Origin of the sequence: Tropicimonas sp. IMCC34043 (assembly GCF_003390845.1) — a bacterium.
Lineage (GTDB): Bacteria > Pseudomonadota > Alphaproteobacteria > Rhodobacterales > Rhodobacteraceae > Tropicimonas.
On sequence record NZ_QMEK01000008.1, the window covers coordinates 1 to 56893 of the forward strand.

52 protein-coding genes and 2 pseudogenes (1 of these 54 cut by a window edge) are annotated in these 56893 nt (G+C 64.5%); 15 read left to right on the forward strand and 39 right to left on the reverse strand.

The annotated features are described in order from the left end of the window. Both DQG17_RS19840 and DQG17_RS19845 read left to right on the forward strand, forming a co-directional pair. On the forward strand, window positions 1-577 hold a 577-nt coding region (locus tag DQG17_RS19840; protein ID WP_157973695.1), incomplete at its 5' end, for an NAD(P)-dependent oxidoreductase. Then, window positions 574-1281, forward strand: coding sequence for an SDR family oxidoreductase (locus DQG17_RS19845; RefSeq protein WP_116134623.1), 708 nt, complete (start codon window positions 574-576; stop codon window positions 1279-1281). The genes DQG17_RS19840 and DQG17_RS19845, both read left to right, overlap by 4 nt. Here DQG17_RS19845 and DQG17_RS22040 read toward each other — a convergent pair. The 20 genes and pseudogenes from DQG17_RS22040 to DQG17_RS19945 form a co-directional block, all read right to left on the reverse strand. Continuing rightward, window positions 1232-1549, reverse strand: coding sequence for a TerB N-terminal domain-containing protein (locus tag DQG17_RS22040; protein WP_232829522.1), 318 nt, complete (start codon window positions 1547-1549; stop codon window positions 1232-1234). The two genes, DQG17_RS19845 and DQG17_RS22040, sit on opposite strands and share 50 nt — an antisense overlap. 759 nt (window positions 1550-2308) lie before the next feature. After that, window positions 2309-3339, reverse strand: a pseudogene (locus tag DQG17_RS22175) (nucleotidyl transferase AbiEii/AbiGii toxin family protein). Continuing rightward, on the reverse strand, window positions 3336-3932 hold the full coding sequence (locus tag DQG17_RS19860; protein ID WP_116134624.1) for a DUF6088 family protein: 597 nt from the start codon (window positions 3930-3932) through the stop codon (window positions 3336-3338). Before DQG17_RS19860 ends, DQG17_RS22175 begins: the two are co-directional and overlap by 4 nt. Before the next feature lie 336 nt (window positions 3933-4268). Beyond that, complete coding sequence (locus DQG17_RS19865) at window positions 4269-5744, reverse strand: hypothetical protein (RefSeq protein ID WP_116134625.1); 1476 nt, start codon at window positions 5742-5744, stop codon at window positions 4269-4271. Continuing rightward, a complete protein-coding gene (locus DQG17_RS19870; RefSeq protein ID WP_116134626.1) occupies window positions 5741-7075 on the reverse strand; it encodes a DUF4365 domain-containing protein in 1335 nt (444 codons plus the stop codon). The genes DQG17_RS19865 and DQG17_RS19870 overlap by 4 nt, the downstream gene beginning before the upstream one ends. 281 nt (window positions 7076-7356) lie before the next feature. Further along, window positions 7357-7947 carry an SMC-Scp complex subunit ScpB gene (locus DQG17_RS19875; RefSeq protein ID WP_116134627.1) on the reverse strand — a complete coding sequence of 197 codons (591 nt, stop codon included), beginning with the start codon at window positions 7945-7947 and terminating at the stop codon, window positions 7357-7359. Window positions 7948-7949: 2 nt separating this feature from the next. Beyond that, window positions 7950-8786: pseudogene (locus DQG17_RS19880) on the reverse strand (DUF1403 family protein). 308 nt (window positions 8787-9094) lie between these two features. Beyond that, window positions 9095-10168, reverse strand: coding sequence for a plasmid replication protein RepC (gene repC, locus DQG17_RS19885; RefSeq protein WP_198666220.1), 1074 nt, complete (start codon window positions 10166-10168; stop codon window positions 9095-9097). A gap of 255 nt (window positions 10169-10423) precedes the next feature. Then, on the reverse strand, window positions 10424-11389 hold the full coding sequence (repB, locus tag DQG17_RS19890; RefSeq protein ID WP_116134629.1) for a plasmid partitioning protein RepB: 966 nt from the start codon (window positions 11387-11389) through the stop codon (window positions 10424-10426). Beyond that, window positions 11389-12576, reverse strand: coding sequence for a plasmid partitioning protein RepA (gene repA, locus DQG17_RS19895; RefSeq protein WP_116134776.1), 1188 nt, complete (start codon window positions 12574-12576; stop codon window positions 11389-11391). The genes repB and repA overlap by 1 nt, the downstream gene beginning before the upstream one ends. Window positions 12577-13225: 649 nt before the next feature. Then, complete coding sequence (arsC, locus tag DQG17_RS19900; RefSeq protein WP_116134630.1) at window positions 13226-13648, reverse strand: arsenate reductase (glutaredoxin); 423 nt, start codon at window positions 13646-13648, stop codon at window positions 13226-13228. Beyond that, window positions 13645-14712, reverse strand: a complete 1068-nt coding sequence (gene arsB, locus DQG17_RS19905; RefSeq protein WP_116134631.1) for an ACR3 family arsenite efflux transporter — start codon at window positions 14710-14712, stop codon at window positions 13645-13647. The genes arsC and arsB overlap by 4 nt, the downstream gene beginning before the upstream one ends. 22 nt (window positions 14713-14734) lie before the next feature. Next, a complete protein-coding gene (locus DQG17_RS19910; protein ID WP_116134632.1) occupies window positions 14735-15244 on the reverse strand; it encodes an arsenate reductase ArsC in 510 nt (169 codons plus the stop codon). A 9-nt stretch (window positions 15245-15253) separates the two neighbouring features. Beyond that, a complete protein-coding gene (locus tag DQG17_RS19915) occupies window positions 15254-15586 on the reverse strand; it encodes a helix-turn-helix transcriptional regulator (protein ID WP_116134633.1) in 333 nt (110 codons plus the stop codon). 213 nt (window positions 15587-15799) lie between these two features. Beyond that, the gene (gene dhaL, locus DQG17_RS19920) at window positions 15800-16429 is read right to left on the reverse strand and encodes a dihydroxyacetone kinase subunit DhaL (protein WP_116134634.1); all 630 of its coding nucleotides are present in this window, start codon (window positions 16427-16429) and stop codon (window positions 15800-15802) included. Then, window positions 16426-17430 (reverse strand): dihydroxyacetone kinase subunit DhaK, encoded by a 1005-nt coding sequence (locus DQG17_RS19925; protein WP_116134635.1) that lies wholly within the window; start codon window positions 17428-17430, stop codon window positions 16426-16428. Before DQG17_RS19925 ends, dhaL begins: the two co-directional genes overlap by 4 nt. A gap of 31 nt (window positions 17431-17461) precedes the next feature. Continuing rightward, on the reverse strand, window positions 17462-18211 hold the full coding sequence (locus DQG17_RS19930) for an SDR family oxidoreductase (protein WP_116134636.1): 750 nt from the start codon (window positions 18209-18211) through the stop codon (window positions 17462-17464). 59 nt (window positions 18212-18270) lie between these two features. Beyond that, window positions 18271-19260 carry a substrate-binding domain-containing protein gene (locus DQG17_RS19935; RefSeq protein ID WP_116134637.1) on the reverse strand — a complete coding sequence of 330 codons (990 nt, stop codon included), beginning with the start codon at window positions 19258-19260 and terminating at the stop codon, window positions 18271-18273. A 74-nt stretch (window positions 19261-19334) separates the two neighbouring features. Continuing rightward, a complete protein-coding gene (locus DQG17_RS19940) occupies window positions 19335-20366 on the reverse strand; it encodes an ABC transporter permease (protein WP_116134638.1) in 1032 nt (343 codons plus the stop codon). 34 nt (window positions 20367-20400) lie between these two features. Then, window positions 20401-21882 carry a sugar ABC transporter ATP-binding protein gene (locus tag DQG17_RS19945; RefSeq protein ID WP_116134639.1) on the reverse strand — a complete coding sequence of 494 codons (1482 nt, stop codon included), beginning with the start codon at window positions 21880-21882 and terminating at the stop codon, window positions 20401-20403. Between the two features lie 647 nt (window positions 21883-22529). Between DQG17_RS19945 and DQG17_RS19955 the strand changes: the two genes are divergently transcribed. Continuing rightward, window positions 22530-23075: a hypothetical protein gene (locus tag DQG17_RS19955; RefSeq protein WP_116134640.1), complete on the forward strand. Its 546-nt coding sequence runs from the start codon at window positions 22530-22532 to the stop codon at window positions 23073-23075. Between the two features lie 221 nt (window positions 23076-23296). Here the strand turns inward: DQG17_RS19955 and DQG17_RS19960 are convergent, their stop codons facing one another. From DQG17_RS19960 to DQG17_RS19995, 8 genes are all read right to left on the reverse strand, one after another. Next, window positions 23297-24805 carry a tripartite tricarboxylate transporter permease gene (locus DQG17_RS19960; RefSeq protein WP_116134641.1) on the reverse strand — a complete coding sequence of 503 codons (1509 nt, stop codon included), beginning with the start codon at window positions 24803-24805 and terminating at the stop codon, window positions 23297-23299. 1 nt (window position 24806) lies between these two features. Beyond that, window positions 24807-25253 carry a tripartite tricarboxylate transporter TctB family protein gene (locus DQG17_RS19965; RefSeq protein WP_116134642.1) on the reverse strand — a complete coding sequence of 149 codons (447 nt, stop codon included), beginning with the start codon at window positions 25251-25253 and terminating at the stop codon, window positions 24807-24809. Window positions 25254-25287: 34 nt separating this feature from the next. After that, on the reverse strand, window positions 25288-26271 hold the full coding sequence (locus DQG17_RS19970) for a tripartite tricarboxylate transporter substrate binding protein (RefSeq protein WP_157973696.1): 984 nt from the start codon (window positions 26269-26271) through the stop codon (window positions 25288-25290). A gap of 174 nt (window positions 26272-26445) precedes the next feature. Continuing rightward, complete coding sequence (locus tag DQG17_RS19975; protein WP_116134644.1) at window positions 26446-27978, reverse strand: sugar ABC transporter ATP-binding protein; 1533 nt, start codon at window positions 27976-27978, stop codon at window positions 26446-26448. Beyond that, the gene (locus DQG17_RS19980) at window positions 27975-28976 is read right to left on the reverse strand and encodes an ABC transporter permease (RefSeq protein ID WP_116134645.1); all 1002 of its coding nucleotides are present in this window, start codon (window positions 28974-28976) and stop codon (window positions 27975-27977) included. Before DQG17_RS19980 ends, DQG17_RS19975 begins: the two co-directional genes overlap by 4 nt. Before the next feature lie 14 nt (window positions 28977-28990). Further along, the gene (locus DQG17_RS19985) at window positions 28991-29956 is read right to left on the reverse strand and encodes an ABC transporter permease (protein WP_116134646.1); all 966 of its coding nucleotides are present in this window, start codon (window positions 29954-29956) and stop codon (window positions 28991-28993) included. Between the two features lie 111 nt (window positions 29957-30067). Further along, window positions 30068-30865, reverse strand: coding sequence for an SDR family oxidoreductase (locus DQG17_RS19990; RefSeq protein ID WP_116134647.1), 798 nt, complete (start codon window positions 30863-30865; stop codon window positions 30068-30070). 77 nt (window positions 30866-30942) lie between these two features. Continuing rightward, window positions 30943-31899 carry a sugar ABC transporter substrate-binding protein gene (locus DQG17_RS19995; RefSeq protein ID WP_116134648.1) on the reverse strand — a complete coding sequence of 319 codons (957 nt, stop codon included), beginning with the start codon at window positions 31897-31899 and terminating at the stop codon, window positions 30943-30945. Between the two features lie 311 nt (window positions 31900-32210). Here DQG17_RS19995 and DQG17_RS20000 point away from each other — a divergent pair, with 311 nt between their 5' ends. From DQG17_RS20000 to DQG17_RS20040, 9 genes are all read left to right on the forward strand, one after another. Then, window positions 32211-33956, forward strand: a complete 1746-nt coding sequence (locus tag DQG17_RS20000; RefSeq protein WP_116134649.1) for an ABC transporter substrate-binding protein — start codon at window positions 32211-32213, stop codon at window positions 33954-33956. A gap of 17 nt (window positions 33957-33973) precedes the next feature. Then, window positions 33974-34780, forward strand: a complete 807-nt coding sequence (locus tag DQG17_RS20005) for an SDR family NAD(P)-dependent oxidoreductase (RefSeq protein ID WP_116134650.1) — start codon at window positions 33974-33976, stop codon at window positions 34778-34780. A 63-nt stretch (window positions 34781-34843) separates the two neighbouring features. Next, window positions 34844-36142: a Xaa-Pro peptidase family protein gene (locus DQG17_RS20010; protein ID WP_116134651.1), complete on the forward strand. Its 1299-nt coding sequence runs from the start codon at window positions 34844-34846 to the stop codon at window positions 36140-36142. Between the two features lie 91 nt (window positions 36143-36233). After that, window positions 36234-37232: a thiamine pyrophosphate-dependent dehydrogenase E1 component subunit alpha gene (locus tag DQG17_RS20015; RefSeq protein ID WP_116134652.1), complete on the forward strand. Its 999-nt coding sequence runs from the start codon at window positions 36234-36236 to the stop codon at window positions 37230-37232. 11 nt (window positions 37233-37243) lie between these two features. After that, on the forward strand, window positions 37244-38239 hold the full coding sequence (locus DQG17_RS20020; RefSeq protein ID WP_116134653.1) for an alpha-ketoacid dehydrogenase subunit beta: 996 nt from the start codon (window positions 37244-37246) through the stop codon (window positions 38237-38239). Beyond that, window positions 38229-39518 (forward strand): biotin/lipoyl-containing protein, encoded by a 1290-nt coding sequence (locus DQG17_RS20025; protein ID WP_116134654.1) that lies wholly within the window; start codon window positions 38229-38231, stop codon window positions 39516-39518. Before DQG17_RS20020 ends, DQG17_RS20025 begins: the two co-directional genes overlap by 11 nt. A 15-nt stretch (window positions 39519-39533) precedes the next feature. Continuing rightward, on the forward strand, window positions 39534-40964 hold the full coding sequence (locus DQG17_RS20030) for an NAD-dependent succinate-semialdehyde dehydrogenase (protein ID WP_116134655.1): 1431 nt from the start codon (window positions 39534-39536) through the stop codon (window positions 40962-40964). A 10-nt stretch (window positions 40965-40974) separates the two neighbouring features. Further along, window positions 40975-41853 carry a 2-oxo acid dehydrogenase subunit E2 gene (locus DQG17_RS20035; RefSeq protein ID WP_116134656.1) on the forward strand — a complete coding sequence of 293 codons (879 nt, stop codon included), beginning with the start codon at window positions 40975-40977 and terminating at the stop codon, window positions 41851-41853. 182 nt (window positions 41854-42035) lie between these two features. Further along, window positions 42036-43679: an alpha/beta-hydrolase family protein gene (locus DQG17_RS20040; protein ID WP_116134657.1), complete on the forward strand. Its 1644-nt coding sequence runs from the start codon at window positions 42036-42038 to the stop codon at window positions 43677-43679. A gap of 36 nt (window positions 43680-43715) precedes the next feature. Here the strand turns inward: DQG17_RS20040 and DQG17_RS20045 are convergent, their stop codons facing one another. The 9 genes from DQG17_RS20045 to DQG17_RS20085 all read right to left on the reverse strand — a co-directional run bounded on the left by DQG17_RS20045 (window position 43716) and on the right by DQG17_RS20085 (window position 52341). Continuing rightward, window positions 43716-44558: an alpha/beta hydrolase gene (locus DQG17_RS20045; protein WP_116134658.1), complete on the reverse strand. Its 843-nt coding sequence runs from the start codon at window positions 44556-44558 to the stop codon at window positions 43716-43718. 18 nt (window positions 44559-44576) lie between these two features. Beyond that, window positions 44577-45293 carry a GntR family transcriptional regulator gene (locus DQG17_RS20050; RefSeq protein ID WP_116134659.1) on the reverse strand — a complete coding sequence of 239 codons (717 nt, stop codon included), beginning with the start codon at window positions 45291-45293 and terminating at the stop codon, window positions 44577-44579. Between the two features lie 3 nt (window positions 45294-45296). After that, entirely contained in the window at window positions 45297-46073 is a 777-nt protein-coding gene (locus DQG17_RS20055) for an ABC transporter ATP-binding protein (RefSeq protein WP_116134660.1), read from the reverse strand. After that, window positions 46070-46771, reverse strand: a complete 702-nt coding sequence (locus DQG17_RS20060; RefSeq protein WP_116134661.1) for an isochorismatase family protein — start codon at window positions 46769-46771, stop codon at window positions 46070-46072. The genes DQG17_RS20055 and DQG17_RS20060 overlap by 4 nt, the downstream gene beginning before the upstream one ends. 15 nt (window positions 46772-46786) lie before the next feature. Further along, complete coding sequence (locus DQG17_RS20065; protein ID WP_116134662.1) at window positions 46787-47623, reverse strand: ABC transporter permease; 837 nt, start codon at window positions 47621-47623, stop codon at window positions 46787-46789. A 75-nt stretch (window positions 47624-47698) separates the two neighbouring features. Continuing rightward, on the reverse strand, window positions 47699-48808 hold the full coding sequence (locus DQG17_RS20070; RefSeq protein WP_198666221.1) for an ABC transporter substrate-binding protein: 1110 nt from the start codon (window positions 48806-48808) through the stop codon (window positions 47699-47701). Between the two features lie 279 nt (window positions 48809-49087). Then, entirely contained in the window at window positions 49088-49747 is a 660-nt protein-coding gene (locus tag DQG17_RS20075; RefSeq protein WP_116134664.1) for a phosphoribosyltransferase, read from the reverse strand. A gap of 237 nt (window positions 49748-49984) precedes the next feature. Then, window positions 49985-51145 (reverse strand): CaiB/BaiF CoA-transferase family protein, encoded by a 1161-nt coding sequence (locus tag DQG17_RS20080; protein WP_116134665.1) that lies wholly within the window; start codon window positions 51143-51145, stop codon window positions 49985-49987. Further along, window positions 51142-52341, reverse strand: a complete 1200-nt coding sequence (locus DQG17_RS20085) for an acyl-CoA dehydrogenase (protein ID WP_116134666.1) — start codon at window positions 52339-52341, stop codon at window positions 51142-51144. Before DQG17_RS20085 ends, DQG17_RS20080 begins: the two co-directional genes overlap by 4 nt. 118 nt (window positions 52342-52459) lie before the next feature. Between DQG17_RS20085 and DQG17_RS20090 the strand changes: the two genes are divergently transcribed. Then, on the forward strand, window positions 52460-53380 hold the full coding sequence (locus DQG17_RS20090; protein ID WP_116134667.1) for a LysR family transcriptional regulator: 921 nt from the start codon (window positions 52460-52462) through the stop codon (window positions 53378-53380). A gap of 10 nt (window positions 53381-53390) precedes the next feature. Here DQG17_RS20090 and DQG17_RS20095 read toward each other — a convergent pair whose 3' ends face one another. Beyond that, entirely contained in the window at window positions 53391-54176 is a 786-nt protein-coding gene (locus DQG17_RS20095) for an IclR family transcriptional regulator (protein WP_198666222.1), read from the reverse strand. A 149-nt stretch (window positions 54177-54325) separates the two neighbouring features. On the opposite strand from DQG17_RS20095, the gene DQG17_RS20100 reads away from it, so the two are divergent. Beyond that, window positions 54326-55777, forward strand: coding sequence for an NAD-dependent succinate-semialdehyde dehydrogenase (locus DQG17_RS20100; protein ID WP_116134669.1), 1452 nt, complete (start codon window positions 54326-54328; stop codon window positions 55775-55777). A gap of 93 nt (window positions 55778-55870) precedes the next feature. On the opposite strand, the gene DQG17_RS20105 is transcribed toward DQG17_RS20100, so the two are convergent. Next, window positions 55871-56356: a hypothetical protein gene (locus DQG17_RS20105; protein WP_116134670.1), complete on the reverse strand. Its 486-nt coding sequence runs from the start codon at window positions 56354-56356 to the stop codon at window positions 55871-55873. Window positions 56357-56687: 331 nt separating this feature from the next. Here DQG17_RS20105 and DQG17_RS20110 point away from each other — a divergent pair, with 331 nt between their 5' ends. After that, window positions 56688-56893, forward strand: partial view of an AAA family ATPase gene (locus DQG17_RS20110; RefSeq protein WP_116134671.1) — the 5' portion only. It continues 451 nt past the right edge of the window; the window shows 206 of its 657 coding nt (coding positions 1-206); it begins with the start codon at window positions 56688-56690; the stop codon falls past the right edge of the window.

Below are 56893 nucleotides of genomic sequence, written 5' to 3' on the forward strand. Positions count from 1 at the left end.
GCTGGCCGAACGCGACGTGACGCTGCTCGACTGCCCCGTGTCGGGCGGCGTGTCGCGGGCGATCACCGGCGAGCTTGCCATCATGGCGGGCGGCGCGGACGCGGGTTTCGCCGTGGGCGAGCCGGTGCTGGCCACCATGGGGTCCTCGATCACGCGGACCGGCCCCGTGGGTTCGGCCCATGCGATGAAGGCCTTGAACAACCTCGTCTCGGCGGGCGGGTTCCTGATCGGGATCGAGGCGCTGCTCATCGGCACCCGCTTCGGCCTCGACCCCGCGCTGATGACCGATGTGCTCAACGTGTCGACCGGCATGAACAACTCGACCCAGAAGAAGTTCAAGCAGTTCGTGCTGTCGCGCGAATTCAATGCGGGCTTCGGGCTCGACCTCATGGTCAAGGACCTGGGCATCGCCATCGGCGTCGCGGAGTCGACCGGCACCACCGCGCCCTTTGCCACCCTCTGCCGCGAGATGTGGCAGAGCGCGCAGAAGGCGCTGGGGCCGGGGCTCGACCACACCGACGTGGCGCGGTTCTCGGAACTCATCGCGGGCAGCGAACTGCACCCGGCGGACGGATGAGCCTGTCAGGCACCCGCATCGCGCTGTTTGGCGGATCGTCCGGCATCGGGCTTGCCACGGCAGAGGCCGCCCATCTGGCGGGCGCCGAGGTCACGCTGATCTCGCGCACCGCCACCCGTCTCGCAGCCGCTTCCTCCTCCCTCGGCGGCTGCGAGACAGCGGCGCTCGACGTCACCGACAGCACAGCGGTCGCCGGGTTCTTTGACGCCCGCGACGCCTTTGACCATGTCGTCGTGACCGCCGCCGCGCTCGACCCCGGGCCGCTGCGCGCCCAGAGCCTCGCCACTGCCCGCGCGGCGATGGAGAGCAAGTTCTGGGGTGCGGTCCATGTGGCCCATGCGGCCAAGATCACGCCCGGCGGCAGTCTCACCCTCGTGTCCGGGATGCTCGGCAAGCGTCCGGCGGGCGGGGCCACGATCCTGTCGGCGATCAACGCGGGCCTCGATACGCTCGCGCAGGCGCTGGCGCTCGAGCTTGCGCCGACGCGGGTGAACTGCATCTCGCCGGGGCGCGTGGACAGCACATGGTGGGATCACCTGACGCCCGCGGACCGCAAGGCGCTGCTCGATGCGACGGCGGCCAAGCTGCCCGTGAAGCGCATCGGCCAGCCCGAGGACATCGCGCAGGCGATCCTCGCCGCGATGACGAACACATTCATGACCGGGGCCGTCCTGATGGTGGACGGCGGCGGCCAGATCGCCTGAGCCCCGTTCCCCCCCCTGCCCCACCGAGGATATCCGAGTACCCCGGCCAGTCGGGCATACCTTCACCAGCTTTGTCGGCTCCAGAGCGCGCGACCGACAGGGATGGATCGATATAGGCTCGGCACTTGTCACGATACCCGTAGGTGTTCAGCAAGGGAGGCGTGCCGACATAGACCGTCCCGCCGATGTTGCGGCCGGCCACGCTAGCTGTTTCGCTAGACGGGACCCACCCGCTTTTCGTTGATCGGGACGATACGCTCGATGCCATTCGCGAGAGCTGGTTTCGTTCAGCCGCCGCGGAAAGAGCTGGCGCTGCAGACTTTCCGCGATCTCCGCTTTTCTTGCCACCAGACCAGAATGACAGGTACACCGAATGCAAAAAGCATCTGCCCGCCAACCCTGAAGCATTGTGGTCACCACGACCATGCACAAGAAGAAATACAGGACGAGAAAGAATGTAATTCGGAAAAACTAGAGTATTGAGGACATTATCGGAACCCTCTCCGAACCACACTATTTTGGATACCCATCATTGCAACGACTAACGTCATTGTTGAAGCACTTCCCATGCTTTATGCTTGATTGGGCCGATGGCCACATACATCTGTTCACACCGTTGGGGGCACACCCCTGCCCCAGCGACCGTAACCGTAACGGCCGAGATGAAGCGTTGCCACGACCATGGGACGGTTGGTCGGGCTGGCTCCGGAGGAGACTGCCCGGTCAGCAGCACGTCGCAGTGAGAGGCGGCGTTTCAACTCGGGGAGGACGGCTGCACGCAGCCAACCGACTAGGGCTCGGTCCTGACCAAAGGGCAGGAGGGGCCAAGATCATCAAAACCTAAACTTTGCACATCACAAAAACCTAAACACCGCTCGAAACACCCCGCTTTCCACGACAAAGGTGGGATCGGTTTGACAGCCGGTTTGACGTGTTTCGTTTTTGCTCAACATGAGTATGCAACGAGGCAAGAATCTGAACCTACTGACGATCACGAGGACGCCGACAGCAAACAGCGTGCCCCACCTCACTCAGGGCGCTTATTGGCCTGATCTTGAAGATCCATCAGACGAGCCATTAGGTCATCGAAAGCGATGGCGTCTGACTGAAGCAGCACCGCTTCCTGCATTTTCTGGTAATCTTGGGCCAGCGCCTCCAGGGCTTCACCCTCTGGGATCAGGGAAAGCGATCCTGAAACTGCGTCGGCATAGCTAATCGTTGCACCAGCACGATCGGTTTCGCGAAAAAAGTGCTGTTTGTGCTTCGCAACATCTTGTGCAAGCGTCTTATCCTCCAGCGCCCGCTCAGCGATACCCACAGCCTGCAGGCGATCAAGATCGTACCAGTGGCACGCGTAACGGTCGCCGCCCCGAAACGCGCCTCGCCGGCAATAGGCATGGATAGCTGTCGCCTTCTTCCAAAACGTCCTTTCGGCCATCATTACACGAGGCGTGGCGACGGGCATGAGCAACTCAGGTAGTGCCTGGGAGAGGTCACAAACCACTTCGTGACGCTGAGCCGGCTCTCCTGTGCACCTGGCACGAGCTCCAACAAGACCGAAGATCGAACATACCCGCTTCCGCTGCGCACCGCGTCGTAGTCCAGATAGATTTTGTCACCTTCTACTTCTACACGGATTTCTGTTGGGAGCGCCGCTGCACTGACCTTGTCAGATAACATGGGGGCCACTTTTGACGCCACCCACTCGCCCAGGCGATCCCGAACGGCTTCGGTCCATTTCTGAGCTTGCGAGCGGCTTGGCGGATATGGATCTTCGGGATCCTTGATAAGATCGGGAATGATCCGCCTGATGTCATATGTCAGGTCGACATCTTCTGAGAACCGGTCAATCGCCTTATAGACCTTGGAGAGCGACGTTCCTCCCTTGAAGACCATGTGTTCGCCAAGATCACTGTCGAACAAGGCGTTAAGGACCCAAACGACCCAAATGTCTTTCTCTAACAGGTCCGCGGGCCGCCCCAGTTTCGAGGCAGCCACTTCCAGCGCGTCGATCTTGTCTTCGCGCGACAGCGAAAAATAGGTTTGGTTTTCTGTCATTGCGATGACGCAAGCGCGCTAAGTTCCTTGGCCATCCAGGTCGGCGCACATGCGCGAAGGCTCAGAAGCTCGCGCTGCTCCTCTTCGTTCAACGTCGCTTTGATGCGCCTCAAAGCCTGAGCGACTTCGGACTTGCCGAAATAGGCGAGCGCCCGAAAGGCGTGCCCGGCACGGCTGTTGGGCGCACGAAGCTGCCAGCTCGGCACATGTTTAAGCTCGACGCTTTGCGCTCCGAGCTTCAGATGACGGCTCGGCCCGGAGGTCCAATAAATTTGACGGGATGGATTCTGCGTCGAAATGCCGAGCAGGTTCGCTGCCGACGCTCCGCTTTGCGATACGCGCTCACCTGTTGATTTCGCAATGTGCTCGACCACGGCCTCAACCGAGGGCGCCCGGCTCCCGAAGCGGGTTTTCACGGGCTGCGCGAACAATCCCCGCTTCACACGCATAAGCTCCCCCCGCCGAACCAACCGCGACAACGCCTGGTCGACCGCAGCACGCTCTCCGAGATGCAACAACTCCCGTGCCGACAGGGTTGCACCCTCCGGCAGCGCTTCAGCATAGGCCTTGATCGCTTGAGATGTGGTTTGCATGTTCGCCTCCAAGTGTCAGATATGTAGCTTAGTTTCTGACAGTTTTCAAGCTGAAGCTTCGCGGCTCATGCTGGGCATGAAACAGATCACACCCTTAGGCCGCCGTCCCAAAAGTACCCAGTCAAAAGAGGAGATTCATGACGATGGGAATTCATGACCAATTGGGTTCACGCGGCCAGGCTCACATGGACCAGTCGACATAAGTTGCCCAAAACGGTCATTACTGAACTAGTTCTTGATTGCCACCACGGACCGCGAAGCAGACGGTACTCGGTACGCGACAGAATTCCCTCCTTGGAACGGGAAATCCCCGGAAAATTTTTCGGACAACAATTTCTAGATGTACTTCCGATAGTCACTGCTCACTTTGTGACCGGCGGGCACATATTTCAAAACATCGCCAACCTTACGGGCTGCTCGGATCGGAATCGGCAAGCGTTGGTTCATCTGGGTCGAGTTCCAGTTCACCTTCGTGAGGCTGAAAACTTCCTTCGCGATCTGTTCGATCGTGCTCTCGCTTTGCGGGTGCGGACAGAGCAACAGTGGATTCGGGACATAGAGGCCGGGATAGGTCCCATAGTAGGGAATGCTGCCGTTGGTATAGAGCAGCCCATTTCCATCCAACTCAACGAAGGTGCCACGGAGGACAGGGAAGTCACCGTCGCGAAGCACCTTGACCGAATAACTTTCGTGAACCCAAACCAGATCGCGCAGCTCCACGCCTGCCTCGTCGAGCGCCTTGCCAACACCCTCGGCCTCATCTTCGCGAAAGCGCGACGTCTTCATGACGATCACGCGTGCCGGCATCGTTCTGTGGACCGACTTGTAGGCGGCTAGGGCGCTCTCGGTGAGCTTGTGAGCCTCATCGATGGTGAGGAACGGATGGCAACCCCGTGACTCTGACTGCGCAGGACCACCTCTAAGAATGAACCCTCTGCCCCGTTCATCGAACATTTGTGCAGCGCTGGTCCATATCTCGTCGGTTTCGGCATCCTTGAAAAAGCTGACCCCAATGTAACAGGCGGTGAACTCACCTTCTTCCGGCAATCTGCGCCAGGGCGCCTTGCCGCTGCCCTTGTAGTAGAGCGTCGTCATTAGGTTCCATGCGAGGTCAGCTCGATCTTGAGTTTGGCGGTCAGAGTTCTCCTTGATCTTGCGAGGGATCTTGGCATCGGGGTCGATGACATCCTCCCAGACAATCTGAATTGAGAATCTCAGGTCCATCGCTCTGGCCTTGAGCAAGCCGCGGAAGTTTGGAGAGGTTTCCTTACCAGCTTTCGCCGCGGTCGCATCGTCCTCTATGACTTCGTTATTGCCCGCGCGTTCGTTCCTCCAGACTCGTTCGATCAGCTTGACAGGGAGCGAAACCATGACCACGTCCGGCCGTTCATGATGCGCCTCCAACTTTTCCAGTTGCGCCATAACTGCGTCGACCGCCATTTCCACAGCACGCGCATCGCTTGGTTCCTTGGCAATCTTCTCGATCTGACCTTTCGTCAGCACACCGTCTTCGGCAGCTACCATTTCAAACCGGCACCGATAGGGGTTCTGGTTTCTCAACCCGGGAAAGTCCGGGTGCAGGTTCGGGTGCTTTTCGGTCTTCCCCTCGAACCCATCTTCGATCGCATCCAAAAACTCGCCTGATTTTTCGACGGTCAGAGCGCTGCCAACAACGCCGACTTTTATGGTGTCCCCCAGGTTCATTTGCAGTGGGCCCGCCTGCAGCAACCCCAATCGCGGATCAGGATGATGGTGCTGGTCGCCAAATTCCAGTTCCGGCTCCGGGAAGATCTTTGTTTTGAAGTCGCTCATAGGTCGAAGCTGCCTTGTTCATTCGAGCCGGACGGCTTCCTCGACCTCTGCGCCTTCGCGCCCCACACATCCTCGGGCACGCTCTTTGGCAGTTCGATGGAAGGCGGGACGCCAAACTTGATGATGCGATCCGTCTTGGTGTCGGGTGCCAGCAGTTCGCCGGCATCTTCAAATTCCATACCCGACAGCAATCGATGCCACATGATCACCTGGCCTCGAACTGTACTGTTTGTGTCGAGGCGCTTCTTCCCGGACAACAAGGCATCCGGATAGTTGAGCGCGCGTTCTCCATCCGAAGTGAAGTAGTAGGATGGGTTGACGATCAGGTACCATTGATCCGCCAAGCGCTCGAACCGGGGATGGAATGAATGGTGCCGTACATAGTCGATGGGCCCCTCCCCCTTCGACTTCTGATAGACGCTGACAACATCGGCCTGTGTCTTCTGCTTCGCACCAAGATAGCGAAACTTGCGCGCCACGACTCCAGGTGCTGGCAAGAAGTAGAACTGTTTTTTCTTTCGGTCCCATCCAAGCAAATCTCGAAAGTCATGGCCCAGAGTATGTCGCAACAGACCCGCAAATTTGTATTGCTGATCCACTGCGTCGTGTTGTGCCAGAAAGTCGGTTTCGATCCGTTCAACCTGATCCCGTTCGACCAGGTCGCGAACGGGTGTGGTTAGTGGGTCGCAGAATGTCCAAAGCGAGGTTTCATCGATCATCCAATCGTACCGCCGGCCTTCCCGGACCTTATTCATCCGGGCGAGCGCCTTCTGGGTGGAGAGCTGGGTCTGTGCGACGAAGATCTCCTCTGGAAGTTGCAGAGGCACCATGTTGATGATCGCTTCCTCCCCTCCCCCAAGTGGCGGGACGTAGTAACCGTGTCCTTGCTTGGCGACGGTCAGTGCAGCGAGGCGATCCTTCGCACGTCCGTCCAAAACGTCACGCTCTTTGTCGAACTGCAATGTGCGTTCGGCCTCGCCAACGAGGTTTTCGAACGACTTCCAGAAGAACGTGTCATCTGATTGCCTGTAAAGAACGAGAATTACGGGCAGGTTGGAGCCACGCCAGTAGTCGAAATCTGAAGCGCGGACACGATAGGTGAAACCGGCGTCCGTCTCGCCGACGTAGCTGCCACGCTCAGTAGCCTTAACCTGAACGGCAATCATCTTCGCTGTCGGCTGATCATCGTCCATCACCTCAGCGATGCCGTCTATCCCTGCTTCCAGCCGAGAACGCCCATCGAATTGGAACCCAATTCGCAAGAATTGAAGATTAGCCGCCTTCTCCCCGATTTCGCCAATTCGCTGACTGGCAGTAATCTTCTTGTTCACGCCAATAACCCGTACCTTCCATATGACAGAGATAGCACTTCAATCAGCGTTTCGTAAGGCCTCGGCCTACTACATGTAGGCCATTTAGGCGACCCTTGGATTGACCGGTCAAGAGGTCTATCAAGCTTTCCCGACCAGATTTCACCACGACTGACGTTGTCGTCACGATGGTATTCGTTGCTGCCGACGATGATATCCCGGGGTAGCATCCGCGAGAGCAAAGTTGGGATGATTTCTATGCCAAGGATACCAATTCGTCAGCCGCCGCCGACTTGAAGCGGCTACTCCACAACCCCCGCATCCTCCAACTGCTCGCGATCGGGAAGATCGCGCAGGCTCTCCAAGCCAAACGCGACAAGGAACTGCTCGGTTATCACGAAGGTATAGGGCGCCCCTCGCCGAGGGGATCTTGTCCCGGTCCCGATCAGGTCGCGCGCATGCAGTCGACCGATCAGTTCACGGCTGATCTCCTTGCCGAAGATATCCTTGAGCCCATCGCGGGTTATCGGCTGGTGACAGGCGATAGCGGCCAGCACCGCGACGTCGAATTCACTCAAGTCCAGCAGTTGGTCGCCGACATCTGCCGCCGCGCGGATCGCGGGGGCGTAGGCGGGTCGCGTCCGGAACATCCAGCCGCCAGCGACCTGGGCGGTCTCGAAGGCCCGCCCGTCCAGATCGGCGGCAAGGTCCTCGACCAGTAGATCGACCGAGGCCCCCTGTCCCACCACGCGGGCGAGGTCTTCGCGCGGGACCGGCGAGGCAGAGGCGAAGAGGACTGCCTCGATCCGGTGCATCCATTCCCGCCAGCGCAGCTCAGGCGGCAGGTCGGGCAGCTCGCGATCCAGTTCGGGGTCAGAGCGATCCTTCGCCATGGCTACACCCCATAGAGCCGGAAAGTGTCGCGCCCGGTCAGCTCGCGCACCGCGCCGAGGTCGACCAGCCGGTCGCAGAGCCGCCGCGCGGCGCGATCCGGCAGCGGCAGCGCCGAGGGAGCAATAGCATCGCGGGTCAGGAACATCTCGACTGCGCCGCCCGACGCGCGAGATCGACGGCCTGCTGCACGGCCTCAACCGCCGAAGAGATGAGCGCCCGATGACAGGCAAGGCGCTGGTCATCCCCCTGCTTGCGTAGGTCAGCGCGCTTCAGTCCTGCGGCCAGCAGCGGCACGAGATGATCCCAACCGAGTGCCTGAGCGAGGGCGGCGTCCGCGAAGATCAGCGCTGCTTCGTCTGCACGTGGCGCCTCGCACAGAACGGCTGCCAGCGCCATCGCGGCACGGGTCACGGACGCCCCTTTCCCCACATCGAGCCACGCGGCAATCTGGCCAGGCTCGAGGGTCGGCAAAGCCCGACCCAGAGCCTTGATCGACACCGGTCGCTCCACCGCACGCCGCCAGGCAAGGCAGGTTTCACCGGCCGGTCCGGGTAGATCGCCGGGACGCAGAAGATGTACCGTGTCGCGCAATTCCCCTGCCCGCTCCGGGCGCCCCGAGAACGCCATGCAAGCCTCGGCCGCGCGCAGCGCGAGCCGGTCCCGCAACAAGGCTTGGGGCACTTCCTCGTGTCCCAACACAAGATGCAGGTGGCTCAGCGCCGCCCCCGACAAAAAACGCAACATCTTCAAGGGTTTCAGCGCGTGAAGAGGTGACCCAGGCGGGCATCCGGGGTAACGTGTCGAGGTCGCTTATGTGATCCGGTCGGGCAAAAGTCATGCCCAGAGCCTACACCAGCGCGGCGCTTTCGTCCACGTTATGATGTGCAAACCGCCCTACGCTGCGCCTCTCAGTCATGTCCAATAATCTTGCCTTATCGGATATGATCCTGACCCCCCGGAAAGATCGCATTTCGCGGCCGATCCCACCGCCCAAGGCCGTCAAACCGGTCGATGACGCGCGCCGGCACTTGCCCGATACGGCGCCCGATCTCGCCCGGGGTGACGCCACAGACGCGATCCGGCAGCATCCCGAAGGCAAGGCATGGCGGCCCTGTGCATCGACCGACGACATCGCGTGTACAGCCGTCATCGCGACAACCCGCAGGCATGATACGGTCTCGGGGCGAGGCGGGAGCGAATCAACTGGCCGAGCTCAAGCTCCCCCCTGCCCCATCGGTCGACCAGACGGCGCAGATACCCGCCGGGATTTGCGATTTCGGCGCCACGCTCCAGAACATAGCCGAGCAGCAATGCGGCATTTGCCGTGCCCATCGAAGCGACCGCGTGTTTCCAGGACTCGAGGCTGTTCGGCAGCAGCCTCGCCGTATTGTCGAGAGCGTCGCTGATCTCACGCGGTCCCCTGCTCTGTGCAAGTATCGCGGTCAGTGTCGGAAACGCCCGGGTGATGTCCTGTTCGGTGACGGTGGTGTTTTTCTCTTTCGCGGCGGCTTCATCAACGGGAGTATTCGGAGTCTGATCTATGTGTCGCTCGGATTGAGCAACAGCGTCGCTCACTCCGGCCGTTGCAACGGGCTGTGCCTCGGAGGTTGTCCACCGCGCGAGGACGGAACGGATCTGGACCAGCATGTCGGTCAGCCGGTCAATCGTCGGGGTGCGGCGCAAACGCCGGGCGAAATCGGTGACAGCGGCGGCCAGGTCCTCCAGCCGAAGCGTCCGTGGATCGAGGCGCTGCATCAGCCGCCGCAACCGCGCCAGTTCGTCGGCACAGTCGAGCCGCAGCGCCTCGATCCGCGCGGCGTCGGCGGCGACCTCGGCCGCGATCTGTTGCAGACGCCCGCGGCCCGCGACCAGAGGGCCGATGTCGATGCCATAGCTGCGCAGCACCGTCCCGTCCCCCCCTACCCTTCTGAAGCGTTTGCGGTTCGGCGACATGACGCGCTGCACCAGCCCGCAGGCCTCGGCACGGCGGATGCAGCGGTTGACCGTGCTGTCGCCCGACAGGCCCATGCGGCGGGCAATCGCGGCGTTGCCGGCAAAGACGACAAGCCGGCCGTCCCGGTCGAGCGTCAGGTAGTCGCCGTCGACGAAACTGACCAGAACCTCGAGGAAATGCAGGTCGGTCCCGTTCAACGACAGCCGCCCGGCGCAGCGCTTGAGCGGTGCGATGAGGTCACGCCATTTGTGCGGTGCGGTGGCCATGACCGCTCCGTTGCCGGGTGCGACAGGCACACCTCGACCGGCCCGCGCGACGGCGGGATCTGAAACATGGATCATTTCGGTATCACGAGACCCCGTGACCGGGCACAAAACCACCATTCGCCGAATCGGCGTTATTGACTTCTCGATGTCCGAAGGCCATTCTCAGGGTGCAAACAGAGATTGGGGCGTCCGGGTCGGTGATCTGGCGCCTCTTTTCGTTAGGGCCTTTGTGCCTCCTTCATTTGCTGCTCATCCTCAAGTCTCCGCGCCGCCTTCTGCCTTGAAACGGTCGTGAAGTTCGTCGATCAGGCGCTCGGCGTTGTCGCTGACCCAGCGGTCGAAACCGCTGTCGCTGCGCCTGATGGTAATCGTCGTGGCCCTGGCGCTGTCCTTGATCGCAGCACCATGTTTCAGCTCGCGCGCGGGCAATGCCGCGCCCAGCCGGTCCTTCGGCCCCCGCCGCGTCGCCTCGGCATAAAGCGCAAGGAAGCGTTCGTCGGAGGTTGCATCGGGGCGCTTGCGGGCAAATCCCTCGAGGATGGACACCGCGCGGCCCTCGGTAAGGCGTTGGTCGGCGAACAGCTTCAACAGCGCCTGCCAGCGGTCCCGGCCGATGCCCACGGCCGCCCCGATCAGGTTCCCTGCCCTTTCGGGAATGCCGTTCGCGATCTTCAGATACTCGCTGACATGGCTTTTGCCGACGTTCAGCGCCGCCTGGATCGTGGTGCGGTCATAGCCCGCCGCCTCGATCGCCTTGGCGAACCGGCAGCGTTCATAGAACGACAGATCCTTGCGGGCGCTGTTTTCCTGCCCCTGCGCGATCACGCATTCCTGGTCGTCGAGGTTGCGCACATTGGCCTTAACCGCGATGCCAAGCTCGGCGCAGGCCTGCAGCCGCCGCCTGCCATAGACGATCTGGAACCGGTTGCGGTCATTCGGGCTTGGCCGCACCAGAACCGGCACAAGCTGGCCATAGCGTTCGATATTGGCGCGCAGTTCGTCATCGCCGACGGTCACGGTCTCGATCCGGTCGAGCGGACCGTTCAGGTCGATCCGGCCCGGGTCGATCTCCTGAATGCTGCTTGCCGTCATCTCCTGCAGGCCGGCGGCCAGCGCGCCGACGGCACCGGCCGGCAGGCTGCTGCGCGGCTTCTTCGGGCGATCCGCGTTCCCGGCCGTGGCATTCTGAAGACTGTCGAGAAGGTTGCTGTTTCTGGCCATTACCGTCCCCAAGCCCTGTGCATCAGTTTTTCGACCTCGGCGCCGACGGCGTTCATGCTTTCCAGCGCCCGGTCATAGGTTTGCCGGTGGATGTCGGCGCGCGGCACCTCATAAAGCGACTGCCGGAAGGTCGTCGCGTCCGAGATCGCGGTCGATTTCAGCGCCGTCGAGACCAGCACATCCTCGCCGAACAGGTTGCGCAGGAAGGCGACCATCTGCTGCTGCGGCCCGTCCGAGGGTTCGTGCCGCGCGATCAGGTATTTCAGGAAGTCATAGCGCATGGTCACGCCCTGCTGGTCGATCACCTCCAGCAACTCGCCGGTCATGCGCAGGAACTGCGCCGTCGACGACACGTCGAGCATCGAGGGCACGATCGGTACCAGAATCCCGGTCGAGGCGACAGCACCCGCGATGGTCAGAAAGCCAAGCTGCGGCGGGCTGTCGATCAGCACCACGTCGTAATCGTCCGCGACATCGCTGATCGCCACCGACAGCCGCTTGAAGAACGGGACCTCGCGGCGGCTGGTATCGCGCAGCACCGCCGCGGTCTCGTGTTCGAAGGTCTGCAGTTGCAGCTCGGCCGGGACTAGATCGATGTTCTGGAAATAGGTCGGATGGGCGCAGTCGCGGATCGACACCGGATCGTCGTACTTGATCGCGTCATAGGCGGTGAACATGTCGTCGAGATCGAGCGTCGGACGGATCCCGAACATCGTGGTCAGGCTGCCCTGCGGGTCGAGGTCGATCGCGAGCACCCGATAGGAATGCAGCGCAAGGTAGTGCGCCAGATGCAGCGTCGTGCTGGTCTTGGCCGAGCCGCCCTTGAAGTTCATCAGCTGCAGCACCTGCAGCGCCTCGCCCTCCTGCCGGCCGCGCAGATAGCTGCCCTTCTTCTTGGCGGTCTTTTCCAGGATCTCGCGGATCTGCTGGATCGCCTGTGCCGAATAGAACCGGCGCCCGCCGCTGGCGGTATGGACGTCGGGAATACGGCCCTCGGCATGAAGGTTGCGCAGGAATTGCGGCGTCACGTCGAGCAGGTCGGCGACCTCTCCGGCCTGAAACAGCCGCAAGTCCTTTCTTGCATCCGGTGCGAAGGTACGCATCTGATGCACGTTGAGCGCATCGGCCAACCGGTCGGCCATGTCGAGCACGGCGGAGGAGGCCGTGGGATCTTCGATGGGGGGCATGTCTTTCATGGCTCTGGTTGCGCTGATTCTGCTCTGTGCTGCCGTTTACCGACACTTTGACTGCTAGAAAGGCACCGATTCCGTGTCCAAGTCAATATCTTGCATGGCTTTTCGCCTCCGGCACAAGACAGGGGCGGGGCGGCGACAGAGGCGGGAGAGCGCCTCGATGATGGCGCATCGGGTCCCGGTTGGGAACCGTGTTCGCAAGCGAGCGGCGCGGAGGCGGCCGGAGGGGCCAGAGTTCCCAGCCGGGAACTTTTCCCGGAACGGTGCGCGGCGCCGGATCGCGAGTTCCCAGCCGGGAACTCTTTGCGCGGCGAGCGGCCATGCGACGGGGCAGGGGCGGTCGCAGGGGAAAGCCTGAAATCGGGTTGGTCCTGAAGGTCGGGTTGCATGAATGCGCTTGGGGCCAGAATCTCGGGGCGTCGACTCCGGGCGCAGTCTTGACCGAGACTCTGTCAAAGGCGGTGAACGGACCGTCCGCATCGACCGCCGCCACAGCAAAGGGCGGGCAGGGCAGCGGCACAGGGAAGGGCAGGGGCCGCGATCCCTGTCGCCATGTGTAAACGCGCCGACAGCGCCACACCCATGCGGGGCAGCGCTGTCGCGTTCGATCAGGCGGGGAAGCCGGCCACCGGGCCTTGGCGGTTCAGCCGACGCGCTGTCCGGCCGCGTCGATCAGGGGGGTGCCATCCTCTTTCGCCATCGGTCCGGGCGGCAAGCGGTCGAGCAGGTCCAGCACCGTCTCGCTCGGGCGGCACAGCCGGACGCCCTTTGGCGAACAGACGATGGGGCGGTTGACCAGAACCGGATGTGCGACCATCGCGTCCAGCAGCGCCGCGTCCGATACCGAGGGATCGAGCAGGCCCAGTTCCTCGGCCGGCGACTTCGTGGTCCGAAGCGCCGTGCGCGGAGTCAGGCCGGCGGCGGCAAACAGCGCCAGAAGCTGCGGGCGGGTCCAGCCGGTCTTGAGGTACTCGATCACGACGGGTGTTTCGCCCGAGGCCTCGATGATCGCCAGCACGTTGCGCGAGGTGCCGCAGGCGGGGTTGTGGTGGATGACGACGGTCATGATCCGGCTTTCCCGGCTGGGAACCAGTGCTGGGTCCGGTTGGCGAAGGCAACGAGCGACAGCATCACCGGCACTTCGACCAGAACCCCGACCACCGTCGCCAATGCCGCGCCAGAGCCGAGCCCGAACAGGCTGATCGCGACGGCGACGGCCAGCTCGAAGAAGTTCGAGGTGCCGATCAGCGCGCAAGGCGCCGCGACGTTGAACGGAATGCCCCAGGCCCGCGCCGCGCCATAGGCCAGAAAGAAGATCCCGTAGGACTGGATCAGCAGCGGCACGGCAATCAGGGCGATGACAAGCGGGCGGTCGAGAATGACCTCGCCCTGGAACCCGAACAGCAGCACGACCGTCACCAGCAGGCCGAGGATCGAGAATGGCTGCACCCGCGCCTTGAAGGCGTCGACCGCCGCCGTGCCGCCGCCTTGCACCAGCCTGTGGCGGGTCAGGTAGCCCGCGAGCAGCGGCAGCATGACATAAAGGCCGACCGACAGCAGCAGCGTGTCCCAGGGCACCACGATGTCGGTCACGCCCAGCAGGAAGGCGACGATGGGGGCAAAGGCAAAGACCATGACGACATCGTTCACGCTGACCTGCACCAGGGTATAGGTGGGATCGCCGCGGGTCAGGTTCGACCAGACGAACACCATCGCCGTGCAGGGCGCCGCACCCAGCAGGATCACGCCCGCCAGATAGGCCTGTGCATCGTCTGGCGGGATCAGCCCGGCAAAGACGTGGTTGAAGAACAGCACGCCGAGCGCTGCCATGGTGAAGGGCTTGATCAGCCAGTTCACGACGAGCGTCACGATCAGACCCTTCGGCCTGTCGCCAACCTGGCGCAGCGCACCGAAATCGACGCCGACCATCATCGGATAGACCATTGCCCAGATCAGCACCGCAACCGGCAGGTTGACCGATGCGACCTCGAGCGAGGCGAGGGCGCCAAAGGCGCCGGGGGCGAGGTTGCCAAGCAAAAGCCCGGCCCCGATGGCAAGCGCCACCCAGACCGAAAGCCAGCGCTCGAAGGTGCCAAGACCCGCCGCGGCGGGAAGCGATGTATCTGTCATGTCGGGCTTTCGCGGTTTGGGGTCAGTCGGCCGATTCGGGGATCTTGCCGATGTCATCGAGGTTGCGTTGCAGCGCCATCCGGTCGAGCGATCCGATGGGCAGGTTGACGAAGATCGAGATACGGCTGCGCAGCATCCGATAGGTTTCGGCGAAGGCAAAGCGCCTCATGGCTTCGGTGCCGCCGGCCTTGACGGGATCCGGGACCCCCCAATGCGCCGTCATCGGCTGGCCCGGCCAGACCGGACAGACTTCTGCGGCGGCGTTGTCGCAGACGGTGAACACGAAATCCATCTGCGGCGCATCGGCCGCGGCGAACTCGTCCCAGCTCTTGGATCTTGCGAAGCCGGTGTCGTGGTTCAGGCCCCGCAGCAGGTCGAGCGTGTAGGGATGCGGCGCTGATTCCGGATTCGATCCGGCGGAGAAGGCCTTGAACCGGCCCATCCCCTCGCGGTTCATGATCGCCTCCGCGATGAGCGAGCGGGCAGAGTTTCCGGTGCACAGGAACAGAACGTTATAGGCATCTTTGGTCATCTCGCCCTCCTAACAGGCACAGCCAAGTTCCTTGATGACGGGTTGGCAGATCTCGGGACGGCCGCCGCAGCAATCCTCCATCAGGAAGGCCAGCAGGCCGCGCATCCCGTCCATGTCGGCGAAGTAGCGGATGCTGCGACCCTGCCGTTCGAACCGGATCAGACCCGCCTGGGTCAGGATCGACAGATTGGCCGACATGGTGTTCTGGCGCACGTCGAGCGTGTCGCTGATGTCGCCGGCCGCCATGCCCGTCTCGCCCGCCTTTATGAGCAGGCGGAAGACATCGAGCCGGGTCGACTGGCTGAGTGCGGCAAAGGCGCTGAGGGCATTTTTCCTATCCATATATCGTGAACTATTGATGGAAAGGAGGGCTGTCAAGCCGCAAACACCTGCCTCCCGTTTGCCACGAGAGAAAGCAGGCTCGATCCAGGTCTCCCGGGGGATCAGACGGGCGCGGGGCAGGGTCGCTATATTCGGCGTTCAGGCGCCCTGACCGGCCTGTCGCCGTGACGTCGATGCTGCGGCGGTCCGAAAGGTCCGGGCCGCCAGGCCGCCTCAGGCCAGCCGCTTCGCCGTCTGCTCGGCCATGGCTGTCAGGATCATGCAGCAGGACGTGGCGCCCGCATCGAGCACGCCCCGCGACCGCTCGCCCAGCCGGCTGGCGCGGCCGATCTTTGCCACCATGTCGAGCGTGCTGTCGCGGCCCGCCTCGGCGGCGGCCGTCATCGCCCGAAGTGCGGCCGGGAAATCGTCGCCCGCAGCACAGAACGCGTCGACCGCCGGGAACAGCGTGTCGAGAAGCGTCTTGTCCCCGACCTTGGCCGACCCGATGGCAACCACACCGTCGCGCCCGGCCGCCAGCATGGCGCCAAAGGTCCGGACGTCGATCTGCTCCTTGCCCTCGATCACATCGGCCATGTCGGCAAAGAACATCCCGTAGAGCGGCCCCATCGAGCCGCCGATCTCGGACATCAGCACGTCCGACAGCGTCATCATCGCGGCGTCGAGCGTGTCCGCGTCGGTGATGCGTTCGGCCGCCCGGCCAAAGCCCTTGGCCATGTTGTTGCCGTGATCGCCGTCGCCGATCTTGCCGTCGATCTCGGACAGATAGCCGCGGTTCTCGACGATGACGGCGGCGACCTCGCGAATGATCGCGCCGGCACCTGCGTTGGCGAATGTGCTCATCCGTTCACCCCCATGGCAGGCGTCGCGACGTCGTGGTCCAGAAGCGCCTTCAACTCGTCGTCGAGCTTCATCACCGTCAGCGTCGCGCCCATCATTTCAAGCGATGTGAAATAATTGCCGGCGAAACCGCGATAGGTCGTGATCCCTTGCGCGGCAAGCTGCGATTCGATGCGGTCGTACAGCACGTAAAGCTCGTTCACCGGCGTCGCGCCAAGCCCGGATATCAGCACGCAGACCTCGTCGCCCGTCGCCAGGTCGTGATCGTCGAGCACGATCTTCAGCATGTCGTCGGCGACCTCGTTGGCGGATTTGAGCTCGGTGATGTTCACGCCCGGCTCGCCGTGGTGGCCGATGCCGAATTCCATCTTGCCGGGTTCGATCTGAAAGTTCGGCTTGCCGTTGGCGGGCAGCGTGCAGGGGGCAAGCCCGACGCCGATCGACCGGGTGGCGTCGATGGCCTTCTGGGCCGCCGCCTGAACCTCGGCGGCACTGGCGCCGAGGGCCGCCTTGGCGCCGCCGATCTTCCACATCAGGATCTCGCCCGCCACGCCGCGCCGCTTTTCACGCTCGGCGGCCGGGGCCGAACAGACGTCGTCGTTGGCAACGACCGTCAGCACCTCGATCCCTTCCTTCTTTGCCATCCGCATGGCCATCTTCACGTTCATGTTGTCGCCGGCATAGTTGCCATAGAGCACACAGACGCCCGCCCCGCCGTTGGCGGCCTTGATGGCGTCGAGAAAGCTCTTGGCCGTGGGCGAGGAGAACAGCTCGCCGACCGCAACCGCGTCCACCATGTTGCGGCCGGTATAGCCGATGAAGGCAGGCTCGTGGCCCGATCCGCCGCCGGTAACGACCCCGACCTTGCCCTGCACGGGCGCGTCCCTCGATACAACCACGCGGTCGTTCGCCGGGTCGAGCCGGACGAGATCGCTGTGGACCTTCACAAACCCCCGAACCGTTTCTTCGACGATTGCATCGGGGTCGTTCACAAATCTCTGCATGGCACTTTCTCCAGGGACACGTCTCGGGTCCTCACTTGATGGTGTAACCGCCGTCGATCAGCAGATCGGCGCCGTTGATCATGTCGGCCCCGCCCGAGGCGAGGAACACCGCAGCGGCCGCGATTTCCTGCGGCTCGGCGAAACGGCCGCTCGGGATCAGCGACTTCATCGCCTCGCCCTTGGGACCGGCCCAGGCCTTCTTGCCAAGATCGGTCATCACCACCGTGGGCGAGATCGTGTTGACGCAGATGCCATGCTTGCCCCATTCGAGCGCCATCACCTTCGACATGCCGATCACGGCGAATTTCGAGGTGCAATAGGCGACGTGCTCGTCGATGGCGACGCTGCCGGCCTGGCTGGCGATATTGACGATCTTGCCGCCGCCCTGGGCGATCATCTGGCGTCCGACGGCCTGCGCCATCATGAACGATCCGGTCAGGTTGACGTCGAGCGTGCGCTTCCAGGCAGCCAGCGAAATATCCTCGGCAGGCGCCAGATCGACGATGCCGGCGCTGTTGACAAGGATGTCGATGCGCCCGAAGGCGGCGATCACCGCGGCGACCGTTGCGGCCACGGACTCGGGATCGGAAACGTCGCAGCGAAAGGCCTTGGCGCCATTGCCGAGCGCCTTGGCCGACTCGGCGGCCTTCGCCTCGTCAAGATCGCACAGCGCAAGACGCGCGCCCTTGCCGGCATAGGCCTCGGCAATGGCCGCGCCGATCCCCGAGGCCGCGCCGGTGACAACCGCAATCTTGCCGGTCAGCGGAAAATCGAAATCCATGAGAGTTCTCCGGGTAGGGGGGAGGGCTGGCCCGGCTGGGGGCCAGCCCGAAGGCATCTTTACTGACGCTGGGCCAGCAGCGCGTCGACGTTCTCGGCGGTCACAGGCGTCCAGGGCACGTTGTATTCCTTGGCCTTGCCGTCTTCCCACGGCATGTCGGGATACAGCGCCCAGATGTCGGACATCGGCTGGTAATCCCCGTCCTTTGCCGCGTTGATGGCAAGGTCCAGGGCGCCCTGTGCCTGCGCGCGGGCATCCTGCAGGATCGAGGCCATTTCGCCGCTCTTCACCGCCACCAGCGCGTCGGTCACCCCGTCGATGCCGGCAATGACGAAATCGTCGACGTTCAGGCCGACGGCCTTGATCGCCTCGATCGCGCCAAGCGCCATCTCGTCGTTCTGGCCGATCACGCCGTTGATCTCGCCCGGGTGCGCGGTCAGCCAGTTTTCCATCAGCGACTGGGCCTCGGCGCGCGACCAGTTGGCGGTCTTGCGTTCCAGAACCGTCACGTCAGGGCAGGCCTCGAGCGCCTTCAGATTGCCCTCAAGCCGCTGGATCTGGGCGGATTGGCCGATCGGGCCCTCGATGATGACCACGTTGCCTTTGCAGCCGATGGCATCGAGCACGTATTTGGCCTCCATCATGCCCGACTGCACATCGTCCGAGCCGACATAGGAGGTCAGCAGGTCGCTGTTCACCCGGGTGTTCGAGCCAAACACCGGGATGCCCGCCTCGGATGCCGCCTCGACCGCTGTGGCGCCGGCCTCGATGTCGATCGGCACGAAGATGATGCCGTCGAACTGCTGGGTGATCATCGTCTCGAACTGTTCCTGCTGGACCAGCGCGTCATAGCGTCCGTCGAAGATCGTCAGATCGACGTCGCCGGCAACGACGGCCGGGTGCTGTTCCAGCGCCTCCGACCAGATCTGCATGAACTCGCCCTTCAGGCCATAGACGGCCGCGCCGATTTTCAGCGGTTCGGCTTGCGACAGCACAGGTACGGCGGCAAGCGCCATGGCAGTCGACAAGCGCAGGATTGCGTTTCTCATCTCGGGTTTCTCCTCCCATTGGTGATAATGTGCCCGACGTGCCGCAGGTGCCGCCGGAACGGCCGGACGGACGCTTACGCCCGCCGGTTTCGCGACTGATCGAGCAGCACGGCCGCCACGATCAGGATGCCCTTGATGACCTGCTGGTAGTAGGATTCCACCCCCATCAGATCGAGACCGTTGTTGACGACGCCGATCAGAAGCGCGCCGATCAGGGTGCCGGTCACGGTGCCGACCCCGCCCAGCAGGCTGGTGCCGCCGATCACGACCGCCGCGATGGCGTCAAGCTCATAGGCGACGCCCGCCTGCGGCAGCGCCGATCCGGTGCGCGCGGCCAGGATCATCCCGGCAAGGCCCGCAAGCCCGCCCGAGATCACGAAGACCGCGATATTGATCCGCGTCACGTTGATGCCCGACACGGTCGCCGCATGCGGGTTGCCGCCCGCGGCATAGACCCGGCGCCCGAACCGCGTGTTGGTCAGGACGTACCACGAGACGAGGAAGACCAGCGCAAAGATGATGACGGGCAGGGGGACGCCTGCGACATCGCCGGTGCCGATCCAGCGAAACGAGTCCGTCAGCGCCGGGATCGGCCGCCCGGTGGTATAGATCAGCGTCAGCCCCCGCGCCGCCGACAGCATGCCAAGCGTCGCCACGAACGCCGGCACCCGGTAGCGTGCGACCAGCACGCCCGAGATGCCGCCTGCCGCCATGCCGACCGCCATGCCGACGGCGATGGCGATCACCGCCGGATAGGGCGTGCCATAGACGCCCTGTGTCGCCGATGTGGTCGCAAACGAGGCCGCGACCGCGCCCGCAAGCGCCACCACCGATCCGACCGACAGGTCGATCCCCCGGGTCAGGATGACAAAGGTCATGCCGATGGCGAGGATGCCGTTGATCGAGGTCTGGCGCAGGACGTTGACGATGTTGCGCGGCGTCAGGAAGTATTCGTTCGCAAAGGTCAGCAGAACGCACAGGATAAGCAGCGCGATCAGGATCCCGAACCGCTGGATCATCACCGAGGTGTTGGTCCATCCGGCGCGCGCCGCGGACACGGTCTGCCCGTCATCAGCCTTGTCGGCATTGGTGGTGTGATTGGTCATTTGCCCCTCCTCGGGCCAACAGGTCGTGCGGTCTTCATGCCGCAAGGCTGACCAGTTTCCCGGCCGACATCTCTTTGCGGCCGAGCTCTCCTGCAACGCGGCCGTCCTTCATGACGATGACCCGGTCGGCCATCCCCAGCACTTCCTCGTTTTCCGACGAGATCATGATCACGGTTCCGCCTTTTGCGGCGAAGGCCGACATGACCCCATAGATTTCCTTCTTGGCGCCCACGTCGACGCCGCGTGTCGGTTCGTCGAGCAGCAGGATCTTCGGTTCGGTCATGAACCACTTGCCCAGCACGACCTTCTGCTGATTGCCGCCCGACAGGCCCGAAACCTCCAGCCGGTCGCTGGGTGTCTTGACCGAGAACAGATCGATCATCCGCGTGGCCGAGCTCTTTTCCGCCCCCGGCGTCATGCCGAGCAGCGACGACAGTTCGACAAGGCTTGCCATGCACAGGTTGTTGCGCACCGAGGCCTGCAGCACGAGGCCGCTTTCCTTGCGGTCCTCGGTGACGAACGAAATCCCGTAGTGGATCGCCTCTGCGGGGGATCTGGGCGCAATCAGCTTGCCGCCAAGGTGGATAGTCCCCTTTGTGTGACGCGTCATGCCGAAGATGCGTTCGAAGATCTCGGTGCGCCCCGATCCCATCAGCCCGTAAAGCGCCAGGATCTCGCCTGCATGTACCTCGAAGCTGACGTCGCGCACGCCATTGCGGCTGTCGATGCCGGACACGGCAAGCGTCACCTCGTCGCTCGGGTGGTTTTCCTTGACGAATTTCTCGGCCAGCGGGCGGCCGACGATCAGGTGGATCAGATCGTCCTTGGTGACATCGGCAATCCGGCCGTCCTGCACGAAGGCGCCGTCGCGAAACACGGTATAGGCATCGGCGATGTCGAAGATCTCGGTCAGGCGGTGACTGACATAAACGACGCCCTTGCCCTGCGCCTTCAGCCGGCGGATGGCTTCGAAAAGCTGCTCGACCTCGCTTTCGCCAAGCGCCGAGGTCGGTTCGTCCATGATGATGATCTGCGCGTCATAGCTGAGCGCCTTGGCGATCTCGACCAGCTGGATCTTGGCAACGCTCAGGTCCATCATCCGGGTGGTGGGCGGAATGTCGAACCCGAGCTTGTCGAGCAATTCCTGCGCATGGGCGTTCATGGTGGCAAAATCGATTCGCCCGAAGGATCGCAGCGGTTCGCGGCCGAGGAAGATGTTTTCGGCCACCGTCATCGCCGGTACCGGGCTCAATTCCTGCTCGATGATCGAGATCCCGTTGGCCAGCGCCTCGCCGGGCGAGGAGAACGAGACCTCGCGGCCGTCGCGCAGGATCACGCCGCCATCCCGGCTCTGGATGCCCATGACGATGGTCAGAAGGGTGGATTTTCCGGCGCCGTTGCCACCGCAGAGCGCGTGAATCGATCCGGCCTCCAGCCGAAAGCGCCCGTCGCTGAGTGCTGCAACCCCCCCAAAGGACTTTTTAAGTCCTTTCACCTCAAGCAAAACGTCCGCCAACGTGCCCCTCCCCGGATACGATTAGTGCTTCCGCCGTATTGATTATCCAAATGTATATCGTTTAATGACATTTGTCAAATACATGTATTCACCTGTTTTGAGATCTGTCCGCTCGCCGGGCGGTTTTGTCGGGAATCCTGGCGCCGGCCCGTGATGCTGCCGTTGGGTCAAAGACGCGGGGGAGGTCAACGCGAAGCGGCCCTGCCGGGCATCGGCGCGGGTGCGGAACCGATGCGCGAATCGACGGCGAACATCGACGGCGAGCGCGGCGTTTCGAGCCACCGTGCTTGCGCGCATTCCGCTCGCCCTGGCCCTCCACCTGTATCCCGGTGCTGTCGATGGGGGGTGCAGGGGCCGCTGCGATCCGACACTTCCAGGCGACCGCAGAAGGCAAGACGTTGCGTTACAGCCAATACTGTTTGAACCGATTCAGACACATGAATAGACCCTTCGGCAACCGCCGCTTCGAAAGCGATCGGAGCGCCCTTTTCCGGCAACGCCGGAGCCGTCGATCAGGCAGATATTCGGTCAGAATTAAAATCTGCGGACGCTAACACTGATCAGCCTCAGGCCTGTCGCGGTGCAGCATAATTGAATGCGACGACTCACCGGGTCGAGCAATCACGCTGCACTAAAGGAATAAAAGAATGCCAATTTTCCGACGAAGAAGCCTTGCGGCTGCGGTTGTCCTATTCGTGCTGCCTGCGGCAGCGAATGCGGCGACTGTCACGTTCGACAGAGATCTGTATGCCGGTCAGTTTGTAAGCGAGGGCAGCCTTCTTTATCCCGATGCGTCCATCGAATACCGATATACCGCGCTGGAAGATCTTGTCATATCGTCGTTCGCGCTGTCGGCCACGGGAAACAGCTCTGGTCTCGATGTGAACGAAATCCGGTTCGGCTTTTCCTTGCCCGGGACGGATAAGTTCACGACATCAATGGTTTCGGGGGCGTCGTCCTTCGGCGGCGCATTCCTTCCCGGCCGGTCGCTCACGGCTGGCGATGTGTTTTCCGTTTTCTTCGACGACGGAATCACGAATCCGGTTGCCGTGACCTTGTCATTCCAGCCTGCGGCGGCACCGGCTCCAATTCCGGTTCCGGCCTCTGCTGTGCTGCTTGGATCGACAATCCTCGGGTTTGGCGCCTTTGCTTCGCGCAAGCGGAGGAAACAGCGCCGGAGCATCCCGGCCTGAGACATTGTTGATGCCGGGCGCCGGGAAACCGGCGTCCGGTCCAAGGGCAGCGCCTCTTTCCGACGTCGGTCGGTTATGATGATGCGAACGTTCTCTTTTGTGGACCTTTGCAATCCCACCGTTGCAATTGGATCTCTTCTGGGGGCGGTCGCATCTTCAAAGCCAACTCACCCCCCGAATAAAGCCAATCCCGTGGTGCCGAGCCAGTCCGGCGCCGCGGCTCAGTCCGCGCGGCTTTTGTCCGGTGCCCGGCTGCGGATCAGCGATTTTACCAGCGGCAGCAGGATCAGCGCCGCGGTCGCGACGACAAAGCCGCAGGCGATGGGACGTTCGAGAAACACCATCGCATCGCCGCGCGAGATCAGCAGGGCACGCCGCAGGTTGGTTTCGATCAGCGGCCCGAGGACAAACCCCAGAAGCAGCAGCGCCGGGCTGAACGAGGCCAGCGTCAGCGCATAGCCGATGGCGCCGATCCCCGCGACCATGGCGATGTCAAAGGTCGCGCCGCGCACCGAATAGACGCCAAGGCAGACAAACACGATGATCGCGGGATAGAGCCAGCGGAACGGAATCCGCAGGATCGACACCCAGACGCCGATCAGCGTCAGGTTGATCAGCAACAGGAAGATGTTGCCGATCCCGAAGCTTGCCACCAGACCCCAGAACATGTCGGGCCGCGATTGCAGCATCATCGGGCCGGGCTGCACCCCGTGGATGACCAGTGCCCCCAGCATCAGCGCCATGATCGGATCGCCCGGAATCCCCAGCGTCAGCGTCGGCACGAAAGCGGTGATCGAGGCCGAGTTGTTGGCCGCTTCCGGCCCCGCGATCCCCTCGATCGCGCCCTTGCCGAACCGCTCGGGCGTGCGCGAGATCCGCCGCTCCAGCGCATAGGCAAGGAACGACGAGATCGTCGATCCGGTGCCGGGCAGCGCCCCGAAGAACCCCCCCAGCGCCGCGCCGCGCGGGATCGCGGCCGTCATGCGGCGGATGTCGTTGCGGGTCGGGACAAGCTGGCGCAGGCTGACCCGCGCGGGTGGGCCGCGGCGTTCGGCGATGGGGATATTGGTGATGACCTCGGCGACGCCAAAGAGGCCCATCGCCAGCGCCACCATGTTGATGCCGTCCATCAGCACCGGCTGCCCGAAGGTCAGGCGTTGCGCGCCCGAGTTCACATCGGTGCCGACGCAGCCGAGGATCAGCCCCACCACCACCATGGCAAAGTTCTTTGCCGGACGCTCCGAGCCGATGGTCGAGGCCGCGACCAGCCCCATGATCATCATCGCGGCATATTCCGCCGCCCCGAACAGGGTCGCCATCCCGGCCAGCCATCCGGCCAGCACGACGAGCACGACAATGCCCAGCATGGAGCCTGTGAAGGACGAGATCATCGAGGTGAACAGCGCAACCCCGGCGCGGCCCTGCTGTGCCAGCGGATAGCCGTCGAGTGTGGTGACGGCCGATTGCGGCGTACCGGGCAGCCGCAGCAGGATCGAGGCCACGGCGCCGCCATACTGTGCGCCGTAATACACCCCGGCCAGCATCACCAACGCCGCCTCGGACGAGATGTAATAGGTGATCGGCAACAGCAGCGTGATCGCCGCCATCGCACCGATGCCGGGCAGCACGCCGACAAACGTGCCAAGCAGCGCGCCAAACAGGCTGTAGATCAGGATCGACGGCTGCAACGCCACCGACAGCCCATGCGCCAGCCCCTCGATCGTCGTCATGTCATCGGCTCCACGGCCAGACCGGGATGGTCATCTTCAGCGCCAGGATGAAAATCGCCCAGGTCAGCAAGGTGACCGCAAGCGCCAGGATCAGACGCCATGCGATGCCCTTGCCCGGGGCAACGGAACTGGCGACCAGCGCGCAGATCGCCGTCGTCGCGACAAGGCCGATCCGGTTCATCAGCACCGCGAACAGCAGCAGGGCTGCGACGATGCCCAGCATCTCGCGCCAGGCAAAGGGGCGGCGGTCGCCCTTTCGCCAGTACGCCGGGACGGCAATGAACCCGCCAAGGATCGCCAGAATGACCCCGAGCGAGACCGGAAAGAACCCCGGTCCCATGCGGCGCAGGCTGCCGATGTCATAGTGCAGGGCCGCATAGCCCGCCACGACAAGGCCGAATGCCGCCAGCAACCCGCCCCACAGGATGTCGAGGTAATCGCGCTGCATCCGCCTGATCGCCGTCCCTGCCGTTTCGCGCCGCTCAGTTCTGCGCTTCGGTCTTGTCGATCACGGCGCCCCAAAGCGCGGTGTCGGTCTCGATCCGTGCGGCCAGATCCTCGGGCGTTCCACCGGCGGTCTTCCAGCCCATCGCCAGCAGCTTGCCCTGCAGATCCTCGTTCTCGAGGATCGCATCGATCTCGGTGTTCAGCCGGGCGATGATTGCGGGGTCGGTGCCGGCGGGGGCGATGAAGGCATTCCACAGCTCGGCGCGGAAATCGTCGGGCAGGCCCGCCTTGCCGGCCAGCACCGGAACGTCGGGGACCAGAGGGAACACTTCGGACGAGGTGATGCCGAGCATCTTCATGGTGCCCGCCTCGACATGCGGCACGGCGGCGGAAGGTGCCATGAAGCCTGAATCGATCTCGCCCGACAGGATCGAGGTCGTGACCTCGGCATAGCTCTGGAACGGGATGTGGAACAGCACGATCCCGGCGTCCGAGGCGAACAGCTCGGCCGTCAGATGCGCGCCCGATCCCTTGCCGACCGAGCCATAGCTGATTTCGTCGGGCCGGGCCTTGGCATCGGCAACGAAGGCGTCGACGTCATCGGCGGGAAAATCGGCGGCGACGGCCAGAACCAGCGGGCTCGTCGCGATCAGGGTGATCGGCGCCACATCGGTTGCCGGATCATAGCCGAGATCGGGGATCAGCCGCTGCGCGGTGGTCAGCGGCCCGTTGATCGTGACGCCAAAGCTGTAGCCATCGGGTTTCTGCGCCAGCATCTGCTGCACGCCAATGACACCGCCGGCGCCGGGCTTGTTTTCGATCACGACCGGCTGGCCAAGGCTTTCGGCCAGCGGCTCGGCGATCAGCCGGGCGATGGTGTCGGGCGAGGAGCCCGCCGGAAAACCGACATAGACATGGAGCGGCGCCGAGGGCCAGTCCTGCGCCATCGCAGGCGCGGCGGCTGCGGCGATCCCGAAGGCTGCGATCATCAGACTGCGGCGGCTGATCGTGGTAAGCATGGCGTCTTCTCCCTCCTGCGAAGCCGGTCTGGTCTGGCCCGGCATTATTGTGCCGCGTCAATGCCACCGGTTTCGGCAAAGGTCCATGCGACCTGTCCGGTCCTTTTGGTCAAATTCGGGGATTCAGGCCACCACAGGGGTGCCCCGTCCCGGCGGTGGCGGCGATCCGGGGGCCTAGGCGCCCTGAGCCGCAGCCGCCATCGCCCCATCCCGCGCGTCGCCCGATATCGCCTGGATCAGGTTGTCCTCGGTCACCTCGTCCGAGGTGAAGGTGCGGATCATCTCGCCGTGGTACATGGCGATGATCCGGTCGCTGACATGCAGGACCTCGGGCATCTCCGAGCTGATCACGATCACCGCATAGCCATGGGCGGCGAGGTCGCGGATCAGGTTGTGGATCTCGGATTTCGACCCGACGTCGATGCCGCGCGTCGGTTCGTCGACGATCAGGACGGTCGGATGCATCGACAGCCACTTGCCGATGACGATCTTCTGCTGGTTGCCGCCCGACAGGTTTCCGACGATCTGCCGCCAGCTTGGCGTGCGGATGTCGAGCCGGTCGCGGTACTGATCGAAGATCGCCACCTCGGCGCCTTCGGCGACGAAAGGTCCGGCAGTCAGGTCGTCGATCTGCGGCAGGGTCATGTTGTCCCGGCAGTTCATGCCCAACACCAGGCCTTGGGTCTTGCGATCCTCGGGCACCAGCGAAATGCCGTGGGCGATGGCATCGGCGGGGGAATGGATGCGCACCTTCTTGCCGTCGAGCAGGATCGTGCCGGCAGAGGGCTCTCTCAGCCCGAACAGGGTTTCGGCAATCTCGGTGCGGCCGGCGCCGACCAGACCGTAAAAGCCCACGACCTCGCCCCGGCGCACCTCGAAACTGACATCGCGATAGAAATGCCCGCAGGACAGGCCGCGCACTTCGAGTGCCACGTCGCCCAGTTCGGAATGCCGGTCGTTGCGGGTAAGGTCGAGCGAGCGCCCGATCATCAGTTGCGTGATCTCGTCCTGATCGGTCTCGGCGGTGACAAGGGTGCCGCGGTACTGGCCGTCGCGCAGCACGCTGATCCGGTCGGTCATCTTGAAGATCTCTTCCATCCGGTGCGAGATATAGACGACCCCGACACCGTTTGCGGTCAGATCCGCGATGACATCGAACAGCACCACCTTTTCGGCATCGGTCAGCGAGGCGGTCGGTTCGTCGAAGATGACGGCCTTTGCCTTCTGGGTCAGGGCGCGGGCGATTTCGACCATCTGCTGATTGGCGATGGACAACTCGCCCACCCGGGTCCTGGCGTCGAAGCCGACGTTGAGCTTGCCGAGGATCTCGTTGGTGCGGGCATAAAGCGTCGCCCAGTCGACCCGGCCGAAGGATTTTCGCGGCAGCTCGCCCAGATAGATGTTTTCGGCAACCGACAGTTCCTCGGCGAGGCTTAGCTCCTGATGGATGAACACGATGCCCTTGGCCTTGGATTCGAGCGGCGTGGCCATGACGACGGGTTTCTCGTCGACAAAGATCCGGCCCTCGTTCGGCTGATAGATGCCGCCGATCACCTTCATCAGCGTCGACTTGCCGGCGCCATTCTCGCCCATCAGCGCATGAACCTCGCCCGGCAGCACGCTGAAGGACACGCCGTCGAGCGCGCGGACACCGGGGAAGGTCTTGACGATGTTTTCAAGCCGGAGGACGGGGGGTTTCTCGGTCATACTCTCAGTGCCTCCTTGCCCTTGATGTTCAACTGCCGGTCGAGGAACAGCACCGCGATCAGGATCAGGCCGATCACCAGATTGACGGTCTCGGTGCCCGCCCCGATGTGGCCAAGGCCCTTGCGCAGCAACTGGATTGCCACGACCCCGCCGAAGGTGGCGAGGATCGACCCCGACCCGCCGCTCAGCTTGGTGCCGCCAAGCACCACCGCCGTGATCGCCCAAAGCTCGTAAAGCTGCCCGTCATTGGGGTTCACCGACCCGCTTTCGGAATAGAACACGACGGCGGACAGCGCGGCCAGAAAGCCGATGATCATGAAGTTGATCATCATGTGTGGCCCGACCCGGATGCCCGCGTTGATCGCCGCCTCGCGGTTGTCGCCGATGGCAAAGGCATTCCGGCCATGCACCGTGCGGTTCATCAGATACCACAGCGCCGCCGTCACCACGATCAGGAACCATGTCGGCGTGTGCAGCCCGAAGAACTGCGCCTCGGCGAAATCGACAAGCGTCCAGTTCAGATGCGAGGTCGGCTGTTCGCCGTTGTACATGAAGACCAGCCCACGATAGCCGAGCATCGAGCCAAGCGTGACGATGAAGGCGTCGACCCCGGTCTTCCACACGATCAGCCCGTTCAGCGCGCCCAGCAGGATGCCGGTCAGCAAGGCGAGCGCCCAGGCGACCGGGATCACCCAGTTGCCAAGCCCCGCGAAGATCGGCCAGCTCATCGAGTCGAGCAGCACGATACCGCAGAGCGCGAACGTGGCGCCGACGCTCAGGTCGATATTGCCGTTGATCATGATGATCGTCATGCCGATGGCGACGATCCCGATCGGCGCCGATTGCTTGAACAGCAACAGCATGTTGTCGAAATCCATGAAGGCCTTGTCCGACAGCGACAGGAATTCGCCCGCGACCGAAAAGAAGATCAGTTCCAGGACGATAAAGCCCCAGATCGCGCCGCCCTTGAGGAATTTGCTCAGTGTTCCGGGTGCCATGGGTGCCTCCTGCTTCACGCGATGGCCGACAACAGCCGGCCCCGCTTGGCCGCGATGTCGAGCCATACGGCAAGGATGATGATGATCCAGGTGACGACGTACTGGACATAGAATTGCAGACCGACCAGAAGCAGCCCGTTCTGGATGAAGCCGAGGATCAGCACGCCGATCACAGTCTTGAAGATCGTGCCCGATCCGCCCATCAGCGAGGCGCCGCCAAGGATGATCGCCGCCAGAACCTCGAGCTCCAGCCCCTGTCCGACGGTGTTCTGGCTGCCAAGCGAGCGGCTGGCCTGCATAAGCCCGGCGGTGGCCACGCAGAGCGACGACATCAGATAGCAGAAAAACACCACCCGCGCCCGCCGGATGCCCGAGAACGTGGCCGCAACGCCATTGCCGCCGACGGCATAGACCTTGCGCCCGAACGGGGTCTTGGCCAGCACCGTGCCGAGGATCGCGGCCAGCAGCGCGAAGATCAGGATCGGGACCGGGATGCCAAGGATCGTTCCCTGACCGAAGACGCCGAACCAGGTGCCCTCCTTGTCGGCGATGTCCATGTTCTTGCCGCCCGAATAGGTCAGCGTCAGGCCGTGGATCGCAGACAACATGCCAAGGGTGACGATCAGCGAATTGAGCTTGAGATAGCCCACCAGAAACCCGTTGAAGGCACCTAGCGCCAGCGTCATCGCGAACATCGCCGGAATGGCCAGCCCCGGCCCGATCGCGTCATGCAGATCGAGCACGACAATGGCCGAGAACGACATCATGGAGCCGACCGACAGGTCGAGATTGCCGCTGATGACGACAAAGGTCACGCCAAGCGCCATGACCCCGAGGATCGCCGAGGACCGGATGACGCCCATGATATTGTCGGGGGCGAGAAAGCGGTTATTGGCAAGCGTGAAGCCAATGATGAACAGCACGAAGGCGATCAGAATGCCTTGTCGTGCCAGAAACCGGCCGATCTGTTCCTTGCTCATGCCTGTCGCCTCCTCCTCCTGCCTCGGTCCGCTGGTGCGGCCGGGCCTGTCCCCTGGGGCATCCGTCATCGTTTCCTCCCGACCCTGGCGGTTCTTGCAACCGGGCAGGGATCAAACCAGTGTCATCCCGCCGTCGATCATCACGATCTGTCCGGTCATGTAGTCGCTGTCCGGCGAGGCAAGGAACGTCGTCGTTCCGGTGATGTCCTGCGGTTTCGCGACCCGTCCCTTCAGGATCTCGGCGGAGAACTCCTCCATCGCCTGACCCGGACGCGCGGCGGCGCCGATGGCCATCAGATCCTGATCGACCTGTTCCCACATTTCGGTCGCCACGACGCCGGGGGCAAAGCCCGTCACCGTGATGTTGTGCTTGGCCAGATCGCGCGCGCCCGACTGGGTCAGCGACACGACGGCCCATTTCGAGGCGCAGTAGGGCGCCACATTGTCGAAGCCCTGACGGCTGGCAATCGAGGCGGTGTTGATGATCTTGCCGCCGGTGCCCTGCGCGATCATCTGGCGGGCTGCCTCCTGCATCCCGATCATGCAACCCAGCCCGTTGATCCCCATGATGAAATTCCAGTTGTCCTCGGTCACGTCCAGAAAGTTCATCGGCCGGTTGACGCCGGCATTGTTGAACTTGACGTCGAGCTTGCCGAAGGTCTCGACCGCGTGGGCCACCATGGCGCGCACCTGATCGCGGCTGCGCACGTCGACAGCGGCATGTGTTACCCGCGCGCCCGTGGCCCGTGCCGTGGCGGCGTTGTCATCGGCGACGGCGGCAACCTTGTCGCCGTTGATGTCGGCAAAGCAGACGTCGGCACCCTCGGCCAGCAGCGCCTCGCCAATCGCGCGCCCGATACCTTGTGCTGCCCCTGTCACGATGCAGGAGCGACCAGAGACACGGCCCATGGCATCTCTCCCCGTTTTTGTCGTTTTGAAGAAATTGCGCGCGAGGTGCCGCAACACCCCGCGCGCCCGAGGGGATCCTAGAACACCGGCTTGGTGAAGTCGGCCATATTGTCCTGTGTGATCTTCGGCGTGTCGAAATAGTTCAGGAACGGCACGTCCTTGCCGTCCAGAATATCGGTCGCGGTCTTCAGCGCGGCCTCGGCATCGTCGACGGGGGATTGATAGATCGAGCCCCAGTAGTCGCCGTTCTCCATCGCCTCGTAGCCGACGGCAAAGTTGGTGGCGCCGACAAAGATGATGCCTTCGCGCCCGGCGGCCTTGGCGGCGTTCAGCGCGCCGACCCCCATGTTGTCGTCACCGGCATAGACGCCGTCGATGTCGTCGTATTTCACCAGGAAGGCTTCCATCACCTTCTGCGACTTCTCGCGGTTCCAGTCGCCCGGCTGGGTCTCCAGCATCGTGACGTTCGGGCAGACCTCGGGCAGACGGTCGTCAAAGCCCTGCTGACGTTCGATGGCGGTGGTATAGCCGGGCTGCCCCGAGATCTGGACGATGTTCGCCTCGTTCTCGATGCCCATCTGCTTGAACTTGTCGCACATGATCTCGGCCGAACGTGCGCCCTGGGTCACATTGTCGGGGCCCGAGAAGGACGCGACGAAATCGAACCCCGGCTCGGCGATGTTCGAATTGGTGACGATCACCGGGATGCCGGCCTTGTGGGCCTTGCGGACAGCCGGGATCACCGCCTCGCCGTTGGTCGGCCAGATGATGATGGCGTCGACCCCTTGCTGGATCAGGTCCTCCATCTGAGCGATCTGGCGGGCGACGTCGCCGCCGGCATCGAGCACGACGGCCTCGACATTCGGATTTGCCTCGGCTGCGGCGACAAAGGCCTTTTCATAGGTGGTCTGATAGCTGTCGACGCCCACGTTGTTCTGGGTGATGCCGATCTTGTAGGTCTCGGCCGCGGCCGCGCCGGCGATCGTCAGTGCGGTCGCGGCGGTGGTCGCAGCGAGTACGTTGCGAAGGTTCATTCGGTTCTCCTCCCGGGTCTTGCCGGTGTTCCAGTCCAGATCCTTGCTGGCCCCTCCCTGGGGTGGCCATGCGCTCATCCGACGATGCGGACGAATGCGTCAAGGATGCCGATTCTTGCCCATTCGGAATGCACGAAAAAAATCCAGTATGGATAAATTTTGATCCGATCCGGATAAATTCCCTGTACGTTTGTGGGGACATCTTGAGCATCTTTCGGGGGAGCGGCGCAATGTCCGGCACGAAAAAATCCAGAACGGAAACTTCGGCGGGACGACCGCCGCACAGCGAGAGAGGGGCGCAGGATCGACGAATGAACGTGTTGGGATCGCATACGCAGGCCCCGTTGGCCCCGCCGCAGGCGAATGCCGAGATTCTCCAGACCATATCCTTTCTGGAGAAATTCGGCGACGAGCTTGAGGGGACGATCGACCTGATGACGCCCAATCCGGTCATCCGGATGGCCCTGCACCTGGTGCGCGGGCATCTCGAGGGCAAGGTCGTGACGCCGACCTCGCTGATCGCGGCAAGCCACGTGCCCTATGCCAGCGGCAACCGGCGGCTGAAGGAAATGATGGATGCGGGGCTCGTCGAACAACGCCCGCGCACCAAGACCGGCAAGACCTTTTCGCTGCATCCCAGCCAGGCGCTGCTGGATCAATGGATGCAGCTGTCCGACCGGCTGCGCCGTCTGGCCGAAACCCAGTTCGGCCGCGGCCAGTCGGCCGCCGGGCAGGATTACTATTTCGGCGGCTCCTACATGACGGCGCAGTCGATCCCGCCGCTGCAGGTGCTGCCGCAGCCGCTGACCGTGCAGGGCGGGATCCGGGTTCTGGTGCATGGCGATCCGACCTTCATGGTCATGGACACGCTCAAGCGGCAGTTCGAACAGGTCATCGGCGCCCAGATCCATCAGCGCGCCTTTTCCATCGACCGGCTGCGCGACGAGGCGATCCGCAACGCCGAGCGTCCGGCCAGCCGCTATGACATCGTGGCGCTCGATCTGCCCTGGGTGGGCGAATTCGCCGAACGCGGCGTGCTGATGCCGCTCGACGAGGCGATGGATGTCGCCCGCCTCGATCCGGCGGATTTTCACACCGCCGGCTGGAAGGCGGCGCATTGGGGCGGCCGGCCCTATGGCGTGCCGGCACAGACGACGCCCGAGCTGCTGTTCTATCGCAAGGATCTGTTTGCCGAGGCCGGGCTGGAACCCCCCGCGACGACCGACGCGCTGCTGCAGGCCGCCCGAACCTTCTATGAGCCCAACCGGGGCCGATACGGCATTGCCTGGAATGCGGCGCGTGGCACGGCACTGGGCCATACCGTCCTGATGACCATGGCCGATTTCGGCCAGCCGGTGCTCGATCTTCCGAAGATCGCCGGGGGATTCGATACCGATCGTCTTGCCGAGGGCGGCTATCGCGCGACCATCGACACCGAAAGGGGCCTCAGAGCCGCCGAATACATGATGGAGCTGCTCAACTATTCGCCGCCCGACATCCTGTCGATGTCCTGGTACGAACGGGTCCGGCCCTATGCCGCGGGCAACGTCGCCATCGCCTATGGCTATACCCTGCTTGCGCCCTATTTCGAGCTGGACCAATCCTCGCCCGCCTGTGGCCAGACCGGTTACCTGCCGCATCCCGCCGGCCCCGATGCCGCACCTCTGGCACCTGTCGGCGGTTATGTCATGGGCATCCCCGCCAATCTGCCGCCAGACCGGGTGCAGGCGGCGGTCGAGGCGCTGCTGGTCTTCACCTCGCCGCAGGCACAGAAACTTTACATCCAGAACGGCAGCCGGACCAACCCGCGGTATTCCGTGGCGGCCGACCCCGATGTCAGCCGCGCCTCGCCGATCTTCGAGGCGGTGGACCAGATGTCCTGGCGCGACGAGCTGCAATTCTGGCCGCGCCCGCCGGTGCCCGAGATCTGCGACATCATCCAGATCTGCGGCGAGGAATTCCACGACATGCTGCGCGGGACCGCGACCCCGAAGCAGGCCCTGCGACGCGCCCAGGACCGGGCCGACAGGCTTATCAAACCCAGACGGTATTCGTGACAATCGAGGAGACAGCCATGGACCCCAATCGCCTTGAGGGCAAAAACATCCTGATCACCGGTGCCGCCCGCGGCATGGGTGCAACCAATGCCGAACATTTTGCCGAACAGGGCGCGAACGTGTGCCTTGGCGATCTCGACCTCGACATGGCGCAAAGCGTCGCCGACGGCATCAACGCGCGCGGCAACGGCAAGGCGATTGCCGTCAAGATGGATGTGACCAGGCGCGAGGATAACGCCGCCGCGGTCGCAGCCACGGTCGACGCCTTCGGCATGATCAACGTCGGCATCTTCAACGCCGGTCTGAACAAGCCGCGGTTTTTCATGGACATCGACGAGCCCAACTGGGACCTGATCATGACCGTCAACACCAAGGCGATGTGGCTTGGCATGCAGGAGGTGGCGCGCCAGATGATCGCGCAGGGCCCGCAGGAGCATGTCTACAAGCTGATCAACGTCGGCTCCATCGCCTCGCGCAAGCCGCTGATCGACGTCACGGTCTATTGCACCTCGAAATACGGCTGCCTTGCGCTGACCCATTGCGGGGCCGTGTCGCTGGCCGAACACAACATCACCGTCAACGGATATGCCCCGGGCGTCGTCGTGACCCCGCTGTGGGAACAGCTCGACAAGGACCTCGTCGACATCGGGTTCAAGGAGCGGAAGGGCCAGGCCTATGAAGACATCGTCAACAGCGAACTGAAGATCAAGCGGGTGTCCTATCCCGACGACATCAAGGGCACGGCGGCTTTCCTCGTCAGCCACGACAGCGACTACATGACCGGCCAGATGCTGCACATCGACGGCGGCTGGTGCATCCAGTAGCCCGCTGAACTTCACAAAACTCAACGCGTAACGGGCGGGGATCCTCCGCCTGAAGGAGGAATCATGTCCCGCGCCCTTACCCCGAACATCCTCAGCCCACAGGACCTCGAACCGCACTGGAACTGGGAGGGGCGGCTGCCCGCCTGGGGCCACTCATCGGTCGATTTCGAACGCCGGATCGACCATGACCGGCTGCGCCGCTATCGGCTGTCGCGCACCCGCAGGGCGCTGCAGGCCAGCGATTGCGGTACGCTGCTGCTTTTTGACGTCAACAACATCCGCTATGTCTCGGCCACCAAGATCGGCGAGTGGGAGCGGGACAAGATGTGCCGCTTCTGCCTGCTGACCGGCGATGATGCGCCCTATGTCTGGGATTTCGGCTCGGCCGCGGTCCACCACCGGAAATTCTCCGACTGGCTGGTCCCCGACCACTGCCGGGCGGGCGTTGTCGGCATGCGCGGCACCATCCCGCCCTCGTTCGGGCTGATGAAGAAATACGCCGAGGAAATCGCCGGCCTGATCCGCGACGCGGGCATGATCGACATGCCGGTCGGCGTCGACTACGCCGAAACCGCGATGTTCCATGCCCTGAAAGAGGCGGGGCTGAATGTCGTCGATGGCCAGCAGATCATGCTGTCGGCCCGCGAGATCAAGAACTGGGACGAGATCCAGTTGCTGACCCAGGCCGCCGCCATGGTCGATGGCGTCTATCACATGATCTATGAAGAGCTGAAGCCGGGCATCCGGGAAAACGACATCGTCGCGCTGTCGAACAAGATGCTTTATGAAATGGGCTCGGACGACGTCGAGGCGATCAACGCGATCTCGGGCGAGCGCTGCAATCCGCATCCGCACAACTTTACCGACCGGTATTTCCGCCCCGGCGATCAGGCGTTCTTCGATATCCTGCAAAGCTATCAGGGCTATCGCACCTGTTACTACCGGACCTTCAACATCGGGCGCGCGACCCCGGTGCAGAACGATGCCTATGTGAAGGCGCGGGAATGGATCGACGCCTCGATCGCGCTGATCCGGCCCGGCGTCACCACCGATGTGGTGGCAAAGGCCTGGCCCAGGGCCGAGGAATTCGGCTTCCCGGACGAACTCAGCGCCTTTGGCCTGCAGTTCGGCCATGGTCTTGGCCTTGCCCTGCACGAACGCCCGATCATCAGCCGCGCCGTCAGCCTGGAAAACCCGATGGAGATCCAGACCGGCATGGTCTTTGCGCTCGAAACCTATTGCCCGGCGGCCGACGGTTATTCCGCCGCGCGGATCGAGGAGGAGGTCGTCGTGACCGACAAGGGCTGCGAGGTGATCTCGCTGTTCCCGGCCGAGGATCTGCCGATCGCCAACCGCTATTGAAACTGCCCTGTCGGGGTATGTCCCCGGCAGGACAGGACACCCGGATCGCAAGAAGAATGGAGGGGGCCTTTGTCCCCCGCAGGAGGACAAGATGGCCAAAGCGCCGAAGCAGAACGCGGAAGACTACCTGCGCATGTATCGCCAGATGGTGCGCATCCGCACCTTCGAGGACAACGCGAACCAGCTTTACCTCTCCGCCAAGATGCCGGGGCTGACCCACATGTATTCGGGCGAGGAGGCCGTGGCGGTCGGGATCTGCGAGGCGCTTCGCGTCACCGACAAGGTCACCTCGACCCACCGCGGCCACGGCCATTGCGTCGCCAAGGGCGCCGATTTCAAGGCGATGTTCTGCGAGTTGCTGGGGAAGGAAGAGGGCTATTGCCGCGGCAAGGGCGGATCGATGCATATCGCCGACCAGTCGAACGGCAACCTTGGCGCCAACGCCATTGTCGGCGGCTCGATGGGGATCGCGACGGGGGCGGCATTTTCGGCCAAGCTGCTCGGCAAGGACGACGTGACGGTCTGCTTTTTCGGCGACGGCGCCACCGCGCAGGGCCTTTGGTACGAGGTCATGAACATGGCAGCCCTCTGGAAGCTGCCCGTGATCTATGCCTGCGAGAACAACGGCTATTCCGAATACACCCGCACCGAGGAGATTGCCGCAGGCTCGATCACCGCCCGCGCCGAGGCGTTCGGGATCGAGGCCCATCAGGTCGACGGACAGGACGTTCTGGCCGTGAATGCCCTGACCGACGGTCTGGTTGCGCGCGCCCGCAAGGGCGAGGGGCCGTTCTTCATCGAACTCAAGACCTATCGCTATCACGGGCACCATGTCGGCGACATCAACCGGGAATACTACCGCTCGAAGGACGAGGAAAAGGACTGGAAGGAAAACCGCGACCCGATCGTGCGGTTCCGCGGCTGGCTGGTCAGCGAAGGCGTCGCCTCCGAGGACGAGATCGAGGCGATGAACGCCGAGATCAAGGAGGATGCCTCTGCCGCCGTCCAATACGCGCTCGCCGCGAAATACCCCGATGTCAGCGAGGTCGACATGCACGTGTTCACCGATGTCGAACACGCGCTGGCCTGAGGAGAATGACCATGAGAGAGATCACCCTGTCGCAGGCCGTGAACGAGGCGCTGGCCGAGGAAATGCGCCGCGACGAGACCGTGTTCATCATCGGCGAGGACGTGGCCGAGGCCGGCACGCCCTTCAAGGTATTGAGCGGTCTGGTCGAGGAATTCGGCACAAGCCGCGTCGTCGATACCCCGATTGCCGAACCGGGCTTCATGGGCATCGCGGTCGGTGCCGCGATGACCGGCACGCGCCCGGTCGTCGACCTGATGTTCGGCGATTTCATCTATCTGGTGATGGACCAGCTCTGCAATCAGGCGGCCAAGACGCATTACATGTCGGGCGGCAAGCTGAGCGTGCCGCTGGTGCTGCGCACCAACCTTGGCGCCACCCGGCGGTCGGCCGCCCAGCACAGTCAAAGCCTGCACGCGCTGGTGGCCCATATCCCGGGGCTGAAGGTTGCGCTGCCATCCTCGGCCTATGAGGCCAAGGGGCTGATGAAGACCGCGATCCGCGACAACAACCCGGTCGTGATCTTCGAAGACAAGCTGATGTATCAGGACAAGGCCCCGGTGCCGGAAGAGGAATACCTGATCCCCTTCGGCGTCGCGAATGTGCTGCGCGAGGGGGCTGACATCACGCTGATCGGCACCTCCTCGATGGTGCAGGTCTGCGCGAAGGCCGCCGATATTCTGGCCGCCGAGGGCATCTCGGCCGAGGTCATCGACCCGCGCACCATCGTTCCGCTCGACGAGGCGGCGCTGCTTGCCTCGGCGCGCAAGACAAGCCGGGTGATCGTGGTGGACGAGGGTCATCAAAGCTTTGGCGTGACCGCCGAGATCGCGAGCCGGATCAACGAGAAGGCGTTCTATCACCTCGACGCGCCGGTGCTGCGCATGGGCGCGATGGATGTGCCGGTGCCGTTCAGCCCGGCACTCGAGGACATCACGGTGCCGACGCCCGAGGGGGTCGCAGAGAACGCGCGCAAGCTGGTGCGCGGGGAGCTGATCCATGCCGCGTGACGTCATCATGCCGGCGCTTGGAATGGCGCAGGACACCGGCCTGATCGTCGCCTGGCACAAGGCGCCGGGCGACGCGGTGGCCGAGGGCGACGTGTTGTTCGAGGTCGAGACCGACAAGGCGACGATGGAGGTCGCGGCCGAGGCCAATGGCTATCTGACCGATGTCGCCTCGTCCGCGGGCGAGGATGTTCCGGTCGGTCAGGTGATCGCCCGGATCTCGGCGACGCCCGAGGACAGCGGGACGGCCGCGGCGCCCGCGGCTGCCGAACCGGACGCGGATCTGCCGGAGGGGCAGGGGGTCATCATGCCGACGCTCGGCATGGCACAGGACAGCGGGCTGATCGTTGCCTGGCACAAGGCGCCGGGGGATGCGGTCGCGGCCGATGACGTGCTGTTCGAGGTCGAGACCGACAAGAGCACGGTCGAGGTCGCAGCCGGGGTCGACGGCTTTGTCGCCGCCCTGCTGGCTGAGGCCGGCGAAGACATCCCTGTCGGCGAGACCATTGCGATCATCGCGGAAAAAGCGCCCGCTTCGCCAATTGCCCGCCGCTTTGCCCGCTCTGCCGCGCCTGAGACAACTCCGGTCGCGCCGGCCGAGGCCCCGCCGAAACCCCCGGTCGCCGAGCCGCCCGTGGCCCGGCCCGCCACAGCGCCCCGCGACGACGGCCGCATCCTTGCCTCGCCCAAGGCGCGGCGGCTGGCGCTGGAACAGGGGCTCGACCTCGCGCGGCTGGTTGCCGCGGGCCATCCGCAGCCCTTCCATGTCAAGGATCTGGAGGTGCTGCGCGCGCTTCCGGTCGAGGCGGCACAGACACAGACACCGGCGCAGGCGGCCGCGCGGCGCCTGACGGCCGAGATCCCGTCCGAAGGCTTCACGGACTTCGCCGGCTGGGCGGCCGGGCAGGCCGGGCTTAAGGACGAAGCCGCGCTGCTGGCCGGACTTGCCGGGGCGAGCCTGTCCCGCGACGGGGCCATTGTCGCCGTCGAGGCATTCGGCCGGATCCTCAGCTTTGCGGTGCCCGCGGGCGGCTTTGGCGCCGTCACCCCGGCCGATCCTGACGCTGCCCCCGATCTGCACCTGCGCGACCTTCGGTTCAGCCGGATCGGCAGCGTGCATCTGGGCGCCGAGCCATGCCCCGTTCTGACCCTCGTTCGCGCGGGCGCGGGCCTGTCGCTGACCCTCGAATGCGCCAGCCACCATCTGACACCGGCAGAGGCCTTGTCCCTGCTGTCTGAATTCGCGGGCCGGATGGAGCAGCCGCTCCGCCACCTGCTCTGACCCCTGGAGGCCCGAATGGACTTTACCGATCTCTACATCAACGGCGAATGGCGCAACGGCGCCAATGGCCAGCGGTTCGACGTGCTGAACCCGGCAACCGAAGCCCCCATCGCCTCGGTCGCCTCGGCCGAGATCGCGGATGCCGATGCCGCCCTCGACGCCGCCGAGGCGGCGATGAAGGACTGGGCCGCCCAGACCCCGCGCCAACGCTCCGAAGTGCTGCGCAAGGCGTGGGAGCTGATGACCGCGCGGCTCGATCACTTCGCCCACCTGATCACGCTCGAAAACGGCAAGGCCGGGGTCGATGCGAAGGGCGAGGCCACCTATGCCGCTGAATTCTTCCGCTGGTTCGCCGAAGAGGCGGTGCGCGCCGACGGGATGGTGACCCATGCGCCGGCGTCGGGTGCCCGGATCCTGGTGCAGCACAAACCGGCCGGCATCGCCGTGCTGGTCACGCCCTGGAACTATCCCGCCGCCATGGGCACGCGCAAGATCGCGCCAGCCCTTGCCGCCGGCTGCGCGGTGATCGTCAAGCCCGCCGCCGAGACGCCGCTGACCATGCTGGCGCTGATGCCGCTGCTGGCGGAGGCGGGCGTGCCACCGGGGCTCGTCAACGTTCTGCCGACCCGCAGCGCCGGTCCGCTTGTCGATCACATGCTGCACGACCCGCGGGTGCGCGTGGTGTCCTTTACCGGATCGACCGCCGTCGGCCGCAAACTGCTGCACGCCGCCGCCGATCAGGTGCTGAAGCCGGCGATGGAGCTTGGCGGCAACGCCCCGCTGATCGTGTTCGAAGACGCCGATCTGGAGGTCGCGGTCGAGGGCGCGATGCTGGCCAAGATGCGCAACCTTGGCGAGGCCTGCACCGCGGCCAACCGGATCTATGTCCATGAGGCGGTGGCAGAGGAATTCACGCGCCGGTTCGCGGATCGCATGGCGGCGCTGAAGGTCGGCGACGGCACCGACCCCTCGGTCGATGTCGGCCCCTTGGTCAACGCCGACACCCGCGACAAGGTTGCGGCCTTTGTCGCGGATGCGGTCAGCCGGGGCGCGAACATCGTCGTCGGGGGCCAAGTGCCGGAGGGAAAGGGATATTTCTATCCGCCGACCGTTCTGACCCATGTGCCCGAAACCGCGGATTGCGTGCATGACGAGATCTTCGGCCCGGTTGCCGCGATCCAGACCTTTGTCGATCAGCAGGACGTCATCGCGCGCGCCAATGACACCGAATACGGGCTTGTGGCCTATGTCTTCAGCCAGGACATGAAGCGCGCGCTGCAGGTCTGCGAACGGCTCGACTATGGGATGGTCGGGCTGAACCGCGGCCTTGTCAGCGACCCGGCGGCGCCCTTCGGCGGCACCAAGCAATCGGGTCTCGGCCGCGAGGGCGGGCACGAGGGGATGCTCGAATTCATGGAAACCCAGTATATTTCGGCCAGCTGGTAAGGGGGCGACAATGTCAGAGGTCATCGCTTCACCCTCGGTCCGCGCGCTTGCCGGCCGCATGGGGGTCGACATCGCACAGCTCGCAAAGGATCTGGACCGCACGACCATCGCCCGCGAGGATCTGGAACGCGGGCCGTCCGCGGCCGCGCCCGCGGGCGACAGATCCTTCTGGGAGGTCGATCACGGGCATTACGGGCCGGTGCGCGAGGAACCGTTGAGCCGTTTCGCGCAGGTGGCGGCGCGGAACCTTGCGGCGGCGCAGGCGCTGATCCCGGCGGTGACGCATCACGACCACGCCGATGTCACCGCGGTCGAGGCGTTTCGGGCCGAGCTGAAGCCCGAGGCGCGGGCGCGCGGCGTCAAGCTGACCGCGCTTGCGTTTCACGTCAAGGCGCTGGCCCGCTCGCTGCGCGATTTTCCACGCTTCAACGCCTCGCTCAGTGCGGATGCCAAGACGCTGATCCTGAAGGACTATGTTCACATCGGGATCGCCGTCGATACGGCGCATGGGCTGATGGTGCCGGTGGTCCGGGATGCCGACCGCAAGGGGCTGTGGCAGATCGCCGCCGAGATCGCCGATCTTGCCGCGCGGGCGCAGGATCGCAAGGTGCGGCCCGAGGAGATGGGTGGCGCCTCGATCACCGTCACGAACCTCGGCGGGATCGGCGGCACCGGGTTCACCCCCATCGTCAACCCGCCCGAGGTTGCCATTCTTGGCATCACCCGCACGGAAGTGCGCCCCATGTGGGATGGCGACGGGTTCAGGCCGGTTGCGATGGTGCCGCTCGATCTGTCCTATGACCACAGGGTCATCAACGGCGCCGAGGCGGCGCGGTTCATGGTCGGCTTCGCCCACTTCCTGGCCGAGCCCCTCCGGATGCTGATCTAGCAGGCGTTGCAGGCCGGCACCGGACTGTGATGCAGCCGCCACCGGACCCCGGCGGCGGCTCGCGTCACGGTTGACATAAGGGCACTTCGGTGAAGTCATCTGGTTGGTGAAAAGGCGCTGATCCTGTCCTCCGACCGGGGTGAACCATCTGGATGTCAGCGCCAGACCGGGGAGGTGCGAGAATGGCTGACAGCGCAAGGTTCGGGATCTGGCGATACTTCTCGGGCCTCGGATTGCTGATCGGGGCGGCGTTCTTTGCCGCCTCGCTGACGCCCTCGCTCATTCCGCGTCCCTATCTGCTGCAGGGCGTGCTGGGGGGCGTCGCCTTTGCGCTCGGCTATGGCATCGGCGTGCTGCTGCTCTGGCTTTGGGAATACCTCGGTCTGCCGATGGCACGGCATCGGTTGCGCCAGCAGGCGACCTGGGTCGCGGCGGCGGCGGCAGGGCTGCTGGTTCTGGTGTTCCTGTGGAAGGCCGCGGGATGGCAGAACTCGATCCGCGAGCTGATGCAGATGCCGCCGCTCGAAACCGGCGATCCGCTGAAGGTGGCCGCGATTGCGGTGCTTGTCGCGATCCTGCTGATCCTGATCGGCCGGCTGTTTCTGGTGCTGGCCCAGATGTTCTACTGGTGGCTCGACCGGTTCGTTCCGCCCCGCATTGCCGGTTTCGTGGGCGCGGTGCTTGCGTTTGTCGTCTTTGCCGGGGTGATCGACGGGGTGTTGCTGCGCGGATTGCTGCGCTCGGCCGATGCCTCGTTCGAGGCGCTCGATGCGCTGATCGACCCGACCATCCCGCGCCCCGAAGACCCCGACATCGCCGGCAGCACCGCCTCGCTGCTCGATTGGGACGATCTTGGCAAGGCCGGACGGGCGTTTGTGACGGGCGGCCCGACGCAGGCCGAAATTGCCGATTTCACCGGCGCCGAGGCGATGGAGCCGATCCGTATCTATGTCGGGCTCAATTCGGCCGACGGCTTTGAGGCGCAGGCCGAACTGGCGCTGGAGGAGATGAAGCGGGTCGGCGCCTTCGAGCGGTCGGTCCTGGTCGTCGCGGTGCCAACCGGCACCGGCTGGATGGACCCCGCGGCGATGGACACGCTCGAATACCTGCACCGCGGCGACGTGGCGACGGTGGCGATCCAGTATTCCTATCTGACCAGCTACATCTCGCTGCTGGTCGAACCGGATTACAGCCTCGACGCCGGGCGGGAGCTGTTTCGGACGGTCTACAACTATTGGCGCACCCTTCCGAAGGACGCGCGCCCGCGCTTCTACCTCTATGGGATCAGCCTTGGCGCCTACAGCTCGCAGCAATCGGTCCAGTTGCACGAGGTGATCGGCGATCCGATCGACGGCGCGCTCTGGGTCGGCCCGCCCTTTGTCAGCCCGGTCTGGCGGTCGCTGACCGACGAACGCAATCCGGGCACGCCGGAATGGCGCCCGAAATTCGAGAATGGAGCCTTCGTGCGGTTCACCAACGCGGGCTCGGCCGCCGATCTCGATCAGGGCGCCTGGGGGCCGCTGCGGATCGTCTATCTGCAACATGCCTCCGATCCGATCGTCTTTTTCGAACCGACGGCGTTCTACAGGGCGCCTGCATGGATGGCAAAGCCGCGGGGCCCGGACGTCTCGGCCGACCTGCGGTGGTATCCTGGCGTCAGTTTCCTGCAACTGCTGCTCGACATGGCGGTCGGGCTGAAGGTGCCGATGGGGCACGGCCACCTCTATTCCTATTCGGATCACATCCGCCCCTGGATCGAGGTCACCCAGCCGACCGGGTGGAGCGAAGCCGACATCGCGCGGCTGGAGGGCGTGTTCGCACAATAGCCGCGCTGCCGGATCGTGGGTCAGCGGCGCGCGGGGCTATCGCTGAAGGATCGCGCCCGCGACCGCGGCGAACAGCGGGCTTTTCGCGGTGCAGAACTCGTCGACAATCGAGTAATGGTTGCGCCCGGGGGCAATGTAGCCCTGGGCCGTCAGCCCCTGTTCGGCGCAGAAGTCCATCAGCATCCGGTGCTGCCACTGAAATCCCGAAATCTCGTCGCCGCCGATGCTGGCGATCAGCCGCTCTGGCGCGCGCTCGAACCGTTCGAGCGGCGAGAGGTGCAGCGCCGTCGCAGGGTCGAGCCCGATCTTCACGTTATAGATCGTCTCGCAAACCGGCTGCAGATCGTAAAGCCCGCTGATCGGAAAGCAGCCCTTGACCAGATCGGGCAGTCCCGCCGCCCCGGTCCAGTCCCTGAACCCGAGGCTCAGCGCCAGATGCCCGCCCGCCGAATGGCCGGCGACCGAGATCCGCGCCGGATCGCCGCCGTGACCCGCGATATTGCGATGGACCCACAGCAGGGCGCGGCTGGCGCTTTCCACGATCTGCTCGATCCCGGCCTCGGGCGTCAGCGGATAGGAGATGGTGACGACCGTGATCCCGGCCTGCACATAGGCCGCGGCCACATGGCTGAGCGAGGCCTTGTCGAGGAACTGGAACCAGCCGCCATGGATGAACACCAAAACCGGCGCCTGCGGAACCGCGCTGGGGAAGATATCCAGCCGTTCGCGCAGATGCGGGCCATAGGGGATGTCGGTCAGGCAGGCCATGTGCTTGCGCACAAAGACGCTGTTGTCGAGCCAGGCCGCGGAATAGCGGTAGTGATCCGGCACGGCGTTCTGGTTGTTGTATTCGAGGATTTCCCCGCTCCAGCGTGACATCGGCGTCTCCCTCAGGACCTAGGCCTTGGCTCCGGCACGGCTGGCCAGATACATTTCGAAATGGCTGCAGATCGCCTGCCCGATCCCGTCGAGATGGGCGCGCAGGATCTCGACCGCCTCTGCCGTCTCGCCGCGCCGGCAGGCGGCCAGAATGGCGCGGTGTTCGTCGTTCGATCCGCGCCCGGTGTCGACCTCGCCCATGTGGATCTGGACATAGCGTTCGGCATGCTTGTGCAGCCCCTGCAGCATCTGCAGCGACAGCTCGCGCCCCGAGGGCGCGTAAAGCGTGCTGTGGATCTGCCAGTTCACCTGACCCAGATCGCGGGTCGGGGCGGTTTCGAACAGCTCGATCAGACGCGCGGCTTCGGTCAGGGCGGCGCCGGTCATCATGGGCACAGCCGCCCGCAGCAGTTCGGTTTCCAGCATGATGCGCAACTGAAAGATCTCGCGGATGCTTTCGGCGCGCAGATCGGTCACGAAGGCGCCGCGGCCGGGGTGGGTCACCACGAACCCCTCGGCCTCCAGCCGCGCCAGCGCCTCGCGCAGCGGGATCTTGCTGATCCCGAAACGTTGCGCCAGCGGGTCCTGACGCAGCGGCATGGTGGGGGGAAGCTCGCCGCTGACGATGGCGTCGCGCAGGATCCCGACGATGGCATCGACCTTCGATTGCGGGCGCTGCGCCTCCCATCGGGCGGCCAGTCTGGCAAAGGGGTCGGGCTGCTGCGGGTCAATCATGGCTCAGGCCCTGTGCCCCTCTTCGATCTGGTCGCGCAGATCGCTGCAAAGCTGCACGAAAACGGGGTCGCGTTCGATCTGCGCCGCGCGCGGCCGGCCGAAGGGCACGGTCACGTCATGGCAGATGGCCGAGGGGCGGCGGCTCATCACCAGAATGCGGTCCGACAGGAACACGGCCTCGCGGATCGAGTGGGTGACAAAGACCGCGGTCTTGTGGAACCTGTCCCAGATCGAGGCCAGCGCCACGTTCATCTCGTCGCGCGAGATCGCGTCGAGCGCGCTGAAGGGTTCGTCCATCAACAGGATGTCGGGGTCGGTGATCAGCGCCCGGCAGATCGCCACCCGCTGCCGCATCCCGCCCGACAGCTCGTCGGGGCGCTTGTCGCGGAAATCCCACAGCCCCACCATCTCGAGCAGTTCGCGCGCCCGTTCGCGATAGGCGCTGGTCCGTCCCTGACGCAGGCGCACCGGGAACAGCACATTGTTCAGCACCGTGAACCACGGCAGCAAGGTGGCGTCCTGAAAGACGTATCCCATGTCCTCGCGCGGGGCGGTGACAGGGCTGCCGGCGATGCGGATCTGGCCGGTGGTCGGCGTTTCCAGCCCGCCGATCATCGACAGAAGCGTGCTTTTCCCGCAGCCGCTGGGGCCGAGGATCGACAGGAACTGCCCCGAGGGGATGGTGAAATCGGCGCTTTCGACCGCGTGCACCTCGGAGCGTCCCGAGCGATAGATCTTGCTGACCCCGTTCAGGGTCAGAAAATCGGCAACCGCGGTCATTCCAGGGTCTCCGGGGCGGCGGCGTTCAGCGCCGCGCAGACCTCGTCGGTGGTTGTGACCCAGCCGAGGAATTTCTCGATGTTATAGCAGGTCGCGTTGAAGATCGTTTCGTCGCCGGCTTGCAGCGTCGCATCGGCCACCATCATGCAGAAGAATTCGTTGTGAAACCCGTCGCGGATGGTCGATTCCACACAGACATTGGTGTTGACCCCGGCGACGATCAGATGGCTGATCCCCCGACCCCGCAGCATCGGTTCGAGCCTTGTGCCGCAAAAGGCACTGTAACGCGACTTGTGGAGCACCACCTCGCCCGGTGCGGGCTGGATCTGGTCGACGAACTGGTAATCCCAACTGCCCTTTGTGATCAGCTTGCCGCGGTAGTCGGGATTGGCGCGCATGAACTTCAGCGGGTTCGATTTGTGCCACACGGGCGAGGTTTCGGGGCCCGCCTCGGCAAGTTCCGGGTCAAAGCCGTTCTGCATGTAGAAGATCGCGATCCCGGCCGCGCGCGCGGCGGCAATCACCCGGGTCACCCGGGCGATCACCGCGTCCGCGCCCTCGACGCCGAACCCCACAAGGTCCAGATAGCCGCCCTTCGACAGATAGGCATGCTGCATGTCGATGACGACAAGCGCTGTCCGGTCGAGATCGCAGCTCAGCGGATCGGGACGGGCGGGAATGGGCAGGGAACGGGTCATGGCAGGGTCCGGGGGTCAGGCGCCGAAGCGGCGGCGCAGATAGATTTCGGCCAGCGCGATCGCGCCATAGAACACGAGGCCAAAGACGCAAAGCACGGTGATGGCGGCAAAGATCAGCTCGGTTTCCGCCTGCGCCGAGGCGAACAGGATCAGATAGCCAAGCCCCGCCTGCGAGGTAATGAACTCGCCCACGATCACGCCGATGATCGAGAATGTCGTGGCGATCTTCATGCCGCTGAAGATATAGGGCAGCGCGAAGGGCAGCCGCACGTCGCGAAACACCTGCCATTCGCTGGCGCGCAGGGCACGGCAAAGCCGCAGCAGCGACTTGTCGACATTGTCGAGCCCGGCGAGCGTCGCGATGACGACCGGGAAAAAGCTGATGAAGACGGCGAAGGACAGCCGCGATTCCGCGCCGATCCCGAGCCAGACGATGAACAGCGGCGCCAGCGCAATCTTCGGGATCAGCTGAAAGAACACCACGTTCGGATAAAGCGCCTCGCGCAGCAGCCGCGAGGAACTCAGCAGACCCGCAATCGCGATGCCGATCACGGTCGAGATGACAAAGGCGATCAGGCTTTCGGTGATGGTCGGGATCGAATGCTTCAGGATCAGGGGCAGGAACAACTGGTCAAGCTTGGCCCAGATCGCGGATGGCGCGGGCAGCAGCACGGGCGGGATCTGCAGGACCCGCACCGTCACCTCCCAGATCAGCAGGGCCGCGCCTGCGGTGCCGGCGGGCAGCAGGACCTTGCGCAGGCCCGCCATGGTGGCCGCCCGGCGCCCCTCGGCCCGCTGTTCGGGGGACACGACACCTGCCCTGGCGGCGGTGATGCTGGCACTGTTTCCCATGGCTTCCTCCCAAACTTCGGGGACAGAGCCGCCGCAGCTGCCCTGTCCCCTTTTCGGATTCACTCCGCGACCGGCCTAGCCGAAATACCTGGCGTAGTCGGCGTTGTTGGCCTTTACCGCATCCCATTCCTCGGCGGTCAGTTTGACGTTGCCGACGAATTCGTTGGTGATCAGCTGGTCGAGCGGCGGCATTTCCGGGTTCTCGACCGTGCCCAGATCCAGCACGCTCTGGATCATGCCGGGGATCTTCGACAGGTCGGAATAGCCGATCGCGTTGTCCATCGCCTCGGGCCAGAGCGTGACAAGCTGGGTGATGCCCTGCGAGATCCTGGCGCTGGTCAGGCCGTTGGCGGTCAGGCCGACCTCGGGGACGATCTTGGCAAACAGCTCGATCGATTCCCCGGGCTTTTTCAGGGTGTAGGCGAAGGAACTCAGCGTGGCGTCGACCACCTTCTGGCACAGCTCCGGGTTGCTTTCATAGACGTCGCGGCGGGTGACGATCTGGGCGGCGTAAAGCTCCAGACCATAGTCGCTCCACAGCATGAAGCGCATGTCGACGCCGGCGGCGGCGATATTGGGGATCGAACTGGTGCCGATTGCGGTGATCGCATCCACCTGCTTGTTCAGCATGGTGCGTTCGATGACCTTGCTGTCGACCTGCACGACGTCGACCTTCGAGGCGTCGATGCCCGCCTTGGCGGCAAAGGCCGGCCAGAACGGCGCCTCGGCCGAGGTCGGCACCATGCCGAGTTTGCGGCCTTCCAGATCCTTCGGCGTCTTGATCGGGCTGTCGGCCAGCGAGGCGATGCCCATGGTGGCGTCGTAATAAAGCGTCGCCAGCACGATCAGGTCCAGTCCGCGCGCCTGTGCCAGCATGGTGCCGCTGGCAAAGACGACGCCGAAATCGAACTGGTTGTTGGCCACCGCCTGAGCCGCCGCGACAGATCCGAAGCCGCGCGACACCTCGATGTCGATGCCGTTGTCGGCATAGATCCCCAGCTCCTTGCCCAGCATCGGCCAATAGTTCGATCCGTTGGCGACCCAGGGCAGGGTCAGCGAGACCTTGGTGGTCCCCTGCGCCCAAAGCGGCCGGGTGGACAGCGACAGCATCGGCACGGCCAGCGCGCCGGTGCCCAGCAGCAACGCCTGGCGCCGCGACAGATTGGAAGTCTTCGAGTCGGTCATCATTGATACCCTGTGGTGTGTCCGAACGAGTGGTTCGCGGTTGTTGTCTCCCCCCGGGGCTCGGGCGGCTCTGTCCTGTCTGGCGCGCGCGATCCTGCAGGGATCCCGGCCAGTTCACCTGTGGTCGTGCAAATCGTATACGTTATACGACCTGTAATCGCGGGCGAAGGATGTCCAGCACCGAAGGGCGCGGCGGCGGGCACAGCGGCAGGGAACCTGCGAAAGCTGTCGCTTTCAGCAGGGTTGCGCGGCCCTTGTCGGGTTCTTGGGCAGGGATGGTCAGCGCGCCGTCGGCTCGGGCTGCCATCCGCCATCCGTCCGGATCAGGATCGGGGTGCGGAAGGCGCCGATGACGGGGCAGGCGGTGGCGTCGGCCCAGGCCTCGCCCTGCAGCATGGCGGCCCCGATGGCCACCGGCTCGATTTCGGCCAGCGCCAGAAGCTTCAGCACCGCGCGGATCGAGGCGCCCGAGGACAACACGTCGTCGATGACAAGCACCCGGCTGTCGCGCAACAGCGGCAGCATGTGCGGATCCATGTAAAGCCGCTTTCCCCCGCCCGGCGTGGTGATCGAGGACAGCGGCAGCGACAGCCGGTCGTCGTACCAGAACTTGCGCGAATAGCCCAAGGCGACCAGCCGCGCATGGCCCAGCCGGCGCGCCACCGCCTCGGCCAGCGTCAGGCCAAGGGTCGGGACGGCCACGACCACGTCGGGATTGAAAGCCGACAATTGCTCGGTCAGCCGATCCGCCAGCAGATCGAGCACCGGGAACGATGCCTGGTTCAGGATCAGCGAGACCACCGCGCGATCCTGTTCGGGCAGCACCCGGATCGGCAACAGGATCTGCCGTTCGCCCAGGGCCACGGCAAAGGTCTCCTGATCGGGCTGAACGCCCGGACGCAGGTCGCTGTGCAGCTCCTGCCAGACATCAAGTCGCATCCACCTGTCTCCTCGGGTTGCCACGGTCCCAGGCCCCACGGGCGCGGGGGCGGGCAAGTCGCCTTTTCGCAAGATCACGAGGCGGTTGTAAATGCGGATCGGGGCGGCCGCGCTGCCGCGTACAGGAATCCCTGCGCCCGCCGAGGCGTCGGCACCACGCCGCCAAACGTCGATGGCGCGCCAAGGCCTGTGTCGCCGGCCACAATCAGCGGGACGTTCGGTGCGCCCCTGGCGGGCTCAACCGTCGCGATCCCCGCCGAACGCCCATGCGCCACTGCCGAGCGCCGGCGAGGCGCGGTCGAGCACCATGGGGCTGCGCGAGAAACCGATCGGCGTGCGCAGGCCCGCGATGCCCTCGGGGGCGATCTGCAGGCTGCGGGCGGCGATCTGCGGGTCCGAAAGCGCCTCGGCCACGGTGTTGATCGGCCCGGCCGGGACGCCCGCGGCCTCGAGCCCCGCGATCAGCGCGGCCCGCGGCAGGGCGGCGGTTGCGGCGGCAATCATCGGGCCGAGGGCTGCGCGGTTCGCCACCCGCGCGGGATTGGTGGCAAAGGCCGGATCCGCGGCCAGACCATCCAGCTGCAGAAATCCGCAGAGCGCCGCGAATTGCCGGTCGTTGCCGCAGGCGATGATAAGGTGGCCGTCGGAGGCGGGAAATACCTGATAGGGCACGATATTCGGATGCGCATTGCCAAGCCGGGTCGGGACGATCCCGCCCAGCAGATAATTCGCCGCCTGATTGGCCAGCACGCCGACCCCGCAATCGAACAGCGCCAGATCGAGATGCTGGCCGCGCCCCGACCGCGCGCGTTCGGCCAGCGCCGCCTGCACCGCGATGACGCCGTAAAGCCCGGTGAAGATGTCGATCCAGGCGACACCGACCTTCTGCGGCTCGCCCGACGGATCGCCGGTCAGGTCCATGATCCCCGACAGGCCCTGAATCAGGAAATCATAGCCGGGCTGGCGCACCCGCGGCCCGGTCTGCCCGAACCCGGTGATGGAGGCATAGACGAGGCCCGGGTTGTCGGCGGCAAGGCTTTCGTAATCGAGGCCATGGCGCGCAAGGCCGCCCACCCTGAAATTCTCGATCACCACGTCGGCCCCGGCGATCAGCGCCTTGAGCCGCGCCAGATCCTCGGGCGCGCGGAAATCGCAGATGACCGAGCTTTTGCCGCGGTTGGCGGCGTGGAAATAGGCCGCGACCCGTTCGGTGCCGCCGCCCGGCAGCGGCCGGTCGATGAAGGGCGGGCCCCAGCGGCGGGTATCGTCGCCCTCGGGCGCCTCGATCTTGATGACCTCGGCGCCAAGATCGGCCAGCGTCTGGCCGATCCAGGGGCCGGCGAGGATGCGGGCAAGCTCGACCACCCGCAGCCCGGCCAGCGGCGCGTCAGAGCTCATGCGAAGGCCGAAAGGCCGGTGATCGCGCGCCCGAGGATCAGCGCGTGCACGTCGTGGGTGCCCTCATAGGTGTTCACGGTCTCAAGGTTCTGGGCATGGCGCATGACGTGGTATTCGATCTGGATGCCGTTGCCGCCGTGCATGTCGCGCGCCGCCCGCGCGATATCGAGAGCCTTGCCGCAGTTGTTGCGCTTGATCAGGCTGATCATCTCGGGCGCAAAGCGGCCGTCGTCGAACAGCCGCCCGACCTGCAGCGCCGCCTGCAGCCCCAGCGCGATCTCGGTCTCCATGTCCGCGAGCTTCTTCTGGTAAAGCTGGGTCGCGGCGAGCGGGCGGTCGAACTGCTTGCGCTCAAGGCCATAGGTCCGCGCGCGGGCAAAGCAATCCTCGGCCGCGCCCATCACCCCCCAGGCAATGCCATAGCGCGCCCGGTTGAGGCAGCCGAACGGCCCGCCCATGCCTTGGGCATCGGGCAGCAGCGCGTCTTCGCCGACCTCGACATCCTCCATCACGACCTGGCCGGTGATCGAGGCGCGCAAGGACAGCTTGCCGCCGATCTTGGGTGCGCTCAGCCCCTTCATGCCCTTGTCCAGCACGAAGCCGCGGATCTTGCCGTCATGGGCGTCGGACTTTGCCCAGACCACGAAGACATCGGCGATCGGCGCGTTCGAGATCCAGGTCTTCGATCCGTTCAGGCGGTATCCGCCCTCGGTCCGGACCGCGCGGGTGCGCATGCCCGCGGGGTCCGATCCGGCATCGGGTTCGGTCAGCCCGAAACAGCCGATCAGCGCCCCGCTGGCAAGGCCCGGCAGGTATTTGCGTTTCTGGTCCTCCGAGCCATAGGCATGGATCGGGTACATCACCAGGCTCGATTGCACCGACATCATCGAGCGATAGCCCGAATCGACCCGCTCGATCTCGCGCGCAACGAGGCCGTAGGAGACATAGGAGGCGCCGACGCCGCCGTATTCCTCGGGCACCGTCACCCCAAGCAGACCGAGCGCGCCCATCTCGCGAAAGATCTCGGGATCGGTCGTCTCGTTCAGATAGGCATTTTCGACCCGCCGCATCAGATTGTCCTGCGCATAGGCATGGGCGGTCTCGCGGATCATCCGCTCTTCTTCCGACAACTGGCTGTCGAGCCGGAACGGGTCCGACCAGTCGAAGGGCTGCCCCTTGGCGGATTTCGATGTCATCCGGTTCTGTCCTCTTGCGATGCGGTGCGGCTGCGCCACTGTCGTATCATTCATATTGCCTTTCAACTTCGACGTAAAATCAGTATCTATCCATGATAACATTCGCGGAGTGCATGAAGTGCGGCAGCGGCGGTTCCTGCCTTCGATCAGTATGCTGCTGGCGTTCGAGGCTGTCGTGCGCAGCGGGTCGGTCACCGCGGCGGCCCACGAGCTGAACCTGACCCAAAGCACGGTCAGCCGGCTGGTGCAGAACCTCGAACAGCAGATCGGCTGTGTGCTGTTTCTGCGCCGGCGCAAGCGGCTGGTCCCGACCGAGGCGGCGCTGGCCTATCGCGACAAGATTGCGCTCGGGCTCGACATGATCCAGCGGGCGGGAATGGGGCTGATCGCCAATCCGGGCGGCGGCACGCTGTCGCTCGCGGTGCTGCCGACCTTTGGCACCCGCTGGCTTGCCCCGCGCCTCAGCGGTTTCTTCGACCGCAACCCGGGCGTGTCGATCAACCTTGCCACCCGGGTCAAGCGGTTCGTCTTTGACGCCGAAGGGTTCGATGCCGCGATCTATTTCGGCGAGGCGGACTGGCCGGGCGCGCGGCATCTGAAACTGTTCGACGAACGCTATACCGCCTGCGCGCCGCGGGCCTTCCTCGACAGCCACCCGATCGTGCGGGCCGAGGATCTGGCGGCCGAGCCGCTGCTGCTGCTGGAAAGCCGGACGACCGCCTGGAACGACTGGTTTCAGGGGCAGGGGGCTGCCGCGCGGCCGATTTCGGGGATGGTGATGGACCAGTTCTCGATGATGATCCAGTCGGCGATCTCGGGGTTCGGCATCGCGCTGCTGCCCGACTATCTGGCCGATCTGGAAACCCGCGAGGACCGGCTGGCCCCGATCCTGACGCCGTCGATCCCCGGCGCCGGGTCCTATTGGCTGGCCTGGCCCGAGCGCAACGACCCGTTGGCACCGCTGGAATGCTTTCGCGACTGGCTGTCGGGCGAATGCCGCGACTTTGCCGCCGAAAGGTCGGGTGAACAGTCGGGCTGAACCGGCCCGCTCAACCGTCGATATCGGCGCCAAGCCGTTGCGAGATGGTCGTCGCGATCCGCTTCAGCGTGGCGACGATCTCGGCCTCGCGCGCGGGGTCGATGTCATCGACCGGCATGCTGACGGCAACGCCCGCAATCGCGGTGTTCGAGGCATTCAGCACCGGCGCGCCGAAACAGATCATGCCCTCGCAAACGCTCTGGTCCTCGCGCGAATAGCCGCGCGCACGCGCCTCGGCGACGAGTTTCAGCAATTGATCGAGCGTGCGGGGCGACCGCGAGGTCATCGGCTCGGGCAGGCCGTCGCGGAACCGCAGCCGGATCTCGGCATCCGCCATGCGGCTCATGAAGGCCTGGCCTGTCGCGGTGAAGGCCATCGGCAGGCGCGATCCGACCTGGAACTCGAACCACGGCGTGCGGCTGGAATTGCGCGCGCCGATATAGACGACATCGTTCCTGTCGGGCACCGACAACGTGATCGTGGCACCCTGCAGCTTGTCGGTATTCTCGTCCCAGATCCGGGCAAATTCGGCGGCGACGTCGCTGCGTCGCGAAAACGCCCGCGCCCATCGCATGACATGGGGGCCGATGGCAAAGGTCTGGTCGGAATTGCGCACCAGAAGCCCCAGCTCGCACAGCGTCGCGCACAGCGAATGCACCGAGCTTTTCGCCAGCTTCATCCGCCGCCCGAGTTCCGAGACGGTCAGGATGTCTGGCGCGTCGGCGACCATGTCAAGGATCGTGCTGCCGCGGGAAAGTGCCGGGACCGCCGGCTTGTCCGTCGTCGTTTCAGCCATCTCTGTCCGCCCGGCGCCTTGTCTGGATCGTGAGTGTATCCCCAAAATCCTCGTTTGACAGGCTCTGCATCTCTGTACCATATTCGGAATCACGAACACCGTTCAGCATATTGAACACAAATCCGGCCGGAAGGTCAAGGGAGGACACCATGATCGAAGGGCTGCAGGATCGATCCCTGTTGCGTGTCGACGCGCATATTGATGGCGACTGGGTCGGCTCGACCCGGCGCACGGCCATCGTCAATCCGGCAACCGGCGCGACCGTGGCCGAGGTCGCCGACCTCGACCGTGCAGCGGCCCGCACCGCGATTGTCGCGGCCCGCGCCGCCCAGCCCGGCTGGGCTGCGAAGACCGCGCTGCAACGCTCCGACATCCTGCGCCGCTGGGCCGCGCTGATGCGCGAGAACGCCGAGGATCTGGCCCGCATCCTGACCGCCGAGATGGGCAAGCCGCTGGCCGAGGCGAAGGGCGAGATCGGCTTTGGCGCGTCCTTCCTCGACTGGTTCGCCGAGGAAGGGCGCCGGATCTATGGCGATACCATTCCCGGCCATCAGCCCGACAAGCGCCTGCTGGTGCTGAAACAGCCGATCGGGGTCGCCGCCTCGATCACGCCGTGGAACTTTCCGAATGCAATGATCGCCCGCAAGGTCGCCCCGGCCCTTGCCGCAGGCTGCACCTTCGTCGCCCGGCCATCCGAGCTGACGCCGTTGTCGGCGCTGGCCATGGCGGAACTCGGCCAGCGCGCCGGCCTGCCGAAAGGCGTGTTCAACGTCGTCACCGCGGCCGATGCGGCGGCAATCGGGCAGGAGTTCTGCGAAAACCCGACCGTGCGCAAACTGAGCTTTACCGGATCGACCCGCGTCGGGCAGATCCTGATGGCGCAGGCAGCAGCCGGCATCAAGAAGCTCAGCCTCGAGCTGGGCGGCAATGCGCCCTTCATCGTCTTTGACGATGCCGACCTCGATGCCGCGGTCGAGGGCGCGCTGATCGCAAAGTTCCGCAATTCGGGCCAGACCTGCGTCTGCGCCAACCGGATCTATGCCCAGGCGGGCATCCACGACGCCTTCACCGAAAAGCTCGCCCAAAGGGTTGCGGCGATGAAGGTCGGCGATGGCGCCACCCCCGGCACCGAGCTTGGCCCCCTGATCGACCTGCGCGCCGTCGAAAAGGTCGAGGCGCATCTGAACGACGCGGTGGGCCTGGGCGCGCGGATCGTGACGGGCGGCAACCGGATCGGCGACGGCACGCTGTTCTTCGAACCGACCGTGCTGACCGGTGTCGTCCCTGCGATGCGGGTCTCGCGCGAGGAAACCTTCGGCCCGCTCGCCGCCGTCATCCGGTTCGAGACCGAGCAGGAGGTCGTGGCACTGGCCAACGACACCGAATTCGGCCTCGCGTCCTATTTCTATTCCAGCAACCTGTCGCGGGTGTTCCGGGTCATGGAGGCGCTGGAATACGGCATGGTCGGGATCAACACCGGCCTCGTCTCGACCGCCGAGGCGCCATTCGGCGGGATCAAGACGAGCGGACTCGGGCGCGAGGGCTCCAAGTACGGGATCGAGGATTACCTCGAAATCAAATACGTCTGCCTGTCGATCTGACGGCGAGGGCCGCCGTCCCTGACCGAGGCGGCGCAAACCCGGACACCGAAGGCGGGGGGGGGCAGATCCGCGGCGCCCCCCCCCGGCGCGGGGCTATTCCAGCGGAAATGTCACGTCGAACCGGCCCGAGACATCGCGGGACTCGCCCGCGTGGTCGGCCTTGGCCTCAAAGGTTCCGGCCAGATGCAACGCGGTGTCGCTCCGGTCGTAGGCGGTCAGCGTCACCTCGGTCCGGCCCTCCTCGCTGGCATCCCAGAAATCCTGATAGGCGTTGAGCAGATAGCGCATCTCGCCCGACGTGGCGATCTTGCCGGTCGGGCCGCGCATCGTGACAAAGCTCAGTTCGACGACATCGCGGGTTGCGGCCAGATCGGTCTCGGCCGGATTTCCCCAAAGGGTCACGCTGTCCATGACACCCGCGGTGGTGTCGACCGACGACTGGCTTTCGCCATTCCCGGAGGTGATGAACCATGTCCGATCCGCCCCGTCCCAGGTCGCCTCGATGGTGCCAAGGGTTTCCGCCGAGGCGGCCGAGAGGCTCAGCGCGCTCAGGCAAAGGGATGCAAGGAAATGTCTCATCTGTGTCTCCAATCGGGATCATGCCTGGTTGAACGGCCGAAAATGCCGGGGCGACGGCCTGAATGACTGTGGCCCATACTGGCCCGATCGCGCCGTTCGTCCAAGGCCCCAGCGTCGCCCCGGCGACCACGATGCGGGCAGGGCGGTCGAGGGCCTGAAGGGCATCGACCTGCGTGTGGGCAAGGGCGAGGGGATCGCGATCTGCGGCGCCTTATCCGGCGCGGGGCTGTTCCCAAGCGCCCTGCCTTGGGTCTAGAGTGCCGGTCAGCCAGACCCGGCCGCGCAGCCCGCAGGAGGTGTCATTGACAGCCCGCTTCAAGGTTCAGCCCGCATGAGCACCGCCGACGCCCCCGTGATCGACATCAAGGCCGCGGTTGCCGACCTGCTCGAAGGGCAGGGTGCAGACCGCCGGATCGTCGCCATCGCCGGGTGTCCGGGATCGGGGAAAAGCACGCTCGCCGACCGGCTCTGCGAGGAGATCAACGCAAGGCTTCCCGGACAATGCGCCGTGCTGGCGATGGACGGGTTTCACTATGA

What these genes read in the sequence shown, in the direction of transcription:
- DQG17_RS19845 (WP_116134623.1), top strand. Translation starts at nt 574, where the DNA reads ATGAGCCTGTCAGGCACCCGCATCGCGCTGTTTGGCGGATCGTCCGGC.
- DQG17_RS22040 (WP_232829522.1), bottom strand. Translation starts at nt 1,549, where the DNA reads ATGGCATCGAGCGTATCGTCCCGATCAACGAAAAGCGGGTGGGTCCCG.
- DQG17_RS19860 (WP_116134624.1), bottom strand. Translation starts at nt 3,932, where the DNA reads ATGCAAACCACATCTCAAGCGATCAAGGCCTATGCTGAAGCGCTGCCG.
- DQG17_RS19865 (WP_116134625.1), bottom strand. Translation starts at nt 5,744, where the DNA reads ATGAGCGACTTCAAAACAAAGATCTTCCCGGAGCCGGAACTGGAATTT.
- DQG17_RS19875 (WP_116134627.1), bottom strand. Translation starts at nt 7,947, where the DNA reads ATGGCGAAGGATCGCTCTGACCCCGAACTGGATCGCGAGCTGCCCGAC.
- repC (WP_198666220.1), bottom strand. Translation starts at nt 10,168, where the DNA reads ATGGCCACCGCACCGCACAAATGGCGTGACCTCATCGCACCGCTCAAG.
- repB (WP_116134629.1), bottom strand. Translation starts at nt 11,389, where the DNA reads ATGGCCAGAAACAGCAACCTTCTCGACAGTCTTCAGAATGCCACGGCC.
- repA (WP_116134776.1), bottom strand. Translation starts at nt 12,576, where the DNA reads ATGCCCCCCATCGAAGATCCCACGGCCTCCTCCGCCGTGCTCGACATG.
- arsC (WP_116134630.1), bottom strand. Translation starts at nt 13,648, where the DNA reads ATGACCGTCGTCATCCACCACAACCCCGCCTGCGGCACCTCGCGCAAC.
- arsB (WP_116134631.1), bottom strand. Translation starts at nt 14,712, where the DNA reads ATGACAGATACATCGCTTCCCGCCGCGGCGGGTCTTGGCACCTTCGAG.
- DQG17_RS19910 (WP_116134632.1), bottom strand. Translation starts at nt 15,244, where the DNA reads ATGACCAAAGATGCCTATAACGTTCTGTTCCTGTGCACCGGAAACTCT.
- DQG17_RS19915 (WP_116134633.1), bottom strand. Translation starts at nt 15,586, where the DNA reads ATGGATAGGAAAAATGCCCTCAGCGCCTTTGCCGCACTCAGCCAGTCG.
- dhaL (WP_116134634.1), bottom strand. Translation starts at nt 16,429, where the DNA reads ATGAGCACATTCGCCAACGCAGGTGCCGGCGCGATCATTCGCGAGGTC.
- DQG17_RS19925 (WP_116134635.1), bottom strand. Translation starts at nt 17,430, where the DNA reads ATGCAGAGATTTGTGAACGACCCCGATGCAATCGTCGAAGAAACGGTT.
- DQG17_RS19930 (WP_116134636.1), bottom strand. Translation starts at nt 18,211, where the DNA reads ATGGATTTCGATTTTCCGCTGACCGGCAAGATTGCGGTTGTCACCGGC.
- DQG17_RS19935 (WP_116134637.1), bottom strand. Translation starts at nt 19,260, where the DNA reads ATGAGAAACGCAATCCTGCGCTTGTCGACTGCCATGGCGCTTGCCGCC.
- DQG17_RS19940 (WP_116134638.1), bottom strand. Translation starts at nt 20,366, where the DNA reads ATGACCAATCACACCACCAATGCCGACAAGGCTGATGACGGGCAGACC.
- DQG17_RS19955 (WP_116134640.1), top strand. Translation starts at nt 22,530, where the DNA reads ATGCCAATTTTCCGACGAAGAAGCCTTGCGGCTGCGGTTGTCCTATTC.
- DQG17_RS19960 (WP_116134641.1), bottom strand. Translation starts at nt 24,805, where the DNA reads ATGACGACGATCGAGGGGCTGGCGCATGGGCTGTCGGTGGCGTTGCAG.
- DQG17_RS19965 (WP_116134642.1), bottom strand. Translation starts at nt 25,253, where the DNA reads ATGCAGCGCGATTACCTCGACATCCTGTGGGGCGGGTTGCTGGCGGCA.
- DQG17_RS19970 (WP_157973696.1), bottom strand. Translation starts at nt 26,271, where the DNA reads ATGCTTACCACGATCAGCCGCCGCAGTCTGATGATCGCAGCCTTCGGG.
- DQG17_RS19975 (WP_116134644.1), bottom strand. Translation starts at nt 27,978, where the DNA reads ATGACCGAGAAACCCCCCGTCCTCCGGCTTGAAAACATCGTCAAGACC.
- DQG17_RS19980 (WP_116134645.1), bottom strand. Translation starts at nt 28,976, where the DNA reads ATGGCACCCGGAACACTGAGCAAATTCCTCAAGGGCGGCGCGATCTGG.
- DQG17_RS19985 (WP_116134646.1), bottom strand. Translation starts at nt 29,956, where the DNA reads ATGAGCAAGGAACAGATCGGCCGGTTTCTGGCACGACAAGGCATTCTG.
- DQG17_RS19990 (WP_116134647.1), bottom strand. Translation starts at nt 30,865, where the DNA reads ATGGGCCGTGTCTCTGGTCGCTCCTGCATCGTGACAGGGGCAGCACAA.
- DQG17_RS19995 (WP_116134648.1), bottom strand. Translation starts at nt 31,899, where the DNA reads ATGAACCTTCGCAACGTACTCGCTGCGACCACCGCCGCGACCGCACTG.
- DQG17_RS20000 (WP_116134649.1), top strand. Translation starts at nt 32,211, where the DNA reads ATGAACGTGTTGGGATCGCATACGCAGGCCCCGTTGGCCCCGCCGCAG.
- DQG17_RS20005 (WP_116134650.1), top strand. Translation starts at nt 33,974, where the DNA reads ATGGACCCCAATCGCCTTGAGGGCAAAAACATCCTGATCACCGGTGCC.
- DQG17_RS20010 (WP_116134651.1), top strand. Translation starts at nt 34,844, where the DNA reads ATGTCCCGCGCCCTTACCCCGAACATCCTCAGCCCACAGGACCTCGAA.
- DQG17_RS20015 (WP_116134652.1), top strand. Translation starts at nt 36,234, where the DNA reads ATGGCCAAAGCGCCGAAGCAGAACGCGGAAGACTACCTGCGCATGTAT.
- DQG17_RS20020 (WP_116134653.1), top strand. Translation starts at nt 37,244, where the DNA reads ATGAGAGAGATCACCCTGTCGCAGGCCGTGAACGAGGCGCTGGCCGAG.
- DQG17_RS20025 (WP_116134654.1), top strand. Translation starts at nt 38,229, where the DNA reads ATGCCGCGTGACGTCATCATGCCGGCGCTTGGAATGGCGCAGGACACC.
- DQG17_RS20030 (WP_116134655.1), top strand. Translation starts at nt 39,534, where the DNA reads ATGGACTTTACCGATCTCTACATCAACGGCGAATGGCGCAACGGCGCC.
- DQG17_RS20035 (WP_116134656.1), top strand. Translation starts at nt 40,975, where the DNA reads ATGTCAGAGGTCATCGCTTCACCCTCGGTCCGCGCGCTTGCCGGCCGC.
- DQG17_RS20040 (WP_116134657.1), top strand. Translation starts at nt 42,036, where the DNA reads ATGGCTGACAGCGCAAGGTTCGGGATCTGGCGATACTTCTCGGGCCTC.
- DQG17_RS20045 (WP_116134658.1), bottom strand. Translation starts at nt 44,558, where the DNA reads ATGTCACGCTGGAGCGGGGAAATCCTCGAATACAACAACCAGAACGCC.
- DQG17_RS20050 (WP_116134659.1), bottom strand. Translation starts at nt 45,293, where the DNA reads ATGATTGACCCGCAGCAGCCCGACCCCTTTGCCAGACTGGCCGCCCGA.
- DQG17_RS20055 (WP_116134660.1), bottom strand. Translation starts at nt 46,073, where the DNA reads ATGACCGCGGTTGCCGATTTTCTGACCCTGAACGGGGTCAGCAAGATC.
- DQG17_RS20060 (WP_116134661.1), bottom strand. Translation starts at nt 46,771, where the DNA reads ATGACCCGTTCCCTGCCCATTCCCGCCCGTCCCGATCCGCTGAGCTGC.
- DQG17_RS20065 (WP_116134662.1), bottom strand. Translation starts at nt 47,623, where the DNA reads ATGGGAAACAGTGCCAGCATCACCGCCGCCAGGGCAGGTGTCGTGTCC.
- DQG17_RS20070 (WP_198666221.1), bottom strand. Translation starts at nt 48,808, where the DNA reads ATGACCGACTCGAAGACTTCCAATCTGTCGCGGCGCCAGGCGTTGCTG.
- DQG17_RS20075 (WP_116134664.1), bottom strand. Translation starts at nt 49,747, where the DNA reads ATGCGACTTGATGTCTGGCAGGAGCTGCACAGCGACCTGCGTCCGGGC.
- DQG17_RS20080 (WP_116134665.1), bottom strand. Translation starts at nt 51,145, where the DNA reads ATGAGCTCTGACGCGCCGCTGGCCGGGCTGCGGGTGGTCGAGCTTGCC.
- DQG17_RS20085 (WP_116134666.1), bottom strand. Translation starts at nt 52,341, where the DNA reads ATGACATCGAAATCCGCCAAGGGGCAGCCCTTCGACTGGTCGGACCCG.
- DQG17_RS20095 (WP_198666222.1), bottom strand. Translation starts at nt 54,176, where the DNA reads ATGGCTGAAACGACGACGGACAAGCCGGCGGTCCCGGCACTTTCCCGC.
- DQG17_RS20100 (WP_116134669.1), top strand. Translation starts at nt 54,326, where the DNA reads ATGATCGAAGGGCTGCAGGATCGATCCCTGTTGCGTGTCGACGCGCAT.
- DQG17_RS20105 (WP_116134670.1), bottom strand. Translation starts at nt 56,356, where the DNA reads ATGAGACATTTCCTTGCATCCCTTTGCCTGAGCGCGCTGAGCCTCTCG.